The organism is Nitratireductor sp. StC3 (assembly GCF_003015025.1).
Lineage (GTDB): Bacteria > Pseudomonadota > Alphaproteobacteria > Rhizobiales > Rhizobiaceae > Mangrovimarina > Mangrovimarina alexandrii.
Window position 1 is genome coordinate 332154 of sequence record NZ_PYBP01000002.1, and the last position, 54854, is coordinate 387007.

The window sequence follows — 54854 nt, forward strand, 5'->3', positions numbered from 1 at the left end:
TTCGCGCGCTGGATGCGCGACCAGACCCGCGTGCTTGTCACCGACACCACCATGCGCGACGGCCATCAATCGCTGCTGGCGACCCGCATGCGCACGCACGACATCGCCCGCATTGCCGGCGCCTATGCCCGCGCCCTGCCGCAATTGCTGTCGCTCGAATGCTGGGGCGGGGCCACGTTCGACGTCGCCATGCGCTTCTTGACCGAAGATCCCTGGGAGCGGCTCGACCTGGTGCGCAACGGCGCGCCGAACCTGCTTTTGCAGATGCTGCTCAGGGGCGCCAACGGCGTCGGCTACACCAATTATCCCGACAATGTCGTCAGGCATTTCGTCAAGCAGGCCGCCGCCGGCGGCATCGACCTGTTCCGTGTCTTCGACTGCCTGAACTGGGTCGAGAATATGCGCGTGGCGATGGACGCGGTCGGCGCCGAAGGCAAATTGTGCGAGGCGGCGATCTGCTATACCGGCGACATTCTCGACCCCGACCGCGCCAAGTACGATCTGAACTATTATGTCGGCCTGACCCGTGAACTGGAAGCCGCGGGTGCGCACATCATCGCCGTCAAGGACATGGCCGGCCTGCTCAAGCCCGGCGCCGCCCGGATTCTGTTCAAGGCGTTGCGCGAGGCGACGGATCTGCCGATCCATTTCCACACCCACGACACCTCCGGCATCGCGGCGGCCACCGTGCTCGCCGCCGTGGAGACCGGCGTCGATGCGGTCGACGCCGCCATGGACGCGCTGTCGGGCAACACCTCGCAGCCCTGTCTCGGCTCGATCGTCGAGGCGCTGAAGGGCTCCGAGCGCGACCCCGGCCTCGATCCCGAATGGATCCGGCGCATTTCCTTCTACTGGGAAGCGGTACGCAATCAGTACGCGGCCTTCGAAAGCGACCTGAAGGGGCCCGCCTCCGAGGTCTATCTGCACGAAATGCCCGGCGGGCAGTTCACCAATTTGAAGGAGCAGGCCCGCTCGCTGGGGCTGGAGACGCGCTGGCACGAGGTCGCGCAGGCCTACCACGACGTCAATTTGATGTTCGGCGACATCGTCAAGGTCACGCCGTCGTCGAAGGTGGTCGGCGACATGGCGCTGATGATGGTCAGCCAGGACATGACGGTCGCCGAGGTCGAGGATCCCGCGCGCGACATCGCCTTTCCCGACTCGGTCGTCTCCATGCTGCGCGGCGATCTCGGCCAGCCTCCGAGCGGCTGGCCGGCTGCGCTGCAGGCCAAGGTGCTGAAAGGGGAAAAACCGGTCACCGCGCGGCCGGGCGCACTGCTCGAGGAGGCCGACCTGCCCGCGCGGCGCCGGGAGCTGGAAGAGCAGCTCGGCCGCGACGTCAGCGAGTTCGAGTTCGCTTCATGGCTGATGTATCCGAAGGTGTTTTCCGACTTCGCCGCCGTCACGGACGATTACGGACCCGTCAGCGTGCTGCCGACGCCGACCTATTTTTACGGCATGCAGCCGGAGGACGAGATTTTCGTCGAGATCGAGCGCGGCAAGACGCTGGTCGTGCGTTGCCTGGCGATCGGCGAGACCAACGAAAAGGGCATGGTCACCGTCTTCTTCGAGCTCAACGGCCAGCCGCGCCGGGTCAAGGTGCCGGACCGCGCCCATGGTGCCGCCAACGGCAAGGCGCGGCGCAAGGCCGATCCCGGCAATGACAACCACGTCGCCGCGCCGATGCCGGGCGTCGTCTCGACGCTCGCCGTTTCGGCCGGCCAGGCGATCAAGGCCGGCGACGTGTTGCTGTCGATCGAGGCGATGAAGATGGAAACCGCGCTGCATGCCGAGCGCGACGGTGTGATCGCCGAGGTGCTGGTCGCCGCCGGCGACCAGATCGACGCCAAGGATCTGCTCGTCACCTTTGGCGAGCCGTAACCCACGATCAGGCCACCGGCGCGGCCGAAAGACCACGCCCGTCGGCCAAGGCATCGCTCAGCCGTCGATCTGCGCGGCGATGATCGCGATCGCCTGCTGGTAGACGCTCGCCGCGTTCCAGCCCTTGATGGCACGGAAATTGGGCTGACCGGGCTGATAGCCCGCGCCGGGACGCCAGCCATGCGCGCGCAGGAAATTTGCCGTGGAGGCCAAAGCGTCGGCGCGCGAACGCACCAGGTCGAGCCGGCCATTGCCGTCGCCATCGGCGCCGTAGCGCAGGATGCTGCCCGGCAGGAACTGCGTCTGGCCGAGCTCGCCATGCTTGGCGCCGACGCTGGAACTGGAAACCACGCCGCGATCGACCAGGGTCAGGGCTGCCAGAAGGTGGCCGGTGAAGAATTCCGAACGTCGGCAATCATAGGCGAGCGTGGCCGTCGCCGACAAAAGGTTGGAATTGCCCATGAACCTGCCGAAGCCGGTCTCCATGCCCCAGATCGCGATCAGCGGACCGGGCGGCACGCCGTAACGCCGTTCCAGATTGGCGAACAGCTTGGCGTGCTGTTTCTTCAGCCGCTTGCCCTGGCTGGCGATGGTGCTGGCGCCGCGCACCTGCATGAATTTCTTCAGCGAGTATTTAAAGCTTTTCTGTCCGCGGTCGGCGCGGATGGTCGCGGTCGCATAGCGCGTTTGCTGCAGCGCCTTGAGGCCGCGATTGCCGATGCCCTTGGCCCGGGCCTCGGCCGTCATCTGCTGTTTCCAGGCCTCGAATCCGCCGGCATTGTTGCCGCACTGGGCCGCCCAGCCCGCACCGCTGCCCGCCAATGTCGCGACGGCCAGCGCCGCCGCCATCACCATGCCCTTGGACCTGACTGTCATTCCGTTCTCCCGCTGCCTGGACCGGTCGCCACATGCCCGCCTTGACCACAAACAAGCAACGTTCGGTCCGGCACGCACATCGCGTCGAAAGTATGGAGCTAGTTTCGAAACAAGTCTATTCTTGGGCCGGTTAATGGCGGGTTGCGGCTATGTCCGACGTCGAAGGGATGATCGACGGCGCGGCGGCCCCGGCCGGCCTGACGGGTTGTCCGTCGCTCGGGCGCGCATCTGCCCTGCTTTTGCTTGACTTTCGCGGTCAAATCCTGTCTATCCGGCCCCAATTCCGCGACGAGTGATCACTCCGAGCAGCCGACCGGGACCCTTTCTTGAAGGTCTAAAGCGATCCCGGAGGTCAACACCCGGCAGCGCGATGCGCCCCCGGGTGCTTTTTGGCTTTGGCCGTTGGTCGATCGGGACGGACGCATTACCTCTGGTCGAGAACGATCGGAGCAAAGGACGAACGATGTTTGAATCGCTGCAGGAACGCCTTGGATCGATCCTCAACGGCCTGACCGGTCGCGGGGCGCTGTCGGAAGCCGACGTGTCCGCGGCGCTGCGCGAGGTGCGCCGGGCTCTCATCGAGGCCGATGTCGCGCTCGAGGTCGTGCGCTCCTTCACCGATCGCGTGCGCGAGAAGGCCGTCGGCGCGGAAGTCCTGAAATCGATCAAGCCCGGCCAGATGGTCGTCAAGATCGTCCACGACGAGCTGGTCGCCATGCTCGGCTCGGACGGCGAGGTGATCGACCTCAACGCCCCGGCGCCGGTCGTCATCATGATGGTCGGCCTGCAGGGCTCGGGCAAGACGACGACCTCCGGCAAGATCGCCAAGCGGCTCGCCGAGCGCCAGGGCAAGAAGGTCATGATGGCCTCGCTCGACACCCGCCGCCCGGCCGCCCAGGAGCAGCTCAAGCAGATCGGCGAGCAGACCGGCATCGCCACCCTGCCCATCGTGGCCGGGCAGTCGCCGGTCGACATCGCCAAGCGCGCCGTCCAGGCCGGCAGGCTCGGCGGCCACGACGTCGTGATCCTCGACACGGCCGGCCGCACCCATATCGACGAGCCGCTGATGATCGAGATGGCCGACATCCGCAAGGTGTCGGACCCGCACGAGATCCTGCTCGTCGCGGATTCGCTCACCGGCCAGGACGCCGTCAACCTCGCGCGCTCCTTCGACGAGCGGGTCGGCGTCACCGGCCTTGTGCTTACCCGTATGGACGGCGACGGCCGCGGCGGCGCCGCGCTGTCGATGCGCGCCGTCACCGGCAAGCCGGTCAAGCTGATCGGCACCGGCGAGAAGATGGACGCGCTGGAGGAATTTCATCCCAAGCGCATCGCCGACCGCATTCTCGGCATGGGCGACATCGTCTCCCTCGTGGAGAAGGCCGCCGAAACCATCGATGCGGAAAAGGCCGCGGCGATGGCCAAGAAGATGCAGTCGGGCAAGTTCGACCTGAACGATCTCGCCGATCAGTTGCGCCAGATGCAGAAAATGGGCGGCATGGGCGGCATCATGGGCATGATGCCCGGCATGGGCAAGATGAAGGACCAGATCGCGGCCGCCGGCCTCGACGACAAGATGTTCGGCCGCCAGCTCGCCATCATTTCCTCGATGACGAAAAAGGAACGCGCCAATCCCGACATCCTCAAGCACAGCCGCAAAAAACGCATCGCGGCCGGGTCGGGGACCAACGCCGCCGAGATCAACAAGCTCTTGAAGATGCACCGCCAGATGGCCGACATGATGAAGGCCATGGGCGGCAAGGGTAAGGGCGGCGGCGCCATGCGCGGCCTGATGGGCGGCATGGCCCAGAAGATGGGCCTTGGTGGCTTGGGCGGCGGCATGGGCGGCATGCCGGACCTGTCGAAGATGGATCCCAAGCAGCTCGAGCAACTGCAGAAACAGGCCGAGGCGGCCGGTCTCGGAGGCGGCCTGCCCGGCGGTGGCCTGCCGGGTCTGCCCGGCGCGCCGAAGCTGCCCGGACTTGGCACCGGCCTGCCCGGCCTGCCGAAAAAGAAATGAGCGGAGGAACGGCTTTGGCGGACACGTCCGACACCGAGAAGGCCCGCGCGATCCTGGCCGGCTACCGCGCCTCGATCGACAATATCGACGCCGCGCTCGTGCACATGCTGGCCGAGCGGTTTCGGTGCACCAAGGCCGTCGGCCATTTGAAAGCGACGCACGACTTGCCGCCGGCCGACCCCGCGCGCGAGGAGCGCCAGATCGCGCGCCTGCGCCAGCTCGCCGTCGACTCCCATCTCGACCCGGATTTCGCGGAGAAATTCCTCAATTTCATCATCCGCGAGGTGATCCGGCACCACGAAATGATTGCCCGTGAAAACGGTGCCGGGGATGCGCCCCGCGCCGGCGCGGACGGTTGACCCCAAATCCCGATCAGTGAGACCCTAGGAGACAAAAATGGCACTGAAGATCAGACTGGCCCGGGCGGGCTCGAAAAAGCGCCCCTACTATCATGTCGTCGTCGCCGACGTCCGCAGCCCGCGCGACGGCCGCTTCATCGAGGCGATCGGCTCGTGGAACCCGACGCTGCCCAAGGACGCCGAGCGCGTCAAGATCGACGAAGAGCGCGTCAAGCACTGGATCGCCCAGGGCGCCAAGCCGACCGATCGCGTGCTGCGCTTTCTCGACCAGGCTGGTCTTGCCAAGCGTCCGGCGCGCTCCAATCCCAAGAAGGCCGAACCGGGCAAAAAGGCCCAGGAGCGCCTGGCGCTGATCAAGCAGGCCGAGGAAGAGCTCGCCGCCAAGCTCGAGGAAGAAAAGGCCGCTGTGGCCGAGGCTGCCGAAGCGCCGGCAGAGGAAGCAGCGTCCTGATCGTTTCCGATCCGAAATGAAATGATCGACGGCGGGCCACGGTCCGCCGTTTTCTTTTTGAAGGCCCCAAAGCGCGGGCTTCTCACTCTTGGAGCGGGCCTGATCCCGCTCGCCAAGCCGGGTGCGGCAATTTTCCGCTGGACCGAAGAAGGGTCGATAGGGCAATCTGGTAGGACCAGATTGCCCGGCACCGTTCGGGCCGAACCCGTAGGCGGAGGAGCACACGGTGAATATCCAATCGACCGCGGCCGGAGACGCCGCCACGCCAATCGATCACGCACGGCTCGAGCGCCTGATGGAGGAAGCCGGCATCGACGTGCTCCTGGCCACCTCCAAGCACAATGTCCAATATCTGCTCGGCGGCTATCGCTACATCTTCTTCCATGCCATGGACGCGATCGGCCACAGCCGGTACCTGCCGGTCCTCGTCTACGAAAAGGGCCGGCCCGACCGCGCCGCCTATATCGGCAACAAGATGGAGGGCATGGAACAGCAGGTGAACCCGTTCTGGACGCCCACGGTCAAGACGACCTGCTGGGGCAGCGTCGATGCCGCGCATGAGGCGATCGCCCAGATCAAGGCGATCGGCCGTCATGGCGCCCGGGTCGGCATCGAACCGTCATTCCTGCCGTCCGACGCCTGGCTAGCGCTGACCGCCGGGCTCGAGGATGCGAGTTTCGTCGACGCGACGGGCATGCTGGAGCGCCTGCGCGCGGTCAAGACAGCGGCCGAACTCGACCTCTTGCGTACGGCGTCCGAACTGATCACCGATTCCATGCTGGCGGTGTTTTCCGGCCATGGCGAAGGGGCCGGCAAGGCCGAACTGGTCGATGCGCTGCGCCGCGAGGAGACCGCTCGCGGCCTCCAGTTCGAATATTGTCTGATCACCATCGGCTCCAGCCACAATCGCGCCGTGTCGCCGCAAAGCTGGCAGTCGGGCGAGGTGCTGTCGCTCGATTCAGGCGGCAATTATCGCGGTTATATCGGCGATCTGTGCCGCATGGGCGTTCTCGGCGACCCGGATGCGGAGCTGGAAGACCTGCTGGCCGAGGTCGACGCTGTCCAGCAGGCCGCGTTTTCGAAGATCAAGGCGGGCGCGACCGGAGCGGAGATGATCGCCCATGCCGAAAAGACGCTCAAAGCGCTGCCCAATGCCGCCTGCAACGACTTCTTCGCCCACGGCATGGGGCTGATCAGCCACGAGGCGCCGTTCCTGATGACCAACCATCCCGTCGCCTATGACGGCGTCGACGCCGACAGGCCGCTGGAAGCCGGCATGGTGATCTCGGTCGAGACCACCATGCTTCATCCGCGCCGTGGTTTCGTCAAGCTGGAAGACACGGTGGCCGTGACCGACAACGGCCACGAGCTGATCGGCGATCGCGGCCGCGGCTGGAATCGCGGACAGGCATAGGCCAGGCGATCAAAGCCGGATCATAGGCATTTGCACGCAATTTTGCCGGCAAAAAAATTTATCGCGAGCCCCGCCCTTCTCATCCGCGGAGAGGGGCGGGCGAGAAGAGCGGCTGCCCGACGACCAACTACGCCGCCTGCTTTTTCGGCTTGATCAGACCGCGCGCCACCAGCATCTCGGCGATCTGGACGGTGTTGAGCGCTGCGCCCTTGCGCAGATTGTCGGAGACGACCCACAGATTGAGGCCGTTGTCCAAGGTCGAATCCTCGCGGATGCGGGAAATATAGGCCGCGTCCTCGCCGGCTGATTCCAGCGGCGTGACGTAGCCGCCGTCCTCGCGCTTGTCGACGACCAGGCACCCCGGCGCCTCGCGCAGGATCTCGCGCGCCTCGTCGGCGGTGATCGGCTTTTCGAACTCGATATTGACCGCCTCCGAATGGCCGATGAAGACCGGCACGCGCACGCAGGTCGCCGTCAGCTTGATCTTCGCATCGAGCATCTTCTTGGTTTCGGCCACCATCTTCCATTCTTCCTTGGTGGAGCCGTCCTCCATGAAGACGTCGATATGCGGAATGACATTGAAGGCGATGCGCTTGGTGAACTTCTTCGCCTCGATCGGGTCGGCGACGAAGACGGCGCGCGTCTGCTCGAAGAGCTCGTCCATGCCTTCCTTGCCCGCGCCCGATACCGATTGGTAGGTCGATATCACCACGCGGCGGATGGTGGCCGCGTCGTGCAGCGGCTTCAGCGCGACGACGAGCTGGGCGGTCGAGCAATTGGGATTGGCGATGATGTTCTTCTTGGTGAAGCCTTCGATCGCATCGGCGTTCACCTCCGGCACGATCAGCGGCACGTCGGCGTCGTAGCGCCAGGCCGAGGAGTTGTCGATCACCACGCAACCCTGCTTGCCGATGCGCGGCGACCATTCCTTCGACACGCTGCCGCCGGCCGACATCAGGCAGATATCGGTGCCGGAAAAATCATAGCTGTCGAGCGCCTTCACCTTCAGCGTGCGGTCGCCGTAGGAAACCTCGGTGCCGACGGAGCGCCGCGAGGCGAGGGGCACGACCTCCTCGGCCGGAAAGCCGCGCTCCTCCAGAATATTGAGCATTTCGCGGCCGACATTGCCGGTGGCGCCGGCGACTGCAATCTTGAAACCCATTTCGGTCATCTCCTGTCACTCCCCTTTTCCTGGAATGTCCGCCGGCGGGCCAGGCGGCTTTCCCCGGCCGGACCCGGGGAGAGGGGGAGTAAGGCCGAGAAAATCAGACCGTTTTTGCGGTCGTTTTGGCTCGGGTTTTGAGGGTGGCGCAGCGCGCGCGCATGCCGCCGCCGGAGACAAATCCGGACGGATACCAACGAGACACTGCGAAAACACAGGCGGGCATGGTCTGCTCCACGAAACGCACCGCTTCTAGCGGTTCTGCGTAAAGAGTCAATTGCCTGCCGCTCGGACCGATCATGCGCAATGTGGTTCATCGCCTTCCTGTGAAAGGGCGCCGCCGTTGACTTCTTCCCTCCGGCACGGAAACTTGCACGGTGGATGAAAACGCCGGAAGGGCCGTCATGCGCGGCGAAGTTCTTTATTTCGATGACCAGCGCGGCATCGGTTTCATCAACGGCGATGACGGCAACCGCTATCATTTCGCCGGCCCGGACCTGGTCTCGGCGGCGGCACCGGGCAAGGGCGCCAAGGTCGAGTTCCTGACCGAGGGCAACCGCGCCCGCGACGTGATGGCTCTCGGCGGCGCGCGCCAAAAACCTGCCGGGACCGAGACGGAGCCTTCCGCCACCGCGCCGTCGCGGCTTGCCGGAAGCAAAACGCACGGCCGGCGCTCGCTTTTCGGCCATTTCCTCGATTGCGTGACGGTCTCCTATGCCAGATTGGGGGCACGCGCGCCGCGTCGGGAGTTTTGGGGATTTTTCCTGTTCGGCTTCATCGTCATGGTGGCGGCGATTTTTGCCGGCCTGATCGCCGATGGCGTGGCCGGCAATCTGGATCGCGAGGAACCGGTGCTCGCGCTCGGCCTGACCGGCATTCTGGTGCTGGCGCTGGCGCTGCCCTCGATCGCGGTCACGATCCGCCGGCTGCACGATATCGGCCTGTCGGGATGGTTCATCCTGCTCGGTTTCGTGCCCACGGTGGGCAATCTGATCATCCTCGTCTTCGCGCTGACCCCGTCGCAGAAATCCGAAAACAAATGGGGACCGCCCCCGTTTGGGTGACGGTCCCGCACCGGCAAACGATCGGACTCAGGCCGACAGAGCCAGATATTTGGCCGTGATCGCGTCGCCCATCTCCGCGGTGGAGAGCTGGGTCTTGCCGTTCGACATGATGTCGGCGGTGCGCATCCCGTCCTCCAAAACACCGGCGATCGCCGCTTCGAGCCGATCCGCTTCGGCGACCATGTTGAAGGAATAGCGCAGGCACATCGCGAACGAGGCGATCATCGCGATCGGGTTGGCGAGCCCCTTGCCGGCGATGTCGGGCGCGGAGCCGTGTACCGGCTCGTACAGCGCCTTGCGCGCGCCGGACTTGGGATCGGGGGCGCCGAGCGAGGCCGACGGCAACATGCCGAGCGATCCCGTCAGCATCGCCGCGACATCCGACAGCATGTCGCCGAACAGGTTGTCGGTGACGATCACGTCGAACTGCTTGGGCCAGCGCACCAGCTGCATGCCGCCGGCATCGGCCAGCATATGGGTCAGCTCGACATCGGCATAGTGCGCCTGGTGGGTCGCCGCCACGACCTCCTTCCACAGCACGCCGGATTTCATCACATTGTGCTTTTCCATCGAGCACACCTTGTTGGCGCGGGTGCGCGCCAGCTCGAAGGCGACGCCGGAAATGCGCTCGATCTCGAACGTATCGTAGACCTGGGTGTCGATGCCGCGCTTCTGGCCGTTGCCGAGGTCGATGATCTCCTTGGGTTCGCCGAAATAGACGCCGCCGGTCAGCTCGCGCACGATCAGAATATCGAGCCCTTCGACAACCTCCTGCTTGAGCGAGGAGGAGGCGGCCAGCGCCGGATAGCAGATCGCCGGACGCAGATTGGCGAACAGCTCCATCTCCTTTCTGAGCCGCAGCAGGCCGGCCTCCGGCCGCACCTCGTAGGCGACGCCGTCCCATTTCGGTCCGCCGACCGCGCCGAACAGCACCGCGTCGGCGGCCAGGGCCTTTTGCATATCCTCATCCGAGATCGCCTGGCCGTGCGCGTCGTAGGCCGCGCCGCCGACCAGCCCCTCCTGAACCGTGAAACCGGCGGACTGGGTGTCGTTCAACACCGCAATCAGCTTGCGCACCTCCGCCATCGCCTCGGGGCCGATACCGTCGCCGGGAAGAAGCAGAAGGTTGCGCGTCACCATGGAAAATCCTTTCGAAAAAGGCGGGAATCCGCCGCCGAGTGAGGTGGAAATGAGGTCGATTTCGGAGTCGCGACACTAGCTATCCGTCAGACGCCGATTGCGCAAGTCGCGCGCCGGCGGGTCAGCCCGCAGTCCCGCGCCGCAAGGCCGTCACCTCGATCTCGATTTTCATCTCCGGCTCGTTGAGCTGGCACACGACCATGGTCGCCGCCGGCCTTATTGCGCCGAAAACTTTCCCGAGGATCGGAAACACCGTTGGCACGAAGGCGCGGTCGGTCACATAATAATGCGCCCGCACCACGTCGGCGAGGTCGAAGCCGGCTTCGGCCAGCGCGGCGGCGATCGTGGCAAGGCAGTTGCGCGTCTGCGCCTCGATCGTCTCCGGCATCGTCATGGTGGCGTAATCGTAGCCGGTCGTGCCGGACACGAAGCACCAGTCGCCCTGGACGACCGCGCGCGAATAGCCGGCAATTTTCTCGAAGGGGGAACCGGTGGAGATAAGGCGTCTCGTCATATCGTGCCTCCTGCCTTCTTCAGCCGTTCCCCCACCGCCGGGTCGGGCTGCGGCCTGGAAAGGTCGACATGATGTTTCGCATCGCGCGGCGGCAACACGACGCTGTTGAAGGGTTCGGCCACCACGCCGCCGAAACGCGCTTCGTGCACCACGACCCGGCGTTTGCGGATAAGGCAGATCACCAGGATCGCGCGATCGTCGTAGCGAGACGGATCGTCGGCGAAACCCCAGGTCAGGCCGCCGGACAGAGACGCATTGCCGAAGACGAGGCGCCGGCCGGTCCCGTCTTCGGCTGTGGCCAGGCAATCCCGGCAGAAATACCAGGGATAGCGCGCGAAAGCCCGCTGGACCTTTCCGCAACCGGGACAGAAATGATCGTCCATGCTCATCGGGCGCGACCCGGCCGGATATCGGCTCGATCGACACTCACAGATCGTCCGGCACCAAAGCGGCGATCGCGGCCGGCCACTGATCGCGCGCCGGCCAGAAGCGCGGCGTCGGTTCGGCCTGCTGCTGGGCGAAATACAGGGCGCGGTTTTCGACGTCGACGACAACGAACGTGTCCTGGGCACCGCAGGCATGCGGCACGCAGCCGCGCGCCGTCAAAACACCGCCATCGGTGATTTCGGGCTCGCTCGCGGTGCCGAGCCCGGCCGCGACTGAAAACAGCTCGTCCCCGAGCAGCGCCTGCGCCGTCTCGTAGAGCCCGGCATTGCGGAAAAGCTCGATCGGATGGCTGACCGTCGCCGGATCGAAGCTCGACCAGTCGCTGCCCTGCTGCGGCGCGTAGGACAGCACACCCGCCGTCTCGAACCCGCCATCGGGAACCCAGGAGCGGATCGTGGTCTGCTCGCCGGGCCTCAGATAGGGCATGAAATAGATACGCTCGTCCGTCACCGCCGGCGGCGGCGCGCCGCATTCCTCGCCGACGATCTCGGTTTCCAAGGCGCCGGTCTCGGCCTTCCACACCATGATCGTGTAGGGGCCGCAGGCATTGCCGCCATTGCCCGCCGACAGCAACGCGATCTCGACGCCGCGCACGGTGACGACCCGGTCGAAGCCGATAAAATAGTCGCGATGCAGCTCGCGCCCCTCGTAAGCCACCACCCGCTCGTAATCCTGACGGGCGATCGTCAGGTCACCGCCCTGGAAGGAATAGCGCTGGACCTCTTCGTCCTCGGCCCGCGCCGCGCCGGCGGCGAGGAGAGCGACGAGGACGAGAACGGGAATGCGGGACAAAATCGACATGGTCGCTCCGGATCGCTTGGGCCGGAGCGCGGACAAAAGGCGCGGTCGGCCGGTCTGCGATGCAGATTAACGGCAAAACCGCTTGGCGCGAAACCGTCACGGCGGCCCGGCCGGAAATTTTTCCGCGCCTGCCGGGCGCGGCCGGTCAGACCACGATGCGCCCGACGATGCGACGCACGATCGGAGCCACCACCAGCACCGCGGGAAAGGCCAGCGCCCAGGACGGCAGCCAGGCCGAAAGCCAGTAGAAAAGAAACGCAGCGTCGACGCCGCGCGCGATCGCCGTCGACAGGCCCGAGACGATGAATGACATCAGGCCCGACAAAAGCAGACCGAACACGATCGGCTCCAGCCGCCGAGGCACGAAGGGACGCATGAAACCCGCTTCGGCCGCTCAGGCCCAGGGGCGGGCGGTGGCGGCCTTTTCTTCGTAGGCGGCGATCGCCGGCGCCTTTTCCATGGTCAGGCCGATATCGTCGAGCCCGTTGAGCAGGCAATGGCGGCGGAATTCGTCGAGATCGAAGGCGATCACACCGCCGTCCGGGCCGCGGATCTCCTTGGCTTCCAGATCGACGGTGACGGTCGCGTTGGCGCCGCGGCTGGCATCGTCCATCAGCTTGTCGAGCTCTTGCTGGCTGACCTTGATCGGCAAGACGCCGTTCTTGAAGCAGTTATTGTAGAAAATATCGGCAAACGAGGTCGAGATCACGCAGCGAATACCGAAATCCAGCAGCGCCCAGGGCGCATGCTCGCGGCTCGATCCGCAGCCGAAATTGTCTCCCGCCACCAGGATCTGCGCCTTGCGGTAGGCCGGCTTGTTGAGCACGAAATCCGGATTTTCCGACCCGTCCTCGTTGTAGCGCATCTCCGCGAACAGGCCGGTGCCGAGACCGGTGCGCTTGATCGTCTTGAGATAGTCCTTGGGGATGATCATGTCGGTGTCGACATTGACGATCGGCAAGGGGGCTGCGACGCCGGTTAAGGTGGTGAACTTGTCCATTCCGCGGGCCTGTCGGTTGATCGGAAATTCTGTCGGCTCCGCTTTATACGGATCGCGCGCGCAAATCAAAGGGCGACCGGGCGCGACGGCGGGGCCTTGCGGTCCCGCCGCTCCTTGCACGCAGCTAGGCCTGGGTCGTGCGGCGCAGCGCCATGACGCCGGTTTCCGTGCCGGTCAGCCGGCGCGAACGGCCATCCTCGCCGACGATCATGGTGATCCGGCGCCGCTCCGAGGAGAACAGCTCCGACGTCACCACGTCGACCGGCGGGTCGAAGGCGATGGTGGCCCGCCACAGGCCAGGTTTGATGGTCTCCGAAAGTCCGAAGACCCGCCCCTGCGCGGGCTTGCCGTTGAAATGGCCCTCGACCCGGTCGCCGACGGCGAAGGGGGCGCCGGCGGCAGCGCTGGCCGGCGCGGACGCGGTGGCGGCAAGCGTGTTCCAGTCGCGCGCGCCGTTCTGGCGGGCGACGAGCTCGAGCGCCTTGCCGTGCGAGACGGCGATGCCGTCTGCCGCCAGCGCCGCGCGTAACCGCTTGGCATGGGTCTTGTAGTCGGTGGATGGTGTCATCACCGTTCGCTCCTATCGCTTTGCGAGCGGCATTCTGCTCACGGGAGCCCGCATTGCCGTTTCGGCCGCCACATCGACAGGGAAACGATAAGATCGTCGGAAGCTTCACCATGGCTTGCGCCGCGGGCGGCAGGGGCTTCCGGCCCTTGCGAGCCGCTCAGATAGGCATGCGGACCGGCCGCGTCAATATGCAGCATGCCGCGCACCGGAACTGGAGCGCCGGACAGCGACCGGACCGTCAGATCACGTTGAGTTCGCGGAACGGCCGGCCGGCGGCGATGCGTTCGTAGCCGAAGGCGGAACAATCGACCGTGCGGTAGCCACCGTGAACCAGGAATTCCGCCAGCGCCTTGCCGACGGCCGGCGCCTGCTGCAGGCCATGGCCGGAAAAGCCGTTGGCGAACACGAAATTGCCGACCTCGGGATGCGGGCCGATGACGGCGTTCTGGTCGAGCGTGTTGTAGTCGTAGTGCCCGGCCCAGGCGCGCTGCAGCTTGATCGCCTCGAAGGCGGGGATGCGGGTGGCGAGCGCCGGCCAGATCGTCGCCTCGAACAGCGTCCAGTCGGGATCGAAATCGGCCGGATCGGCAGGTCCGTCATTGGCCGCATCCTCGGCGCCGCCGGTGATGAAGACCGAGCCTTCCGGCCGGACATATATACCGCAGGGATCGACGATCAGCGGCATGTCGTCGAAACGTTCGCGCGCCTCGAACACGAACACCGTGCGCTTGCGCGGCTCGACCGGCAGCGCCAGCCCGGCCATGGCCGCCACCGCGCCGGCATTGGGCCCGGCCGCGTTGATCACGGCGCCCGCGCCGATCCGTTCGCCCGTGTCGAGCGTAACGGTTTCGACCCGGTTGCCGGTGCGCTCCAGCCCGGTCGCCGACACGGGCAGAAAATCGACCGCGCGCCCGCGCAATGCCTTGCGAAACAGCATCAAAAGCGCATGCGCGTCGAACCAGCCCTCGCCCGTTTGCCCATAGGCGCCGGCCGCGACACCTTCGGTCGACAGCCAGGCGAAACGCCGCTTCAGGGCAGCCGCGTCCTCGAGCAGGATGTCGCCGCCCTCGGCCCGTTGCACCGCATGGTTGGCGGCAAGGATCGGCCGCCCCGCCTCCGAGGCCAGGATCAGGTAGCCTTTTTCGCGCAGGCCGATATCGGCCTGCGGCCCGAACACGTCCGTCAGCCGGCGGAACAACTCGAGGGTGAAGCGCGACAGGCGGATATTTTCGGGGATCGAGAATTGCTGGCGGATCGAGGCGCAGGACAGGGTGGTCGCGGCGGTGGCGAATTGCGGATCGCGCTCGAGGAGCGCGATCGACCCCGAAAACCCCTCCTCGCGCAGATACCAGGCGATCGAACTGCCGACGATCGCGCCGCCGATGATGACGATGTCGTAGGTCTTCACCCTGTCCTCCCCGGCTTGGACCCGGTGCGCCGCCTGACGGCGCGCCGTCCCGCATCAGACAGATTCCGCGCCCACTTGCAAGCCGGCCGTCGCGGCGGCATGAAGGAGCCATGCACACAGCCACGCCGCCGCCGCTTCGCTCCGTCCTCTATGTTCCCGCCGCCAACGACAAGGCGCTCGCCAAGGTCGCCGGGCTTGCCTGCGACGCGGTGATCGTCGACCTCGAGGACGCCGTCGCGCCGGAGGAAAAGACCGTCGCGCGCGAACGCATGGTGCGGTTTTTCGCCGGCCGCGCGCGCGGCGGTCGGCCGGTCGCGGTGCGGATCAACGCGCTCGCCAGCGAATGGGGCGCCGACGATCTGGAGGCCGCGCGCGCTTGCCGGCCGGATGCGATCCTGTTGCCGAAGGTCGAGACGCCGCGCGACGTGCTGGAGGCCAATGACCGTCTCGACCGGGCCGAGGCCGCGCCCGACCTGGCATTGTGGGCGATGGTGGAAACGCCGCGCGCGATCCTCAATCTCGGCGCCATCGCCGAGCTCGGCCGCGACCGCGGCGCCCGGCTTGCCTGTCTGGTCGCCGGCACCAACGACCTCGTCAAGGAAACCGGCGTCGCCATGACCGCCGACCGGCAATGGCTGCTCGCCTGGCTGCAGCAGATCGTGCTCGCCGCGCGCGCCGGCGGCCTTGTTGCGCTGGACGGGGTCAGCAACGATTTCCGCGATCTCGACGCCCTGGCGCACGAATGCCGTCAGGGCGCGGCGATGGGCTTCGACGGCAAGACGCTGATCCATCCGGCCCAGATCGGGCCGGCCGAGATCGCCTTTTCGCCTTCGGCGCAAGAAATCGCCCAGGCCGAACGGATCGTCGCCGCCTTCGCCGCGCCTGGCAACGAGAACAAGGGCGTGCTGTCGATCGACGGCCGCATGACCGAGCGGCTGCATCTCGACCAGGCCAGACGGCTTCTGGCCAAGGCGGGCCGGCGGACCGGAGAGGAAACCGCATGAAACTCTATCGCTATCTCACCGGGCCGGACGACGCCGCCTTCTGCCACAAGGTGACGGCGGCGCTGAACAAGGGCTGGCGGCTGCACGGCTCGCCCGCTTACGCCTTCGACGCCGCCAGCGGAACGATGCGCTGCGGCCAGGCGGTGGTGAAGGAGGTCGACGGCCTCGACTACGAGCCCGGCATCAAGCTCGGGGAGTATTGAACGGGCGCCCGTGGGCCATGGACCGCGTCACGCCACGCTTTCCTCGATCTTTTCCATGTCCTCGTCGGACAGGCCGAAATGGTGGCCGAGTTCGTGGATCAGCACATGGGTGACTATGTCGCCCAGCGTTTCCTCGTTTTCGGCCCAATAATCGAGAATGGCGCGCCGGTAGAGCGTGATGCGGTTCGGGCCTTCGCCGGTTGCCGGGTTCCAGCGCTCGGCGATGCCGCGGCCCTCGAACAGGCCGAGCAGGTCGAACGGGGTTTCCAGCGACAAATCGTCCATGATCTCCTCGGTCGGAAACTCGGCGATCTGAATGACGATCTCGCCGGTCAGCGCGCGAAAGTCCGCCGGCAGATGCGCATAGGCTTCCAGCGCCAGGATTTCCATCTCGTCCATCGACGGGGAGAGTTGATCGTGCCAGGCGCGGGTCTGGTAGATGCGGGCCATGCTTTTGTCCTTTGGCCGCCATATAGCCTTTTGTTTCCGGCCTTGCGAGGGGCGCCGTGGCGCGGGATCGGCGGAGGCGGGCCCCGATCGGCGGCCCGACGCGGAATAAATTCTTATCGGCCCTGCTTGACTCTTGGGGCAGGCTCTGGAATCCATAAGAACATAACAGGAACAAAATAGTTTTGGAGCGACTGTCATGGCCAAGCCCGCCATGGCGCGGGAGACTGTTGTCGCTTTGCGTCGGCAAATCGCGCGGATCGAGGGCAGCCTGCCCGAAAGGCTGGCGCAAGCCGGCGGCGACGATGGTCTGGTTCTTCGTCACGGCCCCGCCGCCAGACGTGAACCCGGTTTCGGAACCGGTTTTTTGCCGACCGGCGCCGCGAGCTTCGATGCCGCCCTGGGCGCCGGCCTGCCGCCAGCCGCCCTTGTCGAGATCCACGGCCGGCAGACCCGCGATGCCGGCGCGGTGGCGGGGTTTGCCCTGTGTCTTGCCGCGCTGGTGCGCAGGAGCGCACCGGCGCGGCCGGACAATGCTTTGTGCTGGATCGGCACGGCCGAGATTTTTCGCGAGGCCGGGTTTCCCTATGCGCCCGGCCTGAGCCGGTTTTGCGGCCTGCCGGCCGGCGCTCTCTTCCTGTGCGCGCCGAACGAGACCGGGGACGCGCTGTGGATCGCCGAGCAGGCCGCTCGCCAGCGGGCTTTCGCCGCGATCGTGCTGGAACTGCGCGGCAATCCGGCCCGCCTCGATCTGACCGCCACCCGGCGCCTGCACCGCCGGGCCCAGGAGGCTGGGCGGTCGGTTTTCCTGATCCGCGAGGCCGGAACCGCCGAGCCGACGGCCGCCCCGGTCCGGATCGCGGTCTCGCCCGCCCCCGCCGCCCGGCGCTCGACCGTTTCCGGCCCCGTGGCGGCCTCGATCGGCCATCCCGCCTTCGCCGTCACCGTCACCAAAAGCCGCGCCGCCCCGGCCGGGCGGCTCGTTCTGGAGTGGAACCCCGATGCATCCAGCTTCTGCGAAATCCGGCCAGAGGATTCTGGCGCTCTGGTTGCCGCATCTGGCCACCGACCGGATTCTTCGGCAGCGCGAGGGGCGGTCGTGGCGTTGCGGCCCGCCGTCGCGGCGCCCGCCGCTCCTGGTCAGCCGTCGCGAGAACAACGCCCAGCGCATCGCCGCGCTCGACGAGCGCGCTGAGGCGCTTGGCCTGAAACCCGGCCTCGGCATCGCCGACGCGCGCGCCATGCACCCCGATGTCGAGATCGTCGACGCCCAGCCGCAAGCCGACCGCCGCCTGCTGGAAAGCCTTGCCGACTGGTGCGACCGCTACACGCCGCTCGTCGCCCTGGACGGAAGCGACGGGCTGTTTCTCGACATCACCGGCTGTGCCCATCTTTTCGGCAATGAAAAACGCATGCTGGATGACATTCTGTCCCGGCTTTTCCATCAGGGGTTCGACGCCCGCGCCGGGCTCGGCGCCAGCCCCGGCATCGCCTGGGCGGCGGCACGGTTCCTGAGCCCGGCGATCGTCCCGCCGGGTGAGGAGGCCGAAACCCTGGCGCCGCTGCCGCTCGCCGCGCTGCGCATCGCGCCGGCCGTCCGCGCCGGCCTGGAAAGCGTCGGGCTGAAGACGGCGGGCGCGATCATGGCGGCTCCGCGGGCGCCGCTGGCGCGCCGTTTCGGCGCCGCACTGCTGACCCGGCTCGACCAGGCGCTGGACCGGGCCGAGGAAGCGATCACGCCGCGCCTGCCCGTGCCGCCGCTGTCGGTCGAGCGGCATCTGGCCGAACCGGTCGTGCTGGCCGACGATATCGAGCGGCTCGTCGGCTTGCTCGCCGCATCGCTGCGCGCCGAGCTCGAACGGCGCGGGGAGGGCGCGCATGTGCTGCAGCTTGCCCTGTTCCGGGTCGACGGCGCCATGCAGCGTCTCGCCGTCGGCGCCGCGCGGCCGCTGCGCGATCCGGCCCTGATCGAGCGCCTGTTCCGCGAAAGGCTCGCCGCGTTCGAGGACCGGCTCGATGCCGGCTGCGGCTTCGAGCTGGTCCGGCTTTCGGTCTTGAAGGCCGCGCCCTTCGCGCTCGAGCAGACCGACCTTGCCGGCGCGAGCACGGCGGCCGGGGAGGATCTGGCGCTTTTTACCGACCGGGTCCGCGCCCGGCTCGGCGAAACGGCGCTGCTGCGGCCGGTTCTCGTCGAAAGCCACCGTCCCGAACGCGCCGCCGCCTTTGTCGCCGCCGAAATGCCGGAAGGTCGGGACGGCAGGGCGCGGCCCGACAACTCCGTTCCCGATCCGGCCGGGACGGTGGACATGGCGGACCGGCCGATCCGGCTTTTTCGGCATCCCGAGCCGGTCGATGTGGTCGCCGCCGAGGTGCCCGAAGGGCCGCCGCTGCGGTTTCGCTGGCGCCGCGCCGTCCACCGTGTCGCCCGGGCCGAAGGGCCCGAGCGGATCGCCGCCGAATGGTGGCGCGATCCGCAAGATATGCCCACCCGCGACTATTTCCGCGTCGAGGACGATGACGGGCGCCGCTACTGGCTTTTCCGACAGGGTTTTTACGGTGCCGCCGAACCCATGCCGCGCTGGTTCATGCACGGGGTTTTTGCATGAAATCCACCGCCCCGGCCTATGCCGAATTCGCCGTGCAATCGAATTTCTCCTTCCTGCGCGGCGCCTCGAAGCCGGAGGAACTGGTGGTGACGGCGAAGCATCTCGGCCATGACGCCATCGGGCTTGCCGACCGCAACACGGTGGCCGGCGTCGTGCGCGCCTGGAGCCAGTCGAAACATATCAAGCAAACGGCGACGACCGGGCCGGGTAAACTTGCCTACCATCCCGGGTGCCGGCTGGTGTTCGCCGACACGACGCCGGATGTGCTTGCCTATCCGCAGGACCGCCGCGGCTGGGGCCATCTGTGCCGCCTGCTGAGCGAGGCCAATATGCGCGCCGAAAGCGAAAAGGGGGCGCCGCGGATCTATCGCGACGACTTGCTTTGCTGGGGCGAGCGCATCTCGCTCGCCCTGATACCAAGGCTCGCCGGCGGCGAAACGGACGAGCTGGAGCTCCTGCGCTGTCTGCGCGACCGGTTCGGCACCGCCGTCCGGCTCGCCGTCGCGCCGACCTATGGCGGCAATGACCGGTTCCGCATCGAGCAGGCGGCGGCGCTGGCCGCCGCGGCCGGCGTGCCGCTGATGGCGATCAACGACGTGCTGTATCATATCCCCGACCGGCGGCCGCTGCAGGACGTGCTGACGGCGATCCGCCTCAACACGACGGTGGCGGAGGCCGGCTACGCGCTCGCCGCCCATGCCGAGCGTCATCTGAAGCCGGCGGCGGAAATGGCGCGGCTGTTCCGGGGTTTTCCCGAAGCGCTCGCCGAAACCGTCAACTTCGCCGAAGGCCTCGCCTTCTCGCTCGGTGAGCTGAGCCACAACTATCCCGACGAGACCACGACACCCGGCCTCGACCCCCAGGCCGAACTGGAAAGCCTCACCTGGCAGGGCGCGCGCAACCGCTACCCGCAGGGCCTTCCCGACGGGGTGGCGCAAAAAATCCGCCACGAATTGGAGATCGTCGCGCAGAAGGATTATGCGCGCTACTTCCTCACCGTGCGCGACATCGTCGCGCATGCCCGCGCCGAAAAGGGCATTTTGTGCCAGGGGCGGGGTTCGGCGGCCAATTCCGTCATCTGTTTCTGCCTGGGCATCACCGAGGTCGACCCGGTTTTGATGATGGACGGTCTTTTCGAGCGCTTCATCTCCACCGAACGGGACGAACCGCCCGACATCGACGTCGATTTCGAGCATGAGCGGCGTGACGAGGTCATCGCCTATATCTACCGGAAATACAGCCACACCCGCACCGCGCTCGCCGCCTCGGTCGTGACCTATCGCGGCCGTTCGGCGATGCGCGAGGTCGCCAGGGCGATGGGCCTGTCCGACGATGTGCAGTCGGCCCTTTCCGGTTCGATCTGGGGCTGGTCGTCCTCCCGGCTCGGCGCGCGCGAGGCCAGGGCCGGCGGACTGGCGGAAGGCGATCCGACGACGCGCCATGTCATGCAGCGCGCCAATGAGATCATCGGGTTCCCGCGCCACCTCTCCCAGCATGTCGGCGGTTTTGTCATCACCCGCGACCGGCTCGACGAGATCGTGCCGATCGTCAAGACGGCGATGGAGGAGCGCAAGATGGTCGAATGGGACAAGGACGACCTCGACGCCGTCGGGCTGATCAAGGTCGACGTTCTGGCGCTCGGCATGCTGTCGTGCCTGCGCCGCGCCTTCGACCTGCTCGAGGACCATTATCGCGAACGCGACCGGTTCGGCCGCAGGCTGACGCTGGCGACGCTGCCAAAGGAGGATGCGCGCGTCTACGACATGATCTGCCGGGCCGACACGCTCGGCGTTTTCCAGATCGAGAGCCGCGCCCAGATGTCGATGCTGCCGCGGCTCAAGCCGCGCGAGTTCTACGACCTGGTGATCGAGGTGGCGATCGTGCGCCCCGGCCCGATCCAGGGCGACATGGTGCATCCTTATCTGCGCCGCCGCGAGGGCAAGGAGCCGGTCGACTATCCGAGCCCGCAAATGCGCCGCATCCTGAAAAAAACGCTCGGCGTGCCGCTGTTTCAGGAACAGGCGATGAAGATCGCCATCGACGCCGGCGGGTTTTCGCCCAGCGAGGCCGACCGGCTGCGCCGCGCCATGGCGACCTTCCGGCGCAATGGCACCATCCACGATTACAAGGACAGGCTGATTTCGGGCATGGTCAGCCGGGGCTACCGGCAGGATTTTGCCGAACGCTGTTTCAAACAGATCGAGGGGTTCGGCGATTACGGTTTTCCCGAAAGCCACGCCGCCGCCTTCGCGCTGCTGGTCTATGCCTCGTGCTGGTTCAAGACCTTCTACCCGGACGTCTTTTGCGCCGCGATCCTGAATTCGCAGCCGATGGGATTTTACCCCCCGGCCCAGCTCGTGCGCGACGCGCGCGAACACGGCATCGAGATCCGGCCGGTCGACATCAATGCCTCCGACTGGGAGTCGACCCTGGAAAAGGCGCCCTTCGATCCCGCCCTGATCGTCGCCCGGCATACGGAAATGGCCGGCGTCATCAAGAGCCGCCACGCGGTGCGGCTCGGTTTCAGCCGCGTAAAGGGGCTGGCCGAGGCGGCGATGCGGCAACTGGTGGACAAGCGGGGGGCGGGTTACGATTCCCTGCGCGACCTCTGGCTGCGGTCCGGCCTGCCCGCCGGCGTGATCGCCCGGCTGGCCGAGGCCGACGCCTTCGGCTCGCTCGGCCTTACCCGCCGCGATGCGCTGTGGGCGGCCAAGGCGCTCGACGACAAGAGCGCCGCCGAGCGCCTGCCGCTGTTCGACCGGTCCGTGCCGCGACTGCGCGACCGGGAGCCCGACATCGCGCTGCCGCCGATGCCGCCCGGCCAGCATATCGTGCACGACTACCGCACCCTAAGCCTGTCTTTGAAGGGGCACCCGCTCCAGTTCCTGCGCGCGCGCCTTGCGGCCGAGGGCGGCCTGCCCGCCATTCGACTTTCCACCGTGGCGAACGGAGCGCGCGTCAGCGTGGCCGGCCTCGCCTTGGTGCGCCAGCGCCCGGGCAAGGGCAACGTCATCTTCATCACCCTGGAGGACGAAGGCGCGATCGCCAATATCATCGTCTGGCCAAGGGTTTTTGAGCGTTACCGCCCGGTGGTGCTCGGCGCCCGGTTGATGCGGGTGCGCGGACGGCTGCAAGCGGCCTCCGGCGTCATTCACGTGGTCGCGGAAACCCTGGAGGACCTGACACCGTGGCTGGGCGCGCTGATGGCGGACGAGGCGCCCACGACATCGCATGGCAATGGCCCGCGAGCCCTGCCGCTGCCGGACCGCGCCCCTGCCGCCATCCTCAACGACAAGGATCTGGCCGAACGGACCGGCAAGGTGATGCCGAAAGGCCGCAACTTTCATTAAAGCGGTTGCAGGCGAGGTGGAAGCCGGGTCGCCGTTCGCAAACCCGCCAAAACAATGAATTGGAGCCGATCTGCGATTTCGTGAAAGGCCGAACGGCTCTGAAGCCGCACAACCCGCATCGCGACCGCGCCATCGCTATCCAGGCCGGCAGCTCCGGCCGGACCTATTTCCGCCGTGCCGGCGGCCGCGGTCGCGCGCCGTCATCCCCGATCCGGCGCGCCTCCGACGGCAGCATGATCGGAATGCCGTCACGCACCGGATAGGCGAGCTCGGCCGCCTTGGAGACCAGTTCGCACCGCTCCGCGTCGAAGGTCAGCGGCCCCTTCGTCAGGGGGCAGGCCAGAAGCTCGAGAAGCTTGCGGTCGATGGTCGCGGACGATTGTCGCGACCCGATCGGGTTTTCGTCCTCGCCCGCCATCGTCATTGCAGTCCCGTGCCGGCGTCGTCATTGTTGCGGGCCAGAAGCATTTCGGTGATCGCGACCAGCGTCTCCGCCCGTGTCCTCAGGTCGGGGGCTTCAAGAAGCGCCTGTTTCTCGCTCGCCCCGTAAGGCGACATCATCGACAGCGCGTTCACCAGCGTCGCGTTTTCGGCCCGGCTGACGCTGTCCCAGTCCGCCTCGAGCCCGTTGGCGTCGAGATAGGCCTTGAAGGTCTTCAGCAATGCCTTGCGGTCGACCTCCTCGGTTCCCGAGGCCTCGTCGAGATCGCCGCCGAAAGGCGTGATACGGCAACTGCGGAACGCGCCCGAACCGGCGATCTCCTGCAAAACGCGAAAGCGCGCCACGCCCTGCAGCGACACCAGATAACGCCCGTCGCCGGTCTCCGCGAACGAGGTGATCCGCCCGAGACAGCCCACCTGGCACAGTTCGGGCTCGCCATCGGTTCGCAAGGAACCGTCCAGCCGCGGCTGGATCATCCCGATCACGCGGTCCCCGGCCAGCACCGCGTCCACCATTTGCAGATAGCGCGGCTCGAAAATGTTCAGCGGCAACCGCCCGCCGGGCAAAAGCAACGCGGCGGTCAGCGGAAACACCGGCACCGTGGTCGGCAGGTCCTCAAGCTTGAGATAATGCGCGTTTCCCGCCTGCAATCCGTCGCCTCCTGACAGTCTGATGCCACTCAACATAGGGCAAAAAAGACGCGCCGCCATGCCCGGCGCCGGGCAGGACCGGCCCTGGGGTTTGGCGCCGCGCCGGCACGGCGCCCTTTGCCGCGGCGCGGTCAGGAAAACAACAGCGAGGAAAGCTTGCGGCGCGCCGAAAGGGTCGCCTCGTCGGTCGGCCCCCAGGCCTCGAAAAACGTCAGCAATTGCGCGCGCGCGCCATCGTCGCGCCATTCGCGATTGCGGCGCACGATATGAAGCAGACTGTCGGCCGCCGCCTCGCGCGCGCCGGACGCGTTCTGGATCAAGGCGAGGTCGAAGCGGGCGTCGTGATCGTCGGGATCGGCTTCGAGCCGGCGCTGCAGCTCCTGCGGGTCGCCGAGCGCGCTGGTCTCCTCGGCCAGCGACAGGCGCGCGCGCACGCCGGCAATCTCGGCATCGTCGCTGTCGGGCGCAACCTGCTCCAACAGCGCCCGCGCGCCGTCGAGATCGCCGCGATCGAGGCTGAGCCCGGCCAGGCCGGCGATCGCGGTCGGATGTCCGGCCTCCTCAGCCAGCACGGCGCTGTAGATTTGCGCCGCCAGTTCCTGGTCGCCGGCCTCTTTCGCGGCACTGGCCTGCTCCAGCGCCGCCTCCAACGCCGACTGTTTCGGATCGCCGCCCAGGCGCTGGATGAAATCCTGCACCTGGCTCTCGGGCACCGCGCCCATGAAACCGTCGACCGGCTGGCCGTCGCGAAACGCGATCACCGCCGGAATCGACTGCACGCCGAGCTGGCCGGCGATCGCCGGATGCTCGTCAATATTCATCTTGACCAGCTTGACGGCGCCGCCCGCGGCGCGGACCGCCTTTTCCAGGATCGGTGTCAACTGCTTGCACGGGCCGCACCAGGGTGCCCAGAAATCCACCAGCACCGGCTGGTTGCGCGATTCCTGGATGACGTCCTTGGTAAACTCGGCCGTGCTCGTATCGCGGATCAGCTCGCCGGCCGGGCCTGCGCCCGCATTCGGCGCGCCGAACGAGATCTCGGGGGCGTAGTCGCCCTGCGATGCGGCAAACGGGTTGTCCTTCACGCTCATCCTCGTGTCTTTCATTCGCTTCGTTGCCAAATTATGTGGCTATTGGCCGGTCACGTTCAAGATCGCCGGCTGGTGGCCGATCGCGTCGAGAAAGCGCACAAGGTCGTCTTTCGCGATCTGCGTCGTGGCATCATTGGTCAGCGGGTGACAATTGACAAGCTCGTGGCGCATCAGCCCGGCGTCGAGCACCAGCGTGACCTGGTTGTCGACATCGTTGATGAGCCCGAAAACCGTCACCGAGCCGGGTTCCACGCCCAGCAGCCGCATCAGCGCATCGGCGCTGCCGAACGACACCCGGCCGGAGGCGCCGATCAGCCGATGGATCGATTTCAGATCGACCGTCGCCTCCTCCTCGACCGTGACCAGAAAATAGCGGCCTTTCTTGTCCTTGAGAAAAAGATTCTTGGTATGCCCGCCGTCGATCGTGCCGCGCAGCGCCTGCGACTGGGCCACGGTATAAAGCGGCGGATGGTCGATCGTCGTCGCCTCGATGGCGAGTTGCTCGAGAAACGCCAACAAATCGGCACGGGTTTTTGCGGCCATGGTTTCGCTTCGCCTCGGGTCATGCGCGGTCATGCGCGGCCATGACTATGACAAAGCGGGCCGGCAGGACAAGCCCGCCGGCCGGCCCGAACGGCGCCAAGGCGGCCGGATTCGGGCCGGCATAGCCGTTACATCCTCTCCCGGCGAAGGCACGCGCGCGCCCTCGCCGGCAGCCCGAATTTCCCTGTTGCATTCGCATGGCGTTTCCGCCATATAGGCGCGGCTTGCGGCGCCACGCCGCGCGAGCGGGTGTAGCTCAGGGGTAGAGCACAACCTTGCCAAGGTTGGGGTCGAGGGTTCGAATCCCTTCGCCCGCTCCAAAAATCCTTAGATTTGAATGGCTTGGGGCTCGGTATATCCGGGCCTTTTTGCTGTTCGCGACCGTCCTGGCGGCGGGAGGAGCGTGCGGGCGCTCGGCCGGATCGGCTGCGACCATCCAGCTCAGATTCCCGCAAACCATTCCCTTTCGATTTCGACCTGCTCGATCTGACGGGTGGCGAGACCGAGCTCATACTGCTTCAAAAGCTCGCAAAGCCTGTCGCCGTCGATCAGATCGATGGCGATCGCCCCGTCGCGGGTCGACCCGCACTGGGATTTGGCCGTGGCGAGCCCCGCGGCTTTGTGCTAGCCGCAGGCCATGGCGCAGAAAAAGGCACACGAGGTCGGCGGCTGGCTCTCGAGGCCCGACCCGAACACGCGGCTGGTCCTGATCTACGGGCCGGACCGGGGCATGGTCTCGGAACGCGCGCGCGGGTTTGCCGAACAAACCGGGCTGCCGATGGCCGATCCGTTCGCGGTGGTCAAGTTCGATCTCGCCGACAAGGACGCCGATTCCGGCCGCCTGTTCGACGAGATCGCGGCCCGGCCGCTTTTCGGAGGTCACCGGCTTTTGTGGATCCGCAATGCCGGCGCTCAAAAATTCGTCGCCGACGCGTTCAAGGAGATGCTGGCCGCCCCCCCGGACGATCTGACCGTTCTCGTCGAAGCCGGCGAGTTGAAGAAGACGGCGCCGCTGCGCAAGCTGGTCGAAACGGCGGACCGGGCGATGGCCCTGCCGTGCTATCCCGACGAGGCGCGATCGATCGATGCCCTGATCGACAGCGAGCTGGCCCGCGGCGGTCTGTCGATCGATCCCGATGCCAAATCCGCACTGCGGGCGGCCCTCGGCGGCGACCGGCTGGCCAGTCGCGGCGAGCTCGAAAAACTGGTGCTGTATTGCCAGGGCAGCAAGACCGTCGCGCGCGCCGACGTGCTGGCCTCGACCGGCGACGTGTCGGCGCTGTCGGCCGACGACATCGTCGATTGCGCGATTGCCGGCAGGGTGGCCGCGCTCGACAGCCGCATGCGGCGCTATCTCGCCGGCGGCGCGCCGCCCTTTCTGCTGCTGTCGTCGGCCATGCGTCAGTTTCAGCTTCTCTCGCTGCTCAGGCACGAGATCGACGTCAACGGGCAAAGCGCGTCCGCCGCGGTCGCGCGCGCCCGCCCGCCGGTGTTTTTCGCCCGCCGCGCCCTGGTCGAAACCGCGCTCCGGCAGTGGAGCACCCCGGCCATCGGCCAGGCGCTGGATCGACTGCAGCAGACCGTGCTCCAGACCCGCAAACGCGCCGAGCTCGCCGGCGATCTGACTGGCCAGGCGCTTCTTGCGCTCGGCGTCTATGCCCAGGCCCGCGCCCGCGGCGGCCAGAACCGGTCGCGTTAGGCCCGACCGCCGCATCGGCATCCCGTAAAATTCGCCGGCTAATATTTTTTAACTGACCGCCTCGTTTTCCGGGCCGAACCGCCAACCAAGCCAATGTCGAGTCGCAATTCTCCCGGCCTGCCCGCCAGAACCGTTCTGCGCTTCACGCAAGCGCAGCTCTCTCTAACATCTTGTTTTAATACGACCTTGAACCGGCGAGCCGGTTTCCGCTCGGTTGGGGAGCGCCTTAATGGCTTTGCAGGCGGCGGCAAACCTCGTCGAGCTGCTCCAGCGTCTTGTAATCGATCCGGATCTGGCCGCCTGTGTCGCGATGCTGGATCGAGACGGAAAGCCCGGTCACGTCCGACAAGAGCTTTTCGAGCGCCTGCGTGTCGGCATCCTTTTGCGGCGGCGTCCGATCGTTTTTCGCGCTCTTCGTTTCCGGCGCCCGCGGCGCCTGGGCAAGCAGCTCCGCCTGGCGCACGGACAGGCCTTCCTCGACGATTTTCTTGGCCAGGCCCGTCGGATCCTCGGCGGTGACCAGCGTGCGCCCGTGTCCGGCCGAAAGCGACCCGTCAACCAGCATGTCGCGGATCACCGGCGGCAGTTTCAAGAGCCGCAGCGTGTTGGCGACATGGCTGCGGCTCTTGCCGATGATGCGCGCCAGATCGGCCTGCGTATATTGATGGTCGTCGACGAGCTGCTGATAGCCGGCCGCTTCCTCGACCGGGTTGAGGTCGGCGCGCTGAACGTTCTCGATGATCGCCAATTCCAGCGCGACCCGGTCGTCGACGTCGCGGATAATCACCGGCACCTTGGAAAGGTTGGCGCGCTGCGCCGCGCGCCAGCGGCGCTCGCCGGCAATGATCTCGAAACGGCCGTCCCCAGCCGGCCGCACGACGATCGGCTGCACGATGCCGTGTTCGCGGATCGACTGCGACAGGTCGCCGAGCTCCTCCTCCACAAACTGGCGACGCGGGTTGCGCGGATTGGCGAGCAGGAACTCGATCGGCACGTCCTGGTCCGCGGGCGGGGCGTCCTGCGCCGCGGCCGGCTTGTCCATGTCGCCGATCAGAGCGGCCAGGCCGCGCCCGAGCCGGCGCCGCGATTGTTCCTCGGTCATCTCACTGTCGTCCCGACATCGTTTCGCATGTGAATCGGTCTACGCGGCCCGCAGGCGCCGTTCGCGTCGGATCACCTCCGACGCAAGCTGCAGATAGGCCTGGCTACCGGTGCATTTGAGATCGTAGAGAATCGCCGGCTTGCCATGCGAGGGGGCTTCCGACACCCGCACATTGCGCGGGATCACCGTTTGATAGACCGCCTCGCCCATATAGGCGCGCACATCGTCGACCACCTGATTGGCGAGATTGTTGCGCCCGTCGAACATCGTCAGCACGATGCCCTGGATCGTCAGGCCCGGATTGATCCCGGCGCGCACCTGCTCGACGGTCTCCAAAAGCTGGCTCAGCCCCTCCAGGGCGAAAAACTCGCATTGAAGCGGCACAAGCACCGAATCGGCGGCCGCCATCGCATTGATCGTCAGGAGGTTGAGCGACGGCGGGCAATCGACCAGCACGTAGGAGAATCGGTTTTCGCCCTCCGACATCGGCCGCAGCGCGTTGCGCAGGCGCAGCGCCCGATCCGGCAGGCCGGAAATCTCCATCTCGACGCCGAGCAGGTCCAGCGTCGAGGGCACGATCGACAATTGCGGCACCGCGGTCTGCATCGCAGCCTCGCCGATCGAGGCCTCGCCGACAAGCACGTCGTAGGACGACAAGGTCCTGTCGCGGCGCTCGATGCCAAGCCCGGTGCTGGCATTGCCCTGCGGATCGAGATCGACGATCAGCACGCTTTCGCCGATCGCCGCCAGGGCGGTCGCCAGATTGATCGCGGTGGTCGTCTTGCCGACGCCGCCCTTTTGGTTGGCGATTGTGATGATGCGTGTCGCGCTGGTCATGTCTGTCCGCAATCCCTGTGCCGCGACATGCTATTTCCGCGCGGCTTTGCTGATCTCGAGGACCACACTGTCGTCATCGACAGAACTGCGGTGTTGTACCAGATCGAGATTCCAGGTGTCATGCGCTAGTTTGATTTCTTCACCGCTATCGCGGCCTTTCGCAAACAGCGCGCGTGTTCCGGCCGCCAGCCACGGTTCGGTCAGGGCCAACAGGCGCGGCAGCGGCGCCAGCGCCCGTGCCGTGACGATTTCGGGAGCGGACGAGGATTGCACCACATCCTCGATTCGTTGCGCCGCGATCACTGCCCGCGGCGCCAGTTCCGAGAGCGCATTTTGCAAGAACGCCGCCTTTTTGCGATTGCTCTCGACCAGTTTCACCGTCGCTTCGGCCCGGTCGTGAAGGAGAATCGCGATCACGGCGCCGGGAAATCCCCCGCCCGAACCGAGATCGGCCCATTGTCGTGCTGTCGGGGCGAGGCCGAGAAGTTGCGCGCTGTCGAGAATATGCCGGTGCCACAGGCTGTCGAGGGTCGACGGCGCGACGAGATTGATCCGCCGCGCCCATTTGCCGAAGATCGTTTCGAACTGGCGCAGCCGCTCGAATGTTTCACGTGAAACGGGCCCCGCGACGCGGCACAAGGCCTGATAGTTCTCCTCGCTCACGCCGCCGACCGCCCCGTCCGTTGCGCGCTCGCGCGGATCTGCGCGATGATCAGCGCGATCGCGGCCGGCGTCATGCCTTCCACCCGATAGGCCTCGGCCACCGATTCGGGCCGGCTCTTCTCCAGTTTCTGGCGCAATTCGTTCGACAGCCCGGAAATGCTCGCATAATCGATCCCGGCTGGGATCGCCAGCTCCGCCTCGCGCGTCATCAGCGCGATATCGGTCGATTGCCGCTCGAGATAGACGGCATACCGCGCCTCGGTTTCCAGGATCTCGGCGATCCGCGGCTCGATTCGGTCCAGCTCGGGCCAGATCCGCGCCAGGGCCTGGATCGACTGCCCCGGATAGGCGAGCAAGTCGTAGGCCGAACGGCGCACCCCGTCCTGATTGATCGTAATCCCCGCCCGCGCTGCCTGCGGCGGCGTCAGCGAGACATCCCGGCATGCGGCGCGGGCCCGATCGAGCACTGCCGATTTCGCGGTGAAGGCCGCCACGCGCTCAGGTGCGGCAATGCCGAGCGCGATCGCCTTCGGCGTCAGCCGCTGGTCGGCATTGTCCGCCCTCAAGGTCAGCCGGAATTCCGCCCGCGACGTGAACATGCGATAGGGCTCCATCACCCCGCGCAGGGTCAAATCGTCGATCATCACGCCGATATAGGATTCGCCGCGACCGAACACGGCCGCCGGCAGGCCCGCAACCGAGCGCGCCGCGTTCAGACCGGCCACGAGCCCCTGCGCCGCGGCTTCCTCGTACCCGGTCGTCCCGTTGATCTGCCCGGCAAGGAAAAGCCCCGGCATTTTCCGGGTCTCCAGCGACGCCCGCAATTCGCGTGGATCGACATGGTCGTATTCGATCGCGTAGCCAGGTTGCAGGATCGCCGCCTTTTCCAGACCGGGAATCGTGCGCACCAGCGCGTGCTGGGCATCTTCCGGCAACGAGGTCGAAATCCCGTTCGGATAGATTGTCGGGTCGTCCAGGCCCTCCGGCTCCAGGAAAACCTGATGGCCGTCGCGATCGCCGAACTTGACGATCTTGTCTTCGATCGACGGGCAATAACGCGGTCCGACGCTGTCGATCTGGCCCGAATACATCGCCGAGCGATGCAAATTCGCCCGAATCACCGCGTGGGTTTCATCGGTCGTTCGACTGACGCCGCACTCGATCTGCGGTTGGGCGATCGTCGCGGTAAGAAACGAAAACGGCACCGGATCTTCGTCGCCGGGCTGCATGTCGAGCCGGGCCCAGTCGATCGTGCGGCCGTCGAGACGCGGCGGCGTCCCGGTTTTCAGCCGGCCGAGCGCCAACCCGGCCTGCCGCAAGGCCTGCGACAGGCCGTAACTGGCCTTTTCGTTCATCCGCCCGGCCGGAATGCGGCGTTCGCCGATATGGATCAGGCCGCCGAGAAACGTGCCGGTGGTCAGCACCACCGCCCCGCAGGCGATCCGTTCGCCCGAGGCCAGCGCGATGCCGCTGATCCGCCCATCCGCTCGTTCGAGCCCAACCGCCTCGCCCTCGACGATGTCGAGTCCGGCCTGCGACGCAAGCGCGTCCTGCATCGCCAGTCGATAAAGCTTGCGGTCGGCCTGGGCGCGGGGGCCGCGTACCGCCGGCCCCTTGCGGCGGTTGAGCAGACGAAACTGGATGCCGGCCTTGTCGGCGACGCGCCCCATCAGACCGTCCAGCGCATCGATCTCGCGCACGAGATGGCCCTTGCCGAGCCCGCCAATGGCGGGATTGCACGACATCACGCCGATCTTGTCCCGTGCCAGCGTCAGCAGCGCCGTACGCGCGCCGGCGCGCGCCGCGGCCGCCGCCGCCTCGCAGCCGGCATGACCGCCGCCGATCACCACTACATCATATGTCGGTGCCATCGTCGTCTCCGAAATCGGACCGGACAGATGCGCCGCGACATCAGTCTTGTCAAGAAAACACCGATACGATGTTTCACGTGAAACGGTTCGAGGCGGTCGTGTTCGGTTGTTTCACGTGAATCACCCGGTCGAGCCTGATTGTCCGCAAGCCCCGTGTTTCACGTGAATCACTTTCCGATGCAGAAGCGCGAAAAGATTGCGCCCAAAATCTCCTCGACGTCCATCGCGCCCACAACCCGGCCGAGCGCGCGTGCCGCGATTCGCAGTTCTTCTGCCTGAACCTCCAGCCCCGCCTTAACGTTTGCCGCCGCACGCAAGGCAGTCGCCCCGCGCGTCAGCTCTTCGGCCTGGCGCGCCGTAAACGGGACCAGCGATCCGTGTCGGGCAACGCTGGCACGGGCCATGGAACTCAGCCGGTTCAGCAATGCGCCCATGCCTTCGCCCGAGCGCACCGAAAGTAGCAAATCCGCATCCACGCCCCCGCGCGCGCCCGGTTCGACAAGATCGATCTTGCTCGCGACCCGCAAAACGTCATCCGGAACCGCCCCCGGCACCGCGCCCGGCGCGCCGGCATCGATCAACAAGATAACGCAATCGGCTTCGTCCGCGGCCGCGCGGCTGCGCCGGATCCCCTCCTGTTCCACGGTCCCGGCAGCTTCGCGAATACCCGCCGTATCGGTTACCCGCACCTTCATCCCATCAAGGTCGAGCTCGACGCTCACCAGATCGCGCGTCGTGCCGGGTTCGTCGGAAACGATCGCTACGTCCCGCCGCGCAAGGGCGTTGAGCAGGCTCGATTTGCCGGCATTCGGCGCACCGATGATGGCGACCCGGAAGCCGTCGCGAATGATTTCCGCCTGGCGGTAGCCGGCGACATGCGCTGCGATCTCTTCGGCGAGCGACGCTATGTCCGGCCACACTTCTTCCGCCATGGCGCCGGGAACGTCGTCTTCGTCGGCAAAATCGAGTTCGGCTTCGATCAACGCCCGCGCCGTCAGGATCCGGTCCCGCCAACCCTCGTAAAGACTTTGATGCCGCCCGTCCGCATTCGCCAGTGCGAAGCGCCGCTGCGCTTCGGTATCGGCCTCGATCAGATCGGCAAGCGCCTCCGCGTCCGGCAGATTGATCTTGCCGTGCGCCAGCGCCCTGCGGGTGAATTCACCGGCCTCCGCCTGACGGAGCCCTGGAAAACCGGACAGGACCGAAAGCAGCCGGCCGACAACCGCCCGCCCGCCATGGATGTGGAATTCCGCGCAGTCCTCGCCGGTGAAACTCGCCGGCCCGGCAAAAAACACCACCAGGCCGGTATCGATAGTCTCGCCGGTTTCGTCGCGCAGACGCGCGTGGCGCATCACACGCGGTTGTGGAAGCGATCCGGCCATTCTGCGCAGCGTCTCGAGCGTCTGCGGTCCCGACAACCGCACGACAGCGACGCCACTCGGCAGTCCGCCGCTCGACAACGCGAAAATCGTATCCTGGAAAAGCGTTTGCCCCTGCAATCCGACAGCCCTACCCTTTGCCCGCATAATGAGGAACTCCGACATGATTTTGCCGGCCGAAAATCTCCTGTCCGCCGAGACCAGTCCCTATTTGCGCCAGCATGCCGACAATCCCGTCCACTGGCGCGCCTGGTCGAGTGCGGCGCTGGCCGAGGCGAAAGCGCTCGATCGGCCGATCCTGCTCTCGGTCGGTTATGCGGCGTGCCATTGGTGCCATGTCATGGCGCATGAATCCTTCGAAGACGCCGAAACCGCCGCCGTCATGAACCGGCTCTACGTAAACATCAAGGTCGACCGCGAGGAACGCCCCGACATCGACCAGATATTCATGGCCGCGCTGACGGCGACCGGCGAACAGGGCGGCTGGCCGCTGACCATGTTTCTCACCCCCGATGCCCGCCCGTTCTGGGGCGGTACCTATTTCCCGAAGCAGAACCAGTACGGTCGGCCGGGTTTCATCGCCGTGCTGAAGGCCGTCCATGCCGCTTGGACCGACAACACGGCCGCCATCGAACAAAACGCCGAAACGCTCTCCGCCCATGTCGCGCGCAGCCTGGCCCCCGTCGTCGAAACCGGCCAGGACACGCCGGCGCCGCTCGCGGACCTGGCCGCCTCGATCGCCGACATGACCGACCCTTCCCGCGGCGGCCTGCGCGGCGCCCCCAAATTTCCCAACGCTCCCTTCATGGCCGCGCTTTGGCACGGTTGGCTCGATACAGGCGAAAGCCGCTACCGCGATGCCTTCCTCACCAGCCTGCGCGGCATGCTCAACGGCGGCATTTACGACCATGTCGGCGGCGGCCTGTGCCGTTACTCGACCGACAGTGACTGGCTCGTACCGCATTTCGAAAAAATGCTTTACGACAACGCATTGATGATCCGCCATTGTCTCTGGGCACACGCCGAAACCGGCGACGATCTGTTCCGGGACCGAATCGAAACCACGGTCGAATGGTTGGCGCGCGAGATGCGGCTCGACGGCGGCGGCTTCGCCTCCAGCCTCGATGCCGACAGCGCCGGCGAGGAGGGACTGTTCTACACATGGACACGGACCCGAATCGAATCCGTCCTGGGCGGCGATGCGGATTTTTTCTTTCGTCATTACAAACTCGGCACGGCCCAGCACTGGGAGGGCGATCCCGTGCTGTTCCTGGCCGACGCTCGCCAGACAGAGAACGAAGCCCGGCGCTTGGCCGACCTGCTGGCAAGGCTGCACAACGCACGCGCCGAGCGCATACGGCCCGGGCGCGACGACAAGCTTCTCGTCGACTGGAACGGACTCATGATCCGCGCACTGGCCGAGGCCGGGCGCTATTTCGACCGCCCCGCCTGGATTTCCATGGCGGCCGAGGCCTATCGTTGCGTAACCGAATCGATCGAGGATGCGCGCCTGCCGCACAGCGTTCTCGCCTCCGACCGGCTGTTTCCGGCCATGTCCAGCGACTATGCGGCGATGATCAATGCCGCGATCGCCTTGGCCGGGACGCCCGGTGAAACGGACTACATCGCCGATGCGCGCGACTGGGCCGCCATGCTGGAAAGCTGGTACGGCGACGAGGCCTCGGCCCATTACTTGACCGCGCGCGACAGCGCCGACGTCCCGTTCCGTATCCGCGGCGATGCCGACGACGCGGTCCCCTCCGCGACGTCGCAGATCGTCGAAGCCTTGTCCCGGCTTGCCGCGGCGACCGGCAGCGTCGACCTGACGCTGCGTGCGATGGCTGCTGCGCGCGCCGCCCTGGGCCGCGCCACCCAGCAGCGTTTCGGGCAGGCCGGCATTGTTGTTGCCGCCGCGACCGCGTTGGCGCCGCGAAAACTGGTGATCGCCGGCGGATCGGCGTCCGCATTCCTTTCGGTCGCGAATCGATATCCGGATCCCCGGCGTGTCGACGTCATCGCTCCGGCCTCCGCCGATCTCGGCGCCGCCCTGCCGGACGGCACCGCGATCGACACCGGGCCTGCAGCCTATTTGTGCCAGGGGCAAACCTGCCTGCCGCCGATCAGGACCGCCGAAGACCTCGCCGCGCAGCTGGCAGAAACGCTGCGCCGTCCGGCAGCCTGAACCACCGGCGCGCGGACCATCGTTCCCGTCCGCCGGACAGATTTTTCAAATGATAATAATATATTAAAAACAATATCTTAGGTAGGGAGCGGCGGACTGCATAGCCCGCCGCTGGCCGGCCGTCAGGTATTCATCGAATCGAAGAAATCGGCATTGCTCTTGGTCTGCTTGAGCTTGTCGATCAAGAATTCGATCGCATCCGTGGTTCCCATCGGCGACAGGATGCGGCGCAGCACGAAGATCTTCTGCAGGTCCTGGCGCGGGATCAGCAGATCCTCCTTGCGTGTGCCCGACTTCAAAATGTCGATCGCCGGGAAGATGCGCTTGTCGGCGACCTTGCGGTCGAGCACGATCTCGGAATTACCGGTACCCTTGAATTCCTCGAAGATGACCTCGTCCATCCGGCTGCCGGTGTCGATCAGCGCCGTGGCGATGATGGTCAGCGAGCCGCCTTCCTCGATATTGCGCGCCGCGCCGAAAAACCGCTTCGGCCGCTGCAGGGCGTTGGCGTCGACGCCGCCGGTCAACACCTTGCCCGACGACGGCACCACGGTGTTGTAGGCGCGGCCGAGCCGGGTGATCGAATCGAGCAGGATCACCACGTCGCGGCCGTGCTCGACCAGGCGCTTGGCCTTCTCGATCACGATTTCGGCGACCTGGACGTGGCGTGCGGCCGGTTCGTCAAAGGTCGAGGACACCACCTCGCCGTTCACCGAGCGCTGCATGTCGGTCACTTCCTCCGGCCGCTCGTCGATCAGAAGCACGATCAAAAAGCACTCGGGATGGTTGGTGGTGATCGAATGGGCGATGTTCTGCAAAAGCACCGTCTTGCCGGTGCGCGGCTGGGCCACGATCAGCGCGCGCTGGCCCTTGCCGAGCGGCGCCACCAGATCGATCACCCGCGACGAGCTGTCCTTGGTCGTCGGATTGTCGATCTCCATCCGCAGCCGCTCATTCGGGTAAAGCGGCGTCAGATTGTCGAAATGGATCTTGTGACGGATCTTTTCCGGATCCTCGAAATTGATCGTGCTGACCTTAAGCAGCGCGAAATACCGCTCGCCCTCCTTCGGGCTGCGGATCGGCCCCTCGACCGTGTCGCCGGTCTTCAGCGAAAACCGCCGGATCTGCGAGGGCGAGATATAGATGTCGTCCGGACCGGGCAGATAGTTGGCATTGGCCGAACGCAGGAAGCCGAACCCGTCCTGCAGAACCTCCACCACGCCCTCGCCGATGATCTCGACATCCTGCGCGGCCAGCTTCTTCAGGATCGCGAACATCAGCTCCTGCTTGCGCATGACGCTGGCGTTTTCGACCTCCAGCGACTCCGCGAAGGCGATCAGGTCGGTGGGTTTCTTGCTCTTGAGGTCTTGGAGTTTCATTTCTTGCATATTGCGTGCTCAAAGGCGGAGGGAAAAACAGCGGAAAAGGCGAATGCCCGCGGCAGAGTTGAGAATGCTATGCGGCTGCGCTGTAGGGGAGGGAAGAAATCCTTAATCCTTCCCGACCGAAAGCGCAAGAACGGTTTTGGATCAGAACGGCTTGACGACAACCAGGATCACGATCGCGATCATCAACACCGTCGGAACTTCATTCATCAGCCGCCAGAACCGCGCCGGCCGCTGATTGCGGTCTTCGGCGAAACGGCGAACGGCAGCCGAAAAATAGCCATGCGCCCCCGACATCGCAAGAACCAGTGCAATCTTTGCGTGCAGCCAGCCACCCGAAAACCCGAAACCCTGCCAGGCGAGCCAAAGGCCGAGCGCCCAACTCACCATCATCGCCGGGTTGATGATCGCCCGCAAAAGCCGGCGTTCCATCACCTTGAACGTCTCCGACTGCGCAGAACCGGGCTCGGCCGCGCAATGATAGACGAACAGCCGCGGCAGGTAGAGCATGCCCGCCATCCACGATATCACCGCCAGCACGTGGACCGCCTTGATCCACAGATAATAGGCCGACAGGTCGAACGCAAACAGCGCCAGCACCGCGAGCGCCAGAACGCCCAGCGCGACGATCGCTCTGACGAGCGGGCTCGCCTTTGCCGGCGATGGCGCCCCGACGCTCATGCCCACGCCCGAACCCGTGCGATCATCGCCTCGACATGGGCGATCGGCGTCTGCGGCGTGATGCCGTGCCCGAGATTGAAGATCAGCGGCCCGTCCGACAAGCGCTCGAGAATGCGGTCGACCCCCCTGTCGAGCGCGTCTCCGCCGGCCACCAGCCGCAGCGGATCGAGATTGCCCTGCACGGCGCCGTCCGCCTGCAGCCGTCGCGCCTGGGCAAGCGGCACCGTCCAGTCCAGGCCCAGCCCGTCGACGCCGGTCGCGGCGCGATAGTCGTCGAAACGGCTGCCCGCGCCCTTCGGAAAGCCGATCACCGGAATGTCGGGATAACGTTCCTTGATCGTCGCCACCATTCGCGCCACCGGCTTCACGCAGAACCGGGTAAACTCCTCCTCGCCGAGCACCCCTGCCCAGGAATCGAATATCTGCACCGTATCGGCGCCGGCCTCGATCTGGCGCAGCAGATAATCGGCCGAGATATCGGCCAACAGGCCGATCAGCCGGTCCATGGCTTCCGGTTCGCTGTAGGCAAACAACCGCGCCGGCGCCTGGTCGGGCGTGCCGTGACCGGCAATCATGTAGGTCGCGACCGTCCATGGCGCGCCGCAAAATCCGATCAGCGCGGTTTCGGCCGGCAGGGATTGCCGCAGACGCGACACGGTTTCGTAGACCGGCGCCAGCCTGTGGTGAAAATCGGAGACGTCCAGATCGGCGATCTCCGACACGCCGATCGGCGTCATCAGCGGTCCTCTGCCTTCCTCGAAGCGCAAATCGCGGCCGAGCGCATGCGGGACGACCAAAATGTCGGAAAACAGGATCGATGCGTCGAAACCGAACCGCCGGATCGGCTGCATCGTCACTTCAACCGCCAGATCGGGATTGTAGCACAGATCGAGAAAGCTCCCGGCTTCCTTCCGCACCTGTCTGTATTCAGGCAGGTAGCGGCCGGCCTGCCGCATCATCCAGAGCGGCGGCGGGGAGAGGCTTTCGCCTTTCAGGACGCGTATCAGCCGTCGGTCACTGCCCATGCGGAATCCTTCCAGTTACGGACTCACTTAAAGAAAGAGATTCGAGAAGGGAACTTTTTGTTCTTCTATGACTCTGTCGAAAACGGGGATTGGCGCCAGTCCCCAGATTGTCGCGGCATGCGCATGCTCCGACACGCAAACCGCCTTGTTGCCTAGGCCTTGTTCATTATGAGGAAAATCAAAAATACCGCTTTGTTTTCAATATATTGAAAAAGAGACGATTTTCTCTCGAATTCAGCCTCGGCTGAAAAACCGGCTTGGCCCACCAAGTTCTCAACAGCCTGGCAAACCTGTCCCGTCCGCCCTGGATTGTGGATGACTCGACATCTGATACAGTCGCCTCCGCCGGGCCGGTGTCAGGGTCGGGCTTATCCACACTCCCCAACAGGACCGCCGTGCCCCTGTGAACAGACCCCAGAGTTTTTTCCATCTCCATCTGATATCCGACGCCACCGGCGAGACGCTGCTGGCGGCCGGCCGTGCCGCGTCCGCGCAATACAAGGATGCCCGCGCCGTCGAGCACATCTATCCGCTGATACGCACCGAACGGCAGCTCCAGGCGGTGCTGGACGAGATCGACGCCGAACCGGGCATCGTCCTTTATACGGTCGTCGACGAGACGCTGGCGCGCACCATCGACGAACGCTGCGCGGCGATGGGCCTGCCATGCGTGTCCGTGCTCGAGCCGGTCCTGACCGTGTTCCAGTCCTATCTCGGCGCGCCGGCCGGCCGGCGGGTAGGCGCCCAGCACGCGCTCGACGCGGACTATTTTAGGCGCATCGACGCGCTGAACTTCACCATGGATCATGATGACGGCCAGCTTCCCGCCGACATCGAAGAAGCCGATATCGTGCTGGTGGGCATCTCGCGCACCTCCAAGACGCCGACCAGCATCTATCTGGCCAATCGTGGCATCAAGACCGCGAATGTCCCGATCGTGCCGGGCGTTCCGGTACCCGAGGCCCTGTCGCAGGCGAAAAAGCCGCTGATCGTCGGCCTGGTCGCTTCGGCCGAGCGCATATCGCAGGTGCGCCAGCATCGCATTCTGGGGGCGACGGCCGGTTTTGATTCCGAATCTTATGCCGACCGCGCCCATATCGTTCAGGAATTGTCCTATGCCCGCCAGATCTGCACCCGCAATGGCTGGCCGACGATCGACGTCAGCCGCCGCTCGATCGAGGAAACCGCCGCCGCCATTCTTGCGCTGCGCGGCAGAAGCCGTTAGCCAGCCGACATGACCCGAAACCAGACACGACCGCCGCTCGTGCTCGCCTCGCGCAGCCCGTTCAGGCTCAAAATGCTCGCCGATGCCGGCGTGCCGGTCGAGGCGATCGCCGCCGACATCGACGAGCGCGCCGCCGAGGCGCCGTTGCTTAACAGCGGCGCCGGCGCCGAGGATGTCGCCTTGGTGCTTGCCGAGGCCAAGGCCGGCGCCGTCGGCGAAAAAAGGCCGGACGCGCTGGTCATCGGCGCCGACCAGACGCTGTCGCTCGATGGCGAATTGCTGCACAAGCCCGCCGACATGGCCGAGGCGCGGCGCCGGTTGCTGCACCTGTCGGGCAAGACCCATCAGCTCAACAGCGCCGTGGTGCTCGTGCGTGGCGGCCAAACCCTGTGGCGGCACGTTGCGGTCGCGCAGATGACGGTGCGCCCGCTGGCGCCCGACTTTGTCGGCCGTCATCTCGCCCGTGTCGGCGACGCCGCCTTGGCCAGTGTCGGCGCCTATCAGGTCGAGGGTGAAGGCATTCAGCTTTTCGAGCGCATTGACGGCGATTTCTTCGCCATTATCGGCCTCCCGCTTTTGCCGCTTCTGGCCGCGCTGCGCGATCTGGGCGCCATCGATGGCTGAGCGGGCGCGGCGCGCTTTCGTCTGCGGCTGGCCGGTCGCGCATTCCCGCTCGCCGCTGATCCACCGCTACTGGCTGGCCGAGCACGATATCGACGGCAGCTACGATGCCGTTGCGGTCGATCCGGCCGGTTTCGACGATTTCGTCGGCGGCTTGCTCGAGGCCGGATGGGCCGGCGGCAACGTCACCATTCCGCACAAGGAACGGGCCGTCGCGCTGGCCGAGCGTCGCGACGCCGCCGCCGAGAGAATCGGTGCGGCCAACACGTTGTGGTTCGAAAACGGCAGGCTGCACGCGGCCAACACCGATTGGTCGGGGTTTGCCGCCAATCTCGATCAGGGCGCGCCGGGCTGGCGTGACCGCGAGCGGGCGGTCGTGCTCGGCGCGGGCGGCGCGGCGCGGGCGGTGATCCATGCCCTGCAGGTTGCCGGCTATCGGCAGATCGCCATCGTCAACCGCACGGTGGAAAGGGCGCAGGCCCTCGCCGCGCGTTTCGGCGCCGGCGTTGGCGTCGCGCCGTGGCAGAGCCTGGGCGGCCTGCTTGCGGATTGCGACCTCCTGGTCAACACGACCTCGCTCGGCATGGGCGGCGCGTCCGGCCACGCGTTCGATCTTGACCGCCTCGGCGCGCGCACGATCGTCACCGACATCGTTTATGTGCCGCTGGTCACGCCGTTGCTCGCGCAGGCTGCGGCACGCGGCTGTGTCACGGTCGACGGGCTCGGCATGCTGTTGCACCAGGCCGTGCCCGGGTTCGAAGCCTGGTTCGGGGTCCGGCCGCAGGTGACGGACGCGTTGCGCGCCCTCGTCGTTGCCGACATGGAGCGCGCGGGATGATCGTTCTCGGCCTTACCGGTTCGATCGGCATGGGCAAATCGACCACGGCGCGGTTTTTCGCCGAATGCGGCGTGCCGGTCCACGATGCCGACGCGGCGGTTCACGCGCTTTACGAAGGCAAGGCGGTTCCTTTGGTCGGCGCGCGGTTCCCCGAGGCGATCGTCGCCGGCAAGGTCGATCGCGCGCGGCTGGCCGAGCAGGTGCTGGGCAAGCCCGAGGCGCTCAGGGCGCTGGAGGCGATCGTCCATCCGCTGGTTCGCGCCGCCGAACTGGAATTTCTCGCCGCGCACAGGAAAAAGGGTACGCCGCTGGTCGTGCTCGACATTCCGCTTCTTTACGAGACCGGCGGCGAACACAGGGTCGACCGCGTGCTGGTCGTGACCGCGCCGCCAGAGGTGCAGCGCGAACGGGTGCTCGCCCGGCCGGGCATGACGCCCGAGCGTCTGCAAAACATCCTCGACAAGCAGGTGCCGGATGCCGAGAAGCGCCGCCGCGCCGATTTCGTGCTCGATACCGGGCTCGGCATGGATCACGCGCGGCGCCGGGTCGCGGAGATCGTCGACACCTTGACCGGCAAACCGGAAAAGGAACCGCGCGATTAGCACCGCCGGTGCGGTGGGGTCGCCGGTAGCTGTGGTGAAATCGCCTGCCGTGAGACGATGCTGATGCAGTCCTCGGCCATCATGGTCTAGTGTGGAAGCCGAATCAGGGTTTTGAGGCCGCCATGCGCGAGATCATCTTCGACACCGAAACCACCGGGCTCGACGCCCGCGAGGACCGTGTGATCGAGATCGGAGCGGTCGAGCTGGTCAACCGGTTTCCCTCCGGACGGGTCTTTCACGTCTATATTCATCCCGAAAGCCGGGCCATTCATCCCGAAGCGCAGGCCGTGCACGGCATCAGCCTGGCCGATCTGGAGGGAAAGCCGGTTTTCTCCGAGATCGCCGAGGAGTTTCTGGCTTTTGTGGGCGACGGCAAGCTGGTGGCCCACAATGCCGGCTTCGACATGGGCTTCATCAATCACGAGCTGGCCCGCTTGAAAATCGATGCGGTGGATCCGGATCGGGTGATCGACACGCTGGCGATCGCGCGGCGCAAACATCCCATGGGGCCGAACTCGCTCGATGCGCTGTGCCGGCGCTACGGTATCGACAACAGCCGCCGCACCAAGCACGGCGCCTTGCTCGATTCGGAATTGCTGGCCGAAGTCTATATCGAACTGGTGGGCGGAAAGCAGGCGGCACTCGGTCTGGAAGTGCGCAGCGCCGACACCGAGGAAACCGGCCGCGACATCGACATGATCGCGATCAGGCCGCGTGCGCGCGCGCTGCCGTCGCGCCTGACGGATAAAGCACGCGCGGCGCATGCGAAAATGGTCGAAACGCTTGGCGAAAACGCGATCTGGACGCGTATCGACATTCAGCAGGAAAAAAACACGCCCGGCTGAACGGTCCGGCCCCTCTCGATCGGCCGGGCCCGGCCGCGCGCGGCGCGACCGGGGTTGCCGGTCAGCTTGCCTGGGCTTTGGCCTTGGCCTGATCCTCGGCGACCTTCTTTTGGAAGATCTGCGCGAAGTCGATCGGGTCGAGCATCAGCGGCGGGAAGCCGCCATTGCGGGTCGCGTCCGCGATGATCTGGCGCGCGAACGGGAAAAGCAGCCGCGGGCATTCGATGAACAGCACCGGCAGCACGTGTTCCTTGGGGAACCCGGCGACCCGGAATACGCCGCCATAGGCGAGTTCGACGTTGAACAGCACCGAGTCCTGATGGCTGGCCTTGGCCGTCAGCATCAGATTGACGTCGTACTCGTTTTCCGAGATCGAGTTGGCGTTGACGTTGACGTTGATATTGATGTTCGGGGCCTGGTCGCGCCCGCGCAGCGAATTCGGCGCGCCGGGGCTTTCGAAGGACAGGTCCTTGACATATTGCGCCAGAACGTTGAGCGACGGCTGCGTGCCGTTTCCGTTCCCGGTTGCTGCCGCGGCGCCAGCCGCTCCCTTATCCGTCGATTTCTCGTCAGCCATTCGATCTTGCCTTTGCCTGGAGGCCGCGCCGCGACCCGAAAATTTGCGCGTTCGCTATCATGGGCGGCTGTTTGAAACAAGCGCGCACAGCCGCAATCAGCGGCCTTCTGGGCGGCCGAACGCCCTATTCGTCGCGATTCGGCTCCTTCCAGGGCGAATCCGAAGGGCGCGAGCGGGTGAAATCCTTCTCGTCGAGGTCGATGACCGTCTTGTCGCGGGGGGTGAAGTCCGGCTCGGGTCTTCCGCCGACGTCGAAACGCACCTTCAGGCGCGATTTGACCAGCGACCAGACCGCGTCGCGGAAGGCGGGTACGAACAGCGCGAAGCCGAGCGCATCGGTGACGAAACCCGGCAGCAGCAAAAGCAGTCCGGCAAACAGGATCATGGCGCCATGGACGAGTTCGCGCTGAGGAACGCGCCCGGCATCGGTTTCGGCCTGGATGCGGCGCAGTATCCCGAAACCCTGCACGCGCAGCAGCACGGAGCCGATCAGGGCGGTCAGAACCACGATCGCCAGGGTCGCGAAAACGCCGATCCGCCCGCCAATCGCGACGAAAGCCGCGATTTCAAGCAGCGGAACGACCAGAAATATCGCAAAAAGGGTTGGAAATCTCACGCGTGTCACTTCGTTTGTCCGCAGATCGGACTGTTGTGATAAAATGGCCGGCAAATTGACGATGCGACCTGCACGACCCCAACATAGTCATGCTACGGTCGGATTTGAATGATTGACCGTCGCGTTCTATATGCAGTCGTCAGGGGCCGGCTCCATCGAGCCGGACCGGATGGCTAACAACAACGGCGACGATTTTCGAGGCGGTTCGGCGGACACGATGGAATTTCTGGATATCGGAACACTGTTTTTCGTTGTCGCCGCGGTGGTGATCTTCCTGCAGTTGCGCAACGTTCTGGGGCGCCGGACGGGTAACGAGAAGCCGCCTTTCGATCCCTATACCGCCAATCGCACGCGCGAGACCGACACCGACAAGCCGCAGGACAATGTGGTGTCGTTGCCGCGACGCAAATCGGCCGGCGACGGCGAACAGGAATCGCCTTATGCGGCGATCGACAAATACGCCGCGCCCGGCACGGAGCTCAACAAGGGGCTGCGCGCCATTCGCGACGCCGACCCCTCCTTCGATCCGCGCGGTTTCACCGAGGGGGCCAAGCTCGCCTACGAGATGATCGTCATGGCCTATGCCGATGGCGACCGCAAGACACTGAAAAACCTCCTGTCGCGCGAGGTCTATGACGGGTTCGTCGCCGCGATCTCCGAGCGCGAGAAGCGGTCGGAAAAGATCCAGTCCTCCTTCGTCGGCATCGACAAGGTCGATATCGTTTCGGCCGAGATGAAAGGATCGGAGGCGCATCTGACCCTGCGCATCGTCAGCGAGCTGATCTCGGCGACGCGCGACGGCGCCGGGGAGGTGATCGACGGCGATCCCGAAACGGTTGCCGAGGTCAAGGATGTGTGGACCTTCGCCCGCGACACGCGTTCGCGCGATCCGAACTGGAAATTGGTGGCCACGGAAGCCGAAGATTGATCGCCGGCGTGGACGGCCCGTGTCCTTGTCCCCCCTTTTGCGGCGTGTCGGTTTCGACGCGCTGCCCGGCTGGGACGCCGACGACGGCCGCGCTGCGTTCGCGGCCTATCGGCGCAGCGCTGAGATGGCGGCCACCCGGACCTATCGCACCGGCAGCCTCGGTATAAGCGCCGCCGCCTTCGCGTCCGCCCATGCCGCCGCCCGCGCCGCGCCGCCACCCGACGGCCGCGCGGCACGAACCTTTTTCGAAACCCATTTCGTTCCCTTCCGCGTCGTACCGGACGGCCACGCGCGCGGTTTCGTCACCGGGTATTACGAGCCGGAAGTCGACGCCGCGCCGCAGGCCTCGCCCGCCTTCAGATATCCGCTTCTTTCGCGCCCGGCCGATCTGGTGGCGGTCGACGACGACAGCCGCCCGCCCGGCCTCGACCCCTATTTCGCCTTCGCCCGCCAATACCCGGACGGTCGCCTGGGCGAATATTTCGACCGCGCCGCGATCGAGGCCGGCGCGCTGTCGGGCCGGGGCCTGGAGATCGCCTGGCTCGCCGATCCCGTCGACGTGTTTTTCATCCATGTCCAGGGCGCGGCGCGGCTGCGCATGCCCGACGGCACGGTCAGGCGCGTAACCTATGCCGCCAAGAGTGGACATCGCTTCACGGGACCCGGCGGAATTCTGGCCGAAATCGGCGAATTGGCGCGCGAAAACGTCACAATGCAGACGATTCGGGCCTGGTTTTGCGAAAATCCGCAGCGAAAATCCGAGATTTTGTGGCAAAATCGCTCCTTTATCTTCTTTAAGGACGCGCCGGTCGACGATTCCGCGCTTGGCCCGGTCGCGGCGGCCAAGGTGCCGCTGACGGCCGGCCGCTCGCTTGCGGTCGACCGCCTGCTGCACACGTTCGGCACGCCGGTCTTCGTTCATGCGCCGGATCTTGCGGCGTTCGGCGAGGCGCCGTTTTCGCGGCTGATGATCGCCCAGGACACCGGCTCCGCCATCACCGGTCCCGCCCGCGGCGATCTGTTTGCCGGCTCCGGCGCGGCGGCCGGCGACATCGCCGGGGTGGTCCGCCACGATGCCGATTTCTTCGTGCTCGTTCCGCGTGTCCTGGCCGACGGGGCCGGCGCATGAGGACCCGGGCGACAAAGGGCCTGACCGAGCAGGACCGTGTCCTGTGGGAGCGGGTCGCCCGCACCGCCACGCCGCTTGACGGCCGCCGCCTGCCGCCGGCGGAGATCGTCGCCCCGACCGCCCCGCCGGCGTCAAAAGACCCGGCGCGCGCGCGCCCAAAGGCGGGCCCGGCCGCTGCCCGGCCGCCTGCCGACGCCGGATCCGAGCCCAGAGCGGGTGGCATCGACCGGCCGACCCGGCAGAAACTGGCCAAGGGCCGCGTCGCGCTCGAGGCCAGTGTCGACCTGCACGGTCTCACCCAGAGCCAGGCCCACGGGCTGCTTTTGTCCTTCCTGCTGCGCGCGCACGCCGCCGGCATCCGCCATGTGCTGGTCATCACCGGCAAGGGCGCCTCGTTCGGCAGCGACGGCGTCTTGCGCCGCGCCGTACCCGGCTGGCTGGCGACCCCGTCTTTCCGCGCCATCGTCGGCGGCTTCGAACCCGCCGCACGGCACCATGGCGGCAACGGCGCGCTTTACATACGTTTGCGCCGGGCCGGCGATCCGAGGCGCTGATGACGCCGTTCGGCGAAAAAATGCGCGCCATGCGCCGCGACAAGGGCGTGACCCAGAAGGAGATGGCGCAGGCGCTCGGCGTCAGTCCGGCCTATCTGTCGGCGCTCGAACGCGGCCACCGCGGCGTACCGAGCTGGACGTTCCTGCAAAAGGTGCTCGGCTATTTCAACATTATCTGGGACGATGCGGAGGAATTGCGCCGGATCGCCGAGCAATCGCGGCCCCGGGTGGTGATCGACACGAGCGGGCTTTCGCCCGCCGCGACCCGCCTCGCCAATCTGCTGGCTACCGATATCGCCCGGCTCGACGAGGACGACATCGCCGCGCTGATCGAGCGGATCCGGGCGGTGGGACGGCGCTCGAAGCGCTTCGACTGATCTTTTTCCGCCGTGCGCGACGGGCGCCCGCCTTGTCCGCTCGCCCGGCGATCAATTGGCCGCAAACAGCGCCTTGAGTTCGCTCAGTCGGTCGTTGACCAGCCAGCCATAATAGTTTTCCTCCGGCAGCCGCTTCTCCTCGCCCTTGGCCGCGCGTTCGGCGTTCTCCCGGCGCAGCGCCTGCGCCCGCTCGCGCGGATTGCCGACATTGTAGAGCGTCGCGGTGATACCGGGATTGCCGGAAATGTCGAAACCGGCGATCTCCGCATAGGCGTCGATCGCGGTTTTCAGCGTCGCCGCGACATAGGGCAGGGTCAGGTCCGGGTCCATGATGGTGCGATAGACCTGCTGCGGATAGCGGTGATCGAGCTTGGGCAGTCCGGAGACCCGGTGCACCGCGTCGCTCATCTGCAGGGCCGTCAGCGGGTTGAGCTGGCCGATGCCGAAGGTCTGGCCCGCGTAAAAGGGCTGGAAGAACACTGCGCTGAAGCGGTTGTTGGGAAATCCCTTGCCGTCGACGACACGGCCGCGAAACTGCGTGTTCCAGACCCTTTCGCGACAGGTCCACAGCGCGTAGCTGCCGGTTTCGGCATCGCAGGCGGCGAATTGCGGCCGCTTGATGAAGGCGTCGACGTCCTCGCCGTCGAAGGCGAAGGAGAACCGTGTCGTCAGATAGGACACCGCCTTGACGTAGTAGGTCTGCAGCCGGTCATAGGCATCGACATTGTAGGTATGCTCGCCGACGATGGCGCCGACGATGTGCATCGGATCGATGCGATAGGCGGCGGCGGCCTCGACGATCTTGGCCCGCAGCTTGCCGTCGCGCTTCAGCAAGGCGTAGACCTTGCGGTATTTGGCCTCGAACGTGGTCTTGAGCGCACGCGTGCGCGACCCCGAGCCGAACGGGATGTCGGGCTGCTCGGCATGCCGGTTGCCGGCGGGAACCGGAGTGGCTGCCAGCGCGGGCGCCGCGAGGACACCCGCCGCCAGGATCAGGACCCAAAAAATCTGCCTTGCCATATGTCCCAGGCAACCGTGAACATGATTTCGTTTCGGCACGGTAGGAAAAGCGCCGCTGCGAGTCGAGAGCGCGGCCGGCGAGTTTGCGCTCTTTGGCGTGTCGAAACGGAAAGACTGTTTCGACATCCTTGCCGCTTCCTAAAGAATGAATCGGGACAAATCTGTGTTCTTGGCCAGATCGCCGACATTCTTGGCGACATAGTCGGCATCGATCGTCAGCGTCGTTCCCGACCGGTCGGGCGCCTCGTAGGAGATATCGTCGAGCACCCGTTCCATCACCGTCTGCAGCCGGCGCGCGCCGATATTCTCCACCGAGGCGTTGAGATCGACGGCGATGCCGGCCAGCGAATCGATGGCGTCGTCGGTGAAGTCGAGCGTCACGCCCTCCGTCTGCATCAAAGCGACATATTGCTTGATCAGGCTCGCCTCGGTTTCGGTCAGGATGCGCCGGAAATCCTCCTTTTCCAGAGCCCGCAGCTCGACGCGGATCGGCAGCCGGCCCTGCAGCTCGGGCAAAAGGTCCGACGGCTTCGAGACGTGGAAGGCGCCCGAGGCGATGAACAGGATATGGTCGGTCTTGACCGGACCGTATTTGGTGGCGACCGTGGTGCCTTCGACCAGCGGCAGCAGGTCGCGCTGCACGCCCTCGCGCGAGACCCCGGCTCCCACGCCGCTCTCGCGCGTGGCGATCTTGTCGATCTCGTCGAGGAAGACGATCCCGTCATTTTCCGTGATAGACAGCGCCCGGCTCACCACCTCGTCCTGGTCGAGCAGCTTGTCGGACTCGTCGTTGATGAGGTGCGCGTAAGAGTCCTTGACCGTGGTCTTGCGTGTCTTGGTGCGTCCGCCCATCGCCTTGGACAGCATGTCGTTGATGTTGAGCACGCCTATATTGGCGCCCGGCATGCCCGGGATTTCCAGGGACGGGCCGGACGTGTCGGCGACCTCGACCTCGATCTCCTTGTCGTCGAGCTCGCCGTTTCGCAGTTTCTTGCGAAAGCTGTCGCGCGTCGCCGGGCTGGCGTTCTTGCCCACCAGCGCCTCAAGCACCCGTTCCTCGGCATTGATGTGGGCGCGCGCCTTGACGTCCTCGCGCATCTTGTCGCGCACCAGGCCCATCGCCACCTCGACCAGGTCGCGGATGATCTGTTCGACGTCGCGCCCGACATAACCGACTTCGGTGAATTTGGTCGCTTCCACCTTGATGAACGGGGCGCCGGCGAGCCGCGCCAGCCGGCGCGAGATCTCGGTCTTGCCGACGCCGGTCGGGCCGATCATCAGGATGTTTTTCGGCATCACCTCCTCGCGCATCTGGCCTTCGAGCTGCTGGCGGCGCCAGCGGTTGCGCAGCGCGATCGCCACGGCGCGCTTGGCGTCCTTCTGGCCGATAATGTAGCGGTCGAGTTCGGAAACGATCTCGCGGGGGGAAAATGTGGTCATGACGGGGTCTCGTTTGTGTTTTCGCCGTGCTGCATCGAAAGCCAGTCGCCGGTGCGCCCCGCAAGCTGCGGGACCGGCCGCAAGGCGATGTGCGGCGTGTCAATCGGCATCGAGGGTTTCGATCACGATGTTGCGATTCGTGTAGACGCAGATGTCGGCCGCGATCTCCATCGCGGCGCGGGCGATCTCCTCGGCCGATTTGTCGGTCTCGGCCAGGGCACGCGCGGCGGCGAGCGCGTAATTGCCGCCGGAGCCGATCGCCATGACCCCGTGCTCGGGTTCCAGCACGTCGCCGGTGCCGGTAAGCGCCAGGGTCACGCTCTTGTCGGCGACCAGCATCATCGCCTCGAGCCGGCGCAGATAGCGGTCGGTGCGCCAGTCCTTGGCCAGTTCCACGCAGGCCCGCGTCAACTGGTCGGGATATTGTTCGAGCTTGGTTTCCAGCCGTTCGAGCAGTGTGAAGGCATCGGCGGTCGCGCCGGCAAAACCGGCGATCACATTGCCCTTGCCCAGGCGGCGGACCTTGCGGGCATTGCCCTTCATCACCGTCTGCCCCATCGAGACCTGGCCGTCGCCGGCGATCACCACGGTGCCGCCTTTGCGCACGGTGACGATGGTGGTCGCATGCATTGCGGGTGCTTCTGACATGAATGGCTCCGATCAGGCGCGGCCAGGGCGCAAAAAACGCGGCGTTTCGACAGGGCCTTATTTATGCAGCCGGGGCCGGATTGCAAATTCGCCCCCGACAAGCCGCGGCCTATGCCGGCGAACTGGCATTCCCCGCGCGCCGCTGTTAGAAGGCAGCGCCACGCTACTTTCAGGACAAGCGAGATGGACGCCAGCACCGGTCGCACCGCAACGATCAGCCGCAAGACCAACGAGACCGCCATCGAGGTGACGGTCGATCTCGACGGCGGCGGCAAATACGACATCGCCACCGGCGTCGGTTTCTTCGACCACATGCTCGAGCAGCTCTCGCGCCATTCGCTGATCGACATGACGGTCAGGACAAAGGGCGACCTGCACATCGACGACCATCACACGGTCGAGGATACCGGGATAGCGATCGGGCAGGCCATCGCCCGCGCGCTCGGCGAGCGGCGCGGCATCAACCGCTACGCCTCGCTCGATCTGGCCATGGACGAAACGCTGACGCGCGCCGCCGTCGACGTCTCCGGCCGGCCGTTCCTGGTCTGGAACGTGCCCTTTTCGGCGCCCAAGATCGGCACGTTCGACACCGAGCTGGTGCGCGAGTTCTTCCAGGCGCTGGCCCAGAACGCCGGTATCACGCTGCACGTCACGACGCTTTACGGCGCCAACAACCATCATGTCGCCGAGACCTGCTTCAAGGCGGTGGCGCGGGTTCTGCGCGTCGCGCTCGAGGCCGATCCGCGTCAACGCGACGCCGTGCCCTCGACCAAAGGCACGCTTGGCTAGGAATACGCTGATGGCCAGTTTCGTCGTTTTGGAACCCCCGGGCGAGCGTCCCGCCGATGACATGATCTTCGTGCGGGACGGATTCGCCTGGCTCGGTCTTTTGTTGCCCTTTTTCTGGCTGCTGTGGCATCGGCTGTGGATCGAGGCATTGCTTTTTCTGGCCGCCTCGATCGGCCTGGCGATGCTGGTCGAGTTCGCCGGTCTGGGCGTCGTCGCGCCGTTCCTGTCGCTCATTCTGGCGCTTTATGTCGGCATCGAGGGCGCGACGCTGCGGGTGTGGGCGGCGACCCGCCGCGGCTGGCGCGAATGGGGCGTCGTGGAGGCCGACACGGGCGAGGATGCCGAGGCGCGCTATGTCGCCGAACGCGGCGAGACGCCGGTTGCCGACCGCATCGCCCCGCGTGCCGCTGCACCCGGCGCGGCCCGCACGAGCGCGTCCGGCGAACCCGCGCTCGGCCTTTTCGACTATCCCGCGCGAGGCTGACAATGCGCGTCGCCATCATCGATTACGGCTCCGGCAATCTGCGCTCGGCCGTCAAGGCCTTCGAGCGCGCCGCGCGCCAGGCCGGCATCGCCGCCGAGATCGACCTGACCTCGGATGCCGAACGGGTGCGCTCGGCCGACCGCGTCGTGCTGCCGGGCGTGGGCGCCTATGCCGATTGTCGCGCCGGCCTCGATGCCGTGCCCGGCATGGTCGAGGCGATCGACGAGGCCGCGATTGCCAGGGGACGGCCTTTCCTGGGCATCTGCGTCGGCATGCAGCTGATGGCGCAGCGCGGCCTGGAAAAGACGACGACGAAGGGCTTCGGCTGGATCGCCGGCGACGTGGTCCGCATCGAGCCCGCCGCGCCCGCCTTGAAAGTTCCCCAGATCGGCTGGAACACGATCGCGCTCGTGCGGCCGCACCCGCTGTTTGAGGGCATCGCGACCGGCGAAGGCGGGCTGCACGCCTATTTCGTCCATTCCTATCATCTGCAGACGCGGGTGGCCGAGGAACTGGTCGCCGTCACCGACTATGGCGGCCGGATCACGGCGGCGGTCGGCCGCGACAACCTCGCCGGCACCCAGTTCCATCCCGAAAAGAGCCAGGCGCTCGGCCTGGCCCTGATCGCCAATTTCCTGAGGTGGAGGCCATGAGCCGCAAACGGTGTTGGATCGCAACGGCCGCAAACAGGGCGGGAGCCGAGGCATGATCCTGTTTCCCGCCATCGATCTCAAGGACGGAGAATGCGTGCGCCTGAAGCTCGGCGACATGGCGACCGCCACGGTCTATAACGCCGATCCGGCCGCCCAGGCCGAGGCCTTCGAGGCGCAGGGCTTCGACTGGCTGCACGTCGTCGACCTGAACGGCGCCTTCGCCGGCGAAAGCGTCAACGGCGCCGCCGTGGAGGCGATCCTCAAGGCAACGCGCAACCCGGTCCAGCTCGGCGGCGGCATTCGCACGCTCGCCGATATCGAGGCCTGGCTCGACAAGGGGCTGGCGCGCGTCATTTTGGGCACGGTGGCGGTGCGCGATCCCGATCTGGTCAAAGAGGCCTGCCGGCTTTTTCCCGGCAAGATCGCGGTCGGCATCGACGCCAAGGGCGGCAAGGTCGCCGTGGAAGGCTGGGCCGAGGCCTCCAAGCTCGGCGTGATCGAGCTGGCCGAGCGTTTCGAGGGCGCCGGCGTGGCCGCGATCATCTACACCGACATCGACCGCGACGGCGTGCTTTCGGGCATCAACTGGGAGGCGACCATCGATCTGGCCAACGCGGTCTCGATCCCCGTCATCGCCTCGGGCGGGCTTGCCTCGATCGCCGATATCGTGCGCATGACCATGCCCGACGCGAAGCGGCTCGAAGGCGCGATCTCCGGCCGCGCGCTTTATGACGGGCGCATCGACCCGGCCGCGGCGCTGGCCGTGCTCGGCGGCGCCAAACCGCCGGCCGGGCTGTTCGAGGACCCCGCATGACCCTGAAAGCCCGCGTCATCCCCTGTCTCGATGTCAAGGACGGCCGCGTCGTCAAGGGTGTCAATTTCGTCGACCTGATCGATGCCGGCGATCCCGTCGAGGCCGCCAAGGCCTATGACGCGGCCGGCGCCGACGAATTGTGCTTTCTCGACATCACCGCCTCGTCCGACAATCGCGAGACGATTTTCGACGTGGTGGCGCGCACGGCCGAGCAGTGCTTCATGCCGCTGACCGTCGGCGGCGGCGTGCGCGCGGTCGCCGATATCCGCAAGCTGCTGCTGGCCGGCGCCGACAAGGTGTCGATCAACACGGCGGCGGTGAAAAATCCCGATTTCGTCGCCGAGGCGGCCGACAAGTTCGGCGACCAGTGCATCGTCGTGGCGATCGACGCCAAAAAGGTGTCGGCCCCGGGCGAGGCCGCGCGCTGGGAGATCTTTACCCATGGCGGCCGCGAAAAGACCGGCATCGAGGCGATCGGGTTCGCACAAAAAATGGTCGACCGCGGCGCCGGCGAGATCCTGCTGACCTCGATGGATCGCGACGGCACCAAGGCCGGCTACGACCTGGCGTTGACGCGGGCGGTCGCCGACGCCGTGCGCGTGCCGGTGATCGCGTCGGGCGGCGTCGGCACGCTCGACCATCTGGTCGAAGGCATCCGCGACGGCCACGCCGCCGCCGTGCTCGCCGCCTCGATCTTTCATTTCGGCACCCATTCCATCGCCGAGGCCAAGCACCATATGGCAGCGGCCGGCATTGCCGTGCGCCTCGACCCGGCGGCGCCGGCCGGAGCGCGACCATGAGCGGATTTTCCCTGACCGATCTGGAAAAGATCATCGCCGAGCGCGGCCGCTCCGGCGATCCGCAGTCGTGGACGGCGAAGCTGTTTGCAAGCGGCACCGACAAGGCCGCGCAGAAGCTCGGCGAGGAAGCCGTCGAGGCGGTGATCGCGGCCGTGCGCGGCGATCGCGACGGTCTGGTTTCTGAAAGCGCCGATCTTGTCTATCATTGGCTGGTGGTGCTGGCGCTCGCCGACGTGCCGGTCGCCGAGGTGCTGGCCGAGCTCGAGCGCCGCACGGCGCGTTCCGGCATTGCCGAAAAGGCGGCGCGCGACGAGTGAGGCCGGCGCGAAAGGGAAGGCGATGGACCAGCTTGCTCCGGACCTGAAATATTCGCCCTACCGCTTTTTCAGCGCCGAGCGCTGGGCCGGCTTCCGCGCCGACACGCCGCTCACCCTGACCGAGGACGAAGTCCGCCGGCTGAGCTCGCTCAACGACCCGGTCGATCTCGACGAGGTGCGCCGCATCTATCTGTCGCTGTCGCGGCTCTTGTCGGCCCATGTCGAGGCGAGCCAGCTTCTGTTTCACCAGCGCAAGGTGTTCTTCAACACCGGCGACGTGGTCAAGACGCCCTTCATCATCGGCATCGCCGGTTCGGTCGCGGTCGGCAAATCGACGACGGCGCGCATTCTCCAGGAACTTCTGGGGCGCTGGCCGTCGAGCCCCAAGGTCGACCTCGTCACCACCGACGGGTTCCTCTACCCCAACGAGGTGCTGCGCGGCGAGAACATCATGGACCGCAAGGGCTTTCCGCAGAGCTACGATGTCGGCCAGCTGTTGCGGTTCCTGTCGGCGATCAAGTCCGGCGAGCCGGACGTGCGCGCCCCGGTCTATTCCCACCTGACCTACGACGTGGTGCCCGGCGAATACGTGCTGATCGACCGGCCCGACATCCTGATCTTCGAGGGCATCAACGTCTTGCAGACCCGCGACCTGCCCCCGGACGGGCGCGCGGTGCCGGTGGTGTCGGACTTTTTTGACTTCTCGATCTATATCGACGCCGACGAAGACCTGATCCACACCTGGTATATCGACCGTTTCATGCGTCTGCGCGAGACCGCCTTCCGCAACCCGCAATCCTTTTTCCACCGCTATTCGCAGCTTTCCGAGGACGCCGCGCGCGCCATCGGCGAAAGCCTGTGGGCCAATATCAACCTGAAGAACCTGCGCGAGAATATCGTGCCGACCAGGCCGCGCGCCGACCTGATCCTGCGCAAGGGCGCCGACCATCTGGTCGAGGAGGTCGCGCTGCGCAAGCTCTAGGCGCTGTGCCGTTGTCGCAGGAAAGATGTCGCCGCGCGGGCCGATCCGGCGCCCGCCGGCGGGCGGTTTCCTTCCGACTGTCATCCGGCGCAGCGGCCGGGCGATCGCGCTTGTGAGGCGGGCGGATGTGGGCTAGGTCGAGCCCGCGAAAGGGTCCGCGAGCCAAGGAGCAGCGCAGATGACGACGACGACGGTTTTGCCTGCGGGCCCGCGGGAGCTGCGCTATCCGTTTCCCGACACTCCCGAAACCGGCACGGTCGGCGAGGTCGCGCCCGGCATTTTGTGGGCGCGCATCCCGCTGCCCTTCCGTCTCGACCACGTCAACATCTA

Annotated in this window: 59 protein-coding genes and 1 tRNA gene (2 of these 60 cut by a window edge); 32 read left to right on the forward strand and 28 right to left on the reverse strand. The window is 66.1% G+C overall.

Features of this window, described 5'->3' with window-relative positions; all coding sequences use genetic code 11:
* Positions 1-1881 carry the 3' portion of a pyruvate carboxylase gene (pyc, locus tag C7T96_RS06110; RefSeq protein ID WP_106570288.1) on the forward strand. It extends 1584 nt beyond the left edge of the window, so the window shows 1881 of its 3465 coding nt (coding positions 1585-3465); the start codon falls outside the window, past its left edge; it ends in the stop codon at positions 1879-1881.
* A 57-nt stretch (positions 1882-1938) separates the two neighbouring features.
* Here the strand turns inward: pyc and C7T96_RS06115 are convergent, their stop codons facing one another.
* Positions 1939-2757 carry a lytic murein transglycosylase gene (locus C7T96_RS06115; protein ID WP_106570289.1) on the reverse strand — a complete coding sequence of 273 codons (819 nt, stop codon included), beginning with the start codon at positions 2755-2757 and terminating at the stop codon, positions 1939-1941.
* A gap of 149 nt (positions 2758-2906) precedes the next feature.
* Here C7T96_RS06115 and C7T96_RS23985 point away from each other — a divergent pair, with 149 nt between their 5' ends.
* From C7T96_RS23985 to C7T96_RS06135, 5 genes are all read left to right on the forward strand, one after another.
* Positions 2907-3053, forward strand: a complete 147-nt coding sequence (locus tag C7T96_RS23985; protein ID WP_158264313.1) for a hypothetical protein — start codon at positions 2907-2909, stop codon at positions 3051-3053.
* Between the two features lie 167 nt (positions 3054-3220).
* Positions 3221-4777 carry a signal recognition particle protein gene (gene ffh, locus C7T96_RS06120; protein WP_106570290.1) on the forward strand — a complete coding sequence of 519 codons (1557 nt, stop codon included), beginning with the start codon at positions 3221-3223 and terminating at the stop codon, positions 4775-4777.
* Positions 4774-5136 carry a chorismate mutase gene (locus tag C7T96_RS06125; RefSeq protein ID WP_106570291.1) on the forward strand — a complete coding sequence of 121 codons (363 nt, stop codon included), beginning with the start codon at positions 4774-4776 and terminating at the stop codon, positions 5134-5136. Before ffh ends, C7T96_RS06125 begins: the two co-directional genes overlap by 4 nt.
* Before the next feature lie 37 nt (positions 5137-5173).
* Positions 5174-5587, forward strand: a complete 414-nt coding sequence (gene rpsP, locus C7T96_RS06130; protein WP_106570292.1) for a 30S ribosomal protein S16 — start codon at positions 5174-5176, stop codon at positions 5585-5587.
* Positions 5588-5813: 226 nt separating this feature from the next.
* The gene (locus tag C7T96_RS06135; RefSeq protein WP_245414073.1) at positions 5814-7001 is read left to right on the forward strand and encodes a Xaa-Pro peptidase family protein; all 1188 of its coding nucleotides are present in this window, start codon (positions 5814-5816) and stop codon (positions 6999-7001) included.
* A 127-nt stretch (positions 7002-7128) separates the two neighbouring features.
* Here C7T96_RS06135 and C7T96_RS06140 read toward each other — a convergent pair whose 3' ends face one another.
* Entirely contained in the window at positions 7129-8163 is a 1035-nt protein-coding gene (locus C7T96_RS06140) for an aspartate-semialdehyde dehydrogenase (RefSeq protein WP_106570522.1), read from the reverse strand.
* 404 nt (positions 8164-8567) lie between these two features.
* Here C7T96_RS06140 and C7T96_RS06145 point away from each other — a divergent pair, with 404 nt between their 5' ends.
* Entirely contained in the window at positions 8568-9227 is a 660-nt protein-coding gene (locus C7T96_RS06145; protein ID WP_106570293.1) for a DUF805 domain-containing protein, read from the forward strand.
* Positions 9228-9254: 27 nt separating this feature from the next.
* Here C7T96_RS06145 and leuB read toward each other — a convergent pair whose 3' ends face one another.
* From leuB to C7T96_RS06185, 8 genes are all read right to left on the reverse strand, one after another.
* On the reverse strand, positions 9255-10367 hold the full coding sequence (leuB, locus tag C7T96_RS06150) for a 3-isopropylmalate dehydrogenase (protein ID WP_106570294.1): 1113 nt from the start codon (positions 10365-10367) through the stop codon (positions 9255-9257).
* A gap of 121 nt (positions 10368-10488) precedes the next feature.
* Entirely contained in the window at positions 10489-10881 is a 393-nt protein-coding gene (locus tag C7T96_RS06155; RefSeq protein WP_106570295.1) for a RidA family protein, read from the reverse strand.
* Positions 10878-11270 (reverse strand): ADP-ribosylglycohydrolase, encoded by a 393-nt coding sequence (locus C7T96_RS06160; protein WP_106570296.1) that lies wholly within the window; start codon positions 11268-11270, stop codon positions 10878-10880. The genes C7T96_RS06155 and C7T96_RS06160 overlap by 4 nt, the downstream gene beginning before the upstream one ends.
* Positions 11271-11307: 37 nt before the next feature.
* Positions 11308-12129 carry a hypothetical protein gene (locus C7T96_RS06165; protein ID WP_106570297.1) on the reverse strand — a complete coding sequence of 274 codons (822 nt, stop codon included), beginning with the start codon at positions 12127-12129 and terminating at the stop codon, positions 11308-11310.
* 145 nt (positions 12130-12274) lie between these two features.
* Complete coding sequence (locus tag C7T96_RS06170) at positions 12275-12505, reverse strand: DUF2798 domain-containing protein (protein ID WP_106570298.1); 231 nt, start codon at positions 12503-12505, stop codon at positions 12275-12277.
* 18 nt (positions 12506-12523) lie between these two features.
* Positions 12524-13129: a 3-isopropylmalate dehydratase small subunit gene (gene leuD, locus C7T96_RS06175; RefSeq protein WP_106570299.1), complete on the reverse strand. Its 606-nt coding sequence runs from the start codon at positions 13127-13129 to the stop codon at positions 12524-12526.
* Between the two features lie 124 nt (positions 13130-13253).
* Positions 13254-13697 (reverse strand): glyoxalase superfamily protein, encoded by a 444-nt coding sequence (locus tag C7T96_RS06180; RefSeq protein WP_106570300.1) that lies wholly within the window; start codon positions 13695-13697, stop codon positions 13254-13256.
* A gap of 238 nt (positions 13698-13935) precedes the next feature.
* Positions 13936-15105: an FAD-binding oxidoreductase gene (locus C7T96_RS06185; protein WP_106570301.1), complete on the reverse strand. Its 1170-nt coding sequence runs from the start codon at positions 15103-15105 to the stop codon at positions 13936-13938.
* Between the two features lie 110 nt (positions 15106-15215).
* On the opposite strand from C7T96_RS06185, the gene C7T96_RS06190 reads away from it, so the two are divergent.
* Positions 15216-16109, forward strand: a complete 894-nt coding sequence (locus C7T96_RS06190) for a CoA ester lyase (protein WP_106570302.1) — start codon at positions 15216-15218, stop codon at positions 16107-16109.
* On the forward strand, positions 16106-16312 hold the full coding sequence (locus tag C7T96_RS06195; RefSeq protein ID WP_106570303.1) for a DUF1737 domain-containing protein: 207 nt from the start codon (positions 16106-16108) through the stop codon (positions 16310-16312). Before C7T96_RS06190 ends, C7T96_RS06195 begins: the two co-directional genes overlap by 4 nt.
* 27 nt (positions 16313-16339) lie before the next feature.
* Here the strand turns inward: C7T96_RS06195 and C7T96_RS06200 are convergent, their stop codons facing one another.
* The gene (locus C7T96_RS06200) at positions 16340-16762 is read right to left on the reverse strand and encodes a metallopeptidase family protein (RefSeq protein ID WP_106570304.1); all 423 of its coding nucleotides are present in this window, start codon (positions 16760-16762) and stop codon (positions 16340-16342) included.
* A 196-nt stretch (positions 16763-16958) separates the two neighbouring features.
* Between C7T96_RS06200 and C7T96_RS24320 the strand changes: the two genes are divergently transcribed.
* From C7T96_RS24320 to C7T96_RS06210, 3 genes are read left to right on the forward strand one after another with little or no spacing between them, the layout of a single operon-like run.
* Complete coding sequence (locus C7T96_RS24320; RefSeq protein ID WP_245414074.1) at positions 16959-17954, forward strand: hypothetical protein; 996 nt, start codon at positions 16959-16961, stop codon at positions 17952-17954.
* Positions 17896-19365 (forward strand): DNA polymerase Y family protein, encoded by a 1470-nt coding sequence (locus C7T96_RS06205; protein ID WP_245414091.1) that lies wholly within the window; start codon positions 17896-17898, stop codon positions 19363-19365. The genes C7T96_RS24320 and C7T96_RS06205 overlap by 59 nt, the downstream gene beginning before the upstream one ends.
* A complete protein-coding gene (locus C7T96_RS06210) occupies positions 19362-22715 on the forward strand; it encodes an error-prone DNA polymerase (protein WP_106570306.1) in 3354 nt (1117 codons plus the stop codon). Before C7T96_RS06205 ends, C7T96_RS06210 begins: the two co-directional genes overlap by 4 nt.
* Before the next feature lie 163 nt (positions 22716-22878).
* On the opposite strand, the gene C7T96_RS06215 is transcribed toward C7T96_RS06210, so the two are convergent.
* The 4 genes from C7T96_RS06215 to C7T96_RS06230 form a co-directional block, all read right to left on the reverse strand.
* Complete coding sequence (locus C7T96_RS06215) at positions 22879-23133, reverse strand: Trm112 family protein (protein WP_106570307.1); 255 nt, start codon at positions 23131-23133, stop codon at positions 22879-22881.
* Positions 23134-23135: 2 nt separating this feature from the next.
* Complete coding sequence (locus tag C7T96_RS06220) at positions 23136-23807, reverse strand: LON peptidase substrate-binding domain-containing protein (protein WP_106570308.1); 672 nt, start codon at positions 23805-23807, stop codon at positions 23136-23138.
* Between the two features lie 131 nt (positions 23808-23938).
* On the reverse strand, positions 23939-24898 hold the full coding sequence (trxA, locus tag C7T96_RS06225; RefSeq protein WP_106570309.1) for a thioredoxin: 960 nt from the start codon (positions 24896-24898) through the stop codon (positions 23939-23941).
* Between the two features lie 39 nt (positions 24899-24937).
* Positions 24938-25441 carry a prolyl-tRNA synthetase associated domain-containing protein gene (locus C7T96_RS06230; protein WP_106570310.1) on the reverse strand — a complete coding sequence of 168 codons (504 nt, stop codon included), beginning with the start codon at positions 25439-25441 and terminating at the stop codon, positions 24938-24940.
* 245 nt (positions 25442-25686) lie between these two features.
* Here C7T96_RS06230 and C7T96_RS06235 point away from each other — a divergent pair.
* Positions 25687-25761: transfer RNA gene (locus C7T96_RS06235), tRNA-Gly, on the forward strand.
* Between the two features lie 317 nt (positions 25762-26078).
* Positions 26079-27140: a DNA polymerase III subunit delta gene (holA, locus tag C7T96_RS06240; protein ID WP_106570311.1), complete on the forward strand. Its 1062-nt coding sequence runs from the start codon at positions 26079-26081 to the stop codon at positions 27138-27140.
* A gap of 226 nt (positions 27141-27366) precedes the next feature.
* Here holA and C7T96_RS06245 read toward each other — a convergent pair whose 3' ends face one another.
* The 5 genes from C7T96_RS06245 to mnmE form a co-directional block, all read right to left on the reverse strand.
* The gene (locus tag C7T96_RS06245) at positions 27367-28242 is read right to left on the reverse strand and encodes a ParB/RepB/Spo0J family partition protein (RefSeq protein ID WP_106570312.1); all 876 of its coding nucleotides are present in this window, start codon (positions 28240-28242) and stop codon (positions 27367-27369) included.
* 39 nt (positions 28243-28281) lie between these two features.
* Positions 28282-29079, reverse strand: a complete 798-nt coding sequence (locus C7T96_RS06250; RefSeq protein WP_106570313.1) for a ParA family protein — start codon at positions 29077-29079, stop codon at positions 28282-28284.
* Between the two features lie 30 nt (positions 29080-29109).
* Complete coding sequence (gene rsmG / locus C7T96_RS06255) at positions 29110-29742, reverse strand: 16S rRNA (guanine(527)-N(7))-methyltransferase RsmG (RefSeq protein WP_106570314.1); 633 nt, start codon at positions 29740-29742, stop codon at positions 29110-29112.
* Positions 29739-31613: a tRNA uridine-5-carboxymethylaminomethyl(34) synthesis enzyme MnmG gene (gene mnmG / locus C7T96_RS06260; protein ID WP_106570315.1), complete on the reverse strand. Its 1875-nt coding sequence runs from the start codon at positions 31611-31613 to the stop codon at positions 29739-29741. The genes rsmG and mnmG overlap by 4 nt, the downstream gene beginning before the upstream one ends.
* Positions 31614-31780: 167 nt before the next feature.
* The gene (gene mnmE, locus C7T96_RS06265) at positions 31781-33139 is read right to left on the reverse strand and encodes a tRNA uridine-5-carboxymethylaminomethyl(34) synthesis GTPase MnmE (RefSeq protein WP_106570523.1); all 1359 of its coding nucleotides are present in this window, start codon (positions 33137-33139) and stop codon (positions 31781-31783) included.
* A 16-nt stretch (positions 33140-33155) separates the two neighbouring features.
* Here mnmE and C7T96_RS06270 point away from each other — a divergent pair, with 16 nt between their 5' ends.
* Positions 33156-35174 (forward strand): thioredoxin domain-containing protein, encoded by a 2019-nt coding sequence (locus tag C7T96_RS06270; RefSeq protein ID WP_106570316.1) that lies wholly within the window; start codon positions 33156-33158, stop codon positions 35172-35174.
* A 122-nt stretch (positions 35175-35296) separates the two neighbouring features.
* Here the strand turns inward: C7T96_RS06270 and rho are convergent, their stop codons facing one another.
* The 3 genes from rho to hemE form a co-directional block, all read right to left on the reverse strand.
* Complete coding sequence (gene rho, locus C7T96_RS06275; RefSeq protein WP_106570317.1) at positions 35297-36562, reverse strand: transcription termination factor Rho; 1266 nt, start codon at positions 36560-36562, stop codon at positions 35297-35299.
* 141 nt (positions 36563-36703) lie between these two features.
* Positions 36704-37240, reverse strand: coding sequence for a protoporphyrinogen oxidase HemJ (gene hemJ / locus C7T96_RS06280; protein ID WP_106570318.1), 537 nt, complete (start codon positions 37238-37240; stop codon positions 36704-36706).
* On the reverse strand, positions 37237-38265 hold the full coding sequence (gene hemE, locus C7T96_RS06285; RefSeq protein WP_106570319.1) for a uroporphyrinogen decarboxylase: 1029 nt from the start codon (positions 38263-38265) through the stop codon (positions 37237-37239). Before hemE ends, hemJ begins: the two co-directional genes overlap by 4 nt.
* A 403-nt stretch (positions 38266-38668) precedes the next feature.
* Between hemE and C7T96_RS06290 the strand changes: the two genes are divergently transcribed.
* The 5 genes from C7T96_RS06290 to dnaQ all read left to right on the forward strand — a co-directional run bounded on the left by C7T96_RS06290 (position 38669) and on the right by dnaQ (position 42396).
* Positions 38669-39490, forward strand: coding sequence for a pyruvate, water dikinase regulatory protein (locus C7T96_RS06290; protein WP_106570320.1), 822 nt, complete (start codon positions 38669-38671; stop codon positions 39488-39490).
* A 9-nt stretch (positions 39491-39499) separates the two neighbouring features.
* The gene (locus C7T96_RS06295) at positions 39500-40114 is read left to right on the forward strand and encodes a Maf-like protein (protein ID WP_106570321.1); all 615 of its coding nucleotides are present in this window, start codon (positions 39500-39502) and stop codon (positions 40112-40114) included.
* Positions 40107-40949 (forward strand): shikimate dehydrogenase, encoded by an 843-nt coding sequence (locus C7T96_RS06300; protein ID WP_106570322.1) that lies wholly within the window; start codon positions 40107-40109, stop codon positions 40947-40949. Before C7T96_RS06295 ends, C7T96_RS06300 begins: the two co-directional genes overlap by 8 nt.
* Positions 40946-41551 (forward strand): dephospho-CoA kinase, encoded by a 606-nt coding sequence (coaE, locus tag C7T96_RS06305; RefSeq protein ID WP_106570323.1) that lies wholly within the window; start codon positions 40946-40948, stop codon positions 41549-41551. The genes C7T96_RS06300 and coaE overlap by 4 nt, the downstream gene beginning before the upstream one ends.
* Before the next feature lie 122 nt (positions 41552-41673).
* Positions 41674-42396, forward strand: coding sequence for a DNA polymerase III subunit epsilon (dnaQ, locus tag C7T96_RS06310; RefSeq protein ID WP_106570324.1), 723 nt, complete (start codon positions 41674-41676; stop codon positions 42394-42396).
* Between the two features lie 61 nt (positions 42397-42457).
* Here dnaQ and secB read toward each other — a convergent pair whose 3' ends face one another.
* Together secB and C7T96_RS06320 are read right to left on the reverse strand one after the other, a co-directional pair.
* Entirely contained in the window at positions 42458-42973 is a 516-nt protein-coding gene (gene secB / locus C7T96_RS06315; protein WP_106570325.1) for a protein-export chaperone SecB, read from the reverse strand.
* Between the two features lie 124 nt (positions 42974-43097).
* Positions 43098-43589 (reverse strand): FxsA family protein, encoded by a 492-nt coding sequence (locus tag C7T96_RS06320; protein WP_106570524.1) that lies wholly within the window; start codon positions 43587-43589, stop codon positions 43098-43100.
* 217 nt (positions 43590-43806) lie between these two features.
* Here C7T96_RS06320 and C7T96_RS06325 point away from each other — a divergent pair, with 217 nt between their 5' ends.
* From C7T96_RS06325 to C7T96_RS06340, 4 genes are read left to right on the forward strand one after another with little or no spacing between them, the layout of a single operon-like run.
* Entirely contained in the window at positions 43807-44517 is a 711-nt protein-coding gene (locus C7T96_RS06325; RefSeq protein ID WP_106570525.1) for a Tim44/TimA family putative adaptor protein, read from the forward strand.
* A gap of 19 nt (positions 44518-44536) precedes the next feature.
* Positions 44537-45646, forward strand: a complete 1110-nt coding sequence (locus C7T96_RS06330) for a murein transglycosylase A (RefSeq protein ID WP_106570326.1) — start codon at positions 44537-44539, stop codon at positions 45644-45646.
* The gene (locus tag C7T96_RS06335; protein WP_106570327.1) at positions 45643-46200 is read left to right on the forward strand and encodes a Smr/MutS family protein; all 558 of its coding nucleotides are present in this window, start codon (positions 45643-45645) and stop codon (positions 46198-46200) included. Before C7T96_RS06330 ends, C7T96_RS06335 begins: the two co-directional genes overlap by 4 nt.
* Complete coding sequence (locus tag C7T96_RS06340) at positions 46200-46577, forward strand: helix-turn-helix transcriptional regulator (RefSeq protein WP_106570328.1); 378 nt, start codon at positions 46200-46202, stop codon at positions 46575-46577. The genes C7T96_RS06335 and C7T96_RS06340 overlap by 1 nt, the downstream gene beginning before the upstream one ends.
* A gap of 51 nt (positions 46578-46628) precedes the next feature.
* Here C7T96_RS06340 and C7T96_RS06345 read toward each other — a convergent pair whose 3' ends face one another.
* The 3 genes from C7T96_RS06345 to hslV form a co-directional block, all read right to left on the reverse strand.
* Entirely contained in the window at positions 46629-47597 is a 969-nt protein-coding gene (locus tag C7T96_RS06345) for a DUF1402 family protein (RefSeq protein ID WP_106570329.1), read from the reverse strand.
* A 138-nt stretch (positions 47598-47735) separates the two neighbouring features.
* Entirely contained in the window at positions 47736-49037 is a 1302-nt protein-coding gene (hslU, locus tag C7T96_RS06350) for an ATP-dependent protease ATPase subunit HslU (RefSeq protein WP_106570330.1), read from the reverse strand.
* Positions 49038-49136: 99 nt separating this feature from the next.
* On the reverse strand, positions 49137-49685 hold the full coding sequence (gene hslV / locus C7T96_RS06355; protein ID WP_106570331.1) for an ATP-dependent protease subunit HslV: 549 nt from the start codon (positions 49683-49685) through the stop codon (positions 49137-49139).
* 183 nt (positions 49686-49868) lie between these two features.
* Between hslV and hisB the strand changes: the two genes are divergently transcribed.
* The 8 genes from hisB to C7T96_RS06395 form a co-directional block, all read left to right on the forward strand.
* The gene (gene hisB / locus C7T96_RS06360) at positions 49869-50474 is read left to right on the forward strand and encodes an imidazoleglycerol-phosphate dehydratase HisB (protein WP_106570332.1); all 606 of its coding nucleotides are present in this window, start codon (positions 49869-49871) and stop codon (positions 50472-50474) included.
* Positions 50475-50484: 10 nt separating this feature from the next.
* A complete protein-coding gene (locus C7T96_RS06365) occupies positions 50485-50958 on the forward strand; it encodes a DUF2628 domain-containing protein (protein WP_106570333.1) in 474 nt (157 codons plus the stop codon).
* Positions 50959-50960: 2 nt separating this feature from the next.
* Positions 50961-51611 (forward strand): imidazole glycerol phosphate synthase subunit HisH, encoded by a 651-nt coding sequence (gene hisH, locus C7T96_RS06370; protein ID WP_106570334.1) that lies wholly within the window; start codon positions 50961-50963, stop codon positions 51609-51611.
* 52 nt (positions 51612-51663) lie between these two features.
* Positions 51664-52425 carry a 1-(5-phosphoribosyl)-5-[(5-phosphoribosylamino)methylideneamino]imidazole-4-carboxamide isomerase gene (hisA, locus tag C7T96_RS06375; protein WP_106570335.1) on the forward strand — a complete coding sequence of 254 codons (762 nt, stop codon included), beginning with the start codon at positions 51664-51666 and terminating at the stop codon, positions 52423-52425.
* The gene (gene hisF, locus C7T96_RS06380; RefSeq protein ID WP_106570336.1) at positions 52422-53225 is read left to right on the forward strand and encodes an imidazole glycerol phosphate synthase subunit HisF; all 804 of its coding nucleotides are present in this window, start codon (positions 52422-52424) and stop codon (positions 53223-53225) included. The genes hisA and hisF overlap by 4 nt, the downstream gene beginning before the upstream one ends.
* Positions 53222-53542 (forward strand): phosphoribosyl-ATP diphosphatase, encoded by a 321-nt coding sequence (locus C7T96_RS06385; RefSeq protein ID WP_106570337.1) that lies wholly within the window; start codon positions 53222-53224, stop codon positions 53540-53542. The genes hisF and C7T96_RS06385 overlap by 4 nt, the downstream gene beginning before the upstream one ends.
* 22 nt (positions 53543-53564) lie before the next feature.
* Positions 53565-54524, forward strand: coding sequence for a type I pantothenate kinase (gene coaA / locus C7T96_RS06390; RefSeq protein ID WP_106570338.1), 960 nt, complete (start codon positions 53565-53567; stop codon positions 54522-54524).
* A gap of 178 nt (positions 54525-54702) precedes the next feature.
* Positions 54703-54854 carry the start of an MBL fold metallo-hydrolase gene (locus C7T96_RS06395; RefSeq protein ID WP_106570339.1) on the forward strand. The gene runs 907 nt beyond the window's last position, so only the first 152 of its 1059 coding nucleotides appear in the window; it begins with the start codon at positions 54703-54705; its stop codon lies off the right edge, out of view.

Bases quoted from the DNA above. Each gene is read 5' to 3' on its own strand.
- C7T96_RS06115 (WP_106570289.1), bottom strand. From the start codon at position 2,757: ATGACAGTCAGGTCCAAGGGCATGGTGATGGCGGCGGCGCTGGCCGTC.
- C7T96_RS23985 (WP_158264313.1), top strand. From the start codon at position 2,907: ATGTCCGACGTCGAAGGGATGATCGACGGCGCGGCGGCCCCGGCCGGC.
- ffh (WP_106570290.1), top strand. From the start codon at position 3,221: ATGTTTGAATCGCTGCAGGAACGCCTTGGATCGATCCTCAACGGCCTG.
- C7T96_RS06125 (WP_106570291.1), top strand. From the start codon at position 4,774: ATGAGCGGAGGAACGGCTTTGGCGGACACGTCCGACACCGAGAAGGCC.
- rpsP (WP_106570292.1), top strand. From the start codon at position 5,174: ATGGCACTGAAGATCAGACTGGCCCGGGCGGGCTCGAAAAAGCGCCCC.
- C7T96_RS06140 (WP_106570522.1), bottom strand. From the start codon at position 8,163: ATGGGTTTCAAGATTGCAGTCGCCGGCGCCACCGGCAATGTCGGCCGC.
- C7T96_RS06145 (WP_106570293.1), top strand. From the start codon at position 8,568: ATGCGCGGCGAAGTTCTTTATTTCGATGACCAGCGCGGCATCGGTTTC.
- leuB (WP_106570294.1), bottom strand. From the start codon at position 10,367: ATGGTGACGCGCAACCTTCTGCTTCTTCCCGGCGACGGTATCGGCCCC.
- C7T96_RS06155 (WP_106570295.1), bottom strand. From the start codon at position 10,881: ATGACGAGACGCCTTATCTCCACCGGTTCCCCCTTCGAGAAAATTGCC.
- C7T96_RS06160 (WP_106570296.1), bottom strand. From the start codon at position 11,270: ATGAGCATGGACGATCATTTCTGTCCCGGTTGCGGAAAGGTCCAGCGG.
- C7T96_RS06165 (WP_106570297.1), bottom strand. From the start codon at position 12,129: ATGTCGATTTTGTCCCGCATTCCCGTTCTCGTCCTCGTCGCTCTCCTC.
- C7T96_RS06170 (WP_106570298.1), bottom strand. From the start codon at position 12,505: ATGCGTCCCTTCGTGCCTCGGCGGCTGGAGCCGATCGTGTTCGGTCTG.
- leuD (WP_106570299.1), bottom strand. From the start codon at position 13,129: ATGGACAAGTTCACCACCTTAACCGGCGTCGCAGCCCCCTTGCCGATC.
- C7T96_RS06180 (WP_106570300.1), bottom strand. From the start codon at position 13,697: ATGACACCATCCACCGACTACAAGACCCATGCCAAGCGGTTACGCGCG.
- C7T96_RS06190 (WP_106570302.1), top strand. From the start codon at position 15,216: ATGCACACAGCCACGCCGCCGCCGCTTCGCTCCGTCCTCTATGTTCCC.
- C7T96_RS06195 (WP_106570303.1), top strand. From the start codon at position 16,106: ATGAAACTCTATCGCTATCTCACCGGGCCGGACGACGCCGCCTTCTGC.
- C7T96_RS06200 (WP_106570304.1), bottom strand. From the start codon at position 16,762: ATGGCCCGCATCTACCAGACCCGCGCCTGGCACGATCAACTCTCCCCG.
- C7T96_RS24320 (WP_245414074.1), top strand. From the start codon at position 16,959: ATGGCCAAGCCCGCCATGGCGCGGGAGACTGTTGTCGCTTTGCGTCGG.
- C7T96_RS06210 (WP_106570306.1), top strand. From the start codon at position 19,362: ATGAAATCCACCGCCCCGGCCTATGCCGAATTCGCCGTGCAATCGAAT.
- C7T96_RS06215 (WP_106570307.1), bottom strand. From the start codon at position 23,133: ATGGCGGGCGAGGACGAAAACCCGATCGGGTCGCGACAATCGTCCGCG.
- trxA (WP_106570309.1), bottom strand. From the start codon at position 24,898: ATGAGCGTGAAGGACAACCCGTTTGCCGCATCGCAGGGCGACTACGCC.
- C7T96_RS06230 (WP_106570310.1), bottom strand. From the start codon at position 25,441: ATGGCCGCAAAAACCCGTGCCGATTTGTTGGCGTTTCTCGAGCAACTC.
- holA (WP_106570311.1), top strand. From the start codon at position 26,079: ATGGCGCAGAAAAAGGCACACGAGGTCGGCGGCTGGCTCTCGAGGCCC.
- C7T96_RS06245 (WP_106570312.1), bottom strand. From the start codon at position 28,242: ATGACCGAGGAACAATCGCGGCGCCGGCTCGGGCGCGGCCTGGCCGCT.
- C7T96_RS06250 (WP_106570313.1), bottom strand. From the start codon at position 29,079: ATGACCAGCGCGACACGCATCATCACAATCGCCAACCAAAAGGGCGGC.
- mnmG (WP_106570315.1), bottom strand. From the start codon at position 31,613: ATGGCACCGACATATGATGTAGTGGTGATCGGCGGCGGTCATGCCGGC.
- mnmE (WP_106570523.1), bottom strand. From the start codon at position 33,139: ATGCGGGCAAAGGGTAGGGCTGTCGGATTGCAGGGGCAAACGCTTTTC.
- C7T96_RS06270 (WP_106570316.1), top strand. From the start codon at position 33,156: ATGATTTTGCCGGCCGAAAATCTCCTGTCCGCCGAGACCAGTCCCTAT.
- rho (WP_106570317.1), bottom strand. From the start codon at position 36,562: ATGCAAGAAATGAAACTCCAAGACCTCAAGAGCAAGAAACCCACCGAC.
- hemJ (WP_106570318.1), bottom strand. From the start codon at position 37,240: ATGAGCGTCGGGGCGCCATCGCCGGCAAAGGCGAGCCCGCTCGTCAGA.
- hemE (WP_106570319.1), bottom strand. From the start codon at position 38,265: ATGGGCAGTGACCGACGGCTGATACGCGTCCTGAAAGGCGAAAGCCTC.
- C7T96_RS06295 (WP_106570321.1), top strand. From the start codon at position 39,500: ATGACCCGAAACCAGACACGACCGCCGCTCGTGCTCGCCTCGCGCAGC.
- C7T96_RS06300 (WP_106570322.1), top strand. From the start codon at position 40,107: ATGGCTGAGCGGGCGCGGCGCGCTTTCGTCTGCGGCTGGCCGGTCGCG.
- coaE (WP_106570323.1), top strand. From the start codon at position 40,946: ATGATCGTTCTCGGCCTTACCGGTTCGATCGGCATGGGCAAATCGACC.
- dnaQ (WP_106570324.1), top strand. From the start codon at position 41,674: ATGCGCGAGATCATCTTCGACACCGAAACCACCGGGCTCGACGCCCGC.
- secB (WP_106570325.1), bottom strand. From the start codon at position 42,973: ATGGCTGACGAGAAATCGACGGATAAGGGAGCGGCTGGCGCCGCGGCA.
- C7T96_RS06325 (WP_106570525.1), top strand. From the start codon at position 43,807: ATGGAATTTCTGGATATCGGAACACTGTTTTTCGTTGTCGCCGCGGTG.
- C7T96_RS06335 (WP_106570327.1), top strand. From the start codon at position 45,643: ATGAGGACCCGGGCGACAAAGGGCCTGACCGAGCAGGACCGTGTCCTG.
- C7T96_RS06340 (WP_106570328.1), top strand. From the start codon at position 46,200: ATGACGCCGTTCGGCGAAAAAATGCGCGCCATGCGCCGCGACAAGGGC.
- C7T96_RS06345 (WP_106570329.1), bottom strand. From the start codon at position 47,597: ATGGCAAGGCAGATTTTTTGGGTCCTGATCCTGGCGGCGGGTGTCCTC.
- hslU (WP_106570330.1), bottom strand. From the start codon at position 49,037: ATGACCACATTTTCCCCCCGCGAGATCGTTTCCGAACTCGACCGCTAC.
- hslV (WP_106570331.1), bottom strand. From the start codon at position 49,685: ATGTCAGAAGCACCCGCAATGCATGCGACCACCATCGTCACCGTGCGC.
- hisB (WP_106570332.1), top strand. From the start codon at position 49,869: ATGGACGCCAGCACCGGTCGCACCGCAACGATCAGCCGCAAGACCAAC.
- C7T96_RS06365 (WP_106570333.1), top strand. From the start codon at position 50,485: ATGGCCAGTTTCGTCGTTTTGGAACCCCCGGGCGAGCGTCCCGCCGAT.
- hisH (WP_106570334.1), top strand. From the start codon at position 50,961: ATGCGCGTCGCCATCATCGATTACGGCTCCGGCAATCTGCGCTCGGCC.
- hisA (WP_106570335.1), top strand. From the start codon at position 51,664: ATGATCCTGTTTCCCGCCATCGATCTCAAGGACGGAGAATGCGTGCGC.
- hisF (WP_106570336.1), top strand. From the start codon at position 52,422: ATGACCCTGAAAGCCCGCGTCATCCCCTGTCTCGATGTCAAGGACGGC.
- C7T96_RS06385 (WP_106570337.1), top strand. From the start codon at position 53,222: ATGAGCGGATTTTCCCTGACCGATCTGGAAAAGATCATCGCCGAGCGC.
- coaA (WP_106570338.1), top strand. From the start codon at position 53,565: ATGGACCAGCTTGCTCCGGACCTGAAATATTCGCCCTACCGCTTTTTC.